We start from the raw sequence: 55,747 nt of genomic DNA, 5'->3' as shown, positions 1-55,747 counted from the left end.
TGACCCGGCTCAGGCAGTGGCTGCAGAGCGCACCAGGCCCAGCTCAGGGCCGCTCAACAGCGCCTCGATGTCCACCACGATCAGCATGCGTTCGCCCACCGTGGCGATGCCGCGCACGAAGGCTGCATCCACCTGGCTCTCGAACTGCGGCGCGGGTTTGATGGTGTCTTCCGCCAGCGCGACCACATCGGCCACCGCGTCGACGACGGCACCAATCACCGTGCCGCCCACGTTCAAGATGATGACGACGGTGAAGTCGGTGTATTCGGCGGTGGGGCACTTCAGCTTCAGCCGCAAGTCGACGATGGGCACGATCACGCCGCGCAGGTCGATCACGCCCTTGATGAAGTTCGGCGAATGGGCCATGCGGGTGGGTTGCTCGTACGAGCGGATCTCCTGCACGCGCAGGATGTCGATGCCGTATTCCTCCTGTCCGAGCCGGAAGGTCAGGAACTCGGCGGGTGCATTGACGCCACCGGCGGCGTTGCCGGCAGAGCGCGGGGAAAGGGAAGACGACGTCGACATGGGAAGCAGATCCTTCAAGGTGGCGGCCGGTGCATTGCGCACAGCGAAGCGGGCAGCATAGCAGCGCTTGGTTACAGGTGGTGACAAACTGGCTGCATGAAAGGGCTTTCAGCAGGCCCCATGAAAAAACCCGCTGGGTGTGCCAGCGGGTTTTTGTTGACGGCTTGCGAGCGTCTGAGTTGAATCAGCCCAGCGTCTTTTGGTAGGCGGCCGCGCCGTCGGTGATTTCCTTGTGGGCGGCTTCGATGCCGTCCCAGCCCAGCACCTTGACCCACTTGCCTTCTTCCAGGTCCTTGTAGTGCTCGAAGAAGTGGCTGATGGCCTTGAGCTTGAGCGGCTCGACGTCGTCCAGCGACTGGATGTGCTGGTACGCCTTGAGGATCTTGACGGTAGGCACGGCCAGCACCTTGCCGTCCACGCCGGCTTCATCTTCCATCTTCAGGATGCCGATCGCGCGGCAGGGCACGACCACGCCTGGCGGCAGGCGGTAGGGCGTCATCACCAGCACGTCCACCGGGTCGCCGTCGCCCGACAGCGTCTGCGGCACGTAGCCGTAGTTGGTGGGGTAATACATCGGCGTGGTCAGGAAGCGATCCACGAAGATGGCGCCGCTTTCCTTGTCCACTTCGTACTTGATCGGGTCCGATTCCATCGGAATTTCGATGACGACGTTGAAGGTTTCGGGCAGTTTCTTGCCGGGGGTGACGTTGTTCAGGGACATGCGATCTCGCGTAATGAGGGAGTGAGAACGGCCGCAGCCGGGTGGCCCGGATTCTAGGCGACGCCGCCAGGCCCGCTGCCTGCAGGGCGCCACACCGGGGCAAGGCGGCCCATAGCCGCCAACTGCCGCTCAGGGCCGCTCGCGCTCGGGCACGCGCGACGCCAAAGGCACGGTCGCGTACCCTGGCTCGAAGCTGCAGCCGGCGCCGAACTGCGCCTCGGCCTGCCGGCAGCGCGCGGCGACCTGCTCGGGTGTGGGCTTGGCGCCGCGCTCGACCCAGTCCAGCAGCGCGGCGACCAGCGCCGGGTAGGTCGGGTCGCTGATGTAGCTGTGGGTGCCCTGGCGGGTGAAGGTCTGCACCAGCCGGTCGCCGCTGCCGGCGCGCTCCATGGTGGTGCGGAACTGCGAGTCCAGCTCGACAAAGGCGGTAGGGTCGCCGATCCACTTCACGCTCAGCACCGGCACGGGAATGCGGCCGGTGGGGTCGGTGTCGGCGGCAAACCGCCGTGCGGCCTGGGCGTCGGCCTTCAGGCGCGGCACGCCGGCGTTCAGTGCGGCATCGTCGCCCGAGCCGCTGTAGGCCACGCCCACATTGCCGAACGGGCTGGCGCCGCCGGTGCGGTGGCTGCTGATGTCCTGGAAGTGAAACGTGGCCCAGGCCAGGTGCGACTGGATGGAGCTGGCCGGAATGCGCAGCACGCGCTCCAGCGTCTCGATGCGGCCTTGCTGCACCGGCGTGCGCTGTGCGGCGGGCCGGTCCAGCCCCAGGCATTCGTTGGCACGCGCCTGCAGATCGGCACGGCTCATGTGGGCGCCGGCGGGCAGGCCCAGGTTCAGCGCATAGGCCGGCTCCGTGGGCCGGGGGTGGTTGTTGCACAGGTATTGGTAGACCGCGCGCAGGTCGGTGCGCACGTCGTACGAACGCGAGCCGCCGCCCAGCACGCCGCTGGTCAGCAGCACCGCGTCGTACGGCTGCCGGCCCACCGTCTCCACGGTGAACAGGTCGGCCGCGCGCGCCGCCACGCCCGCACCCCACGACTGCCCGTGCAGCACCGTGTGGCGAGGCACGGCGATGTGGTCGTTGAAGATGCGGCGCAGGCGCTCGGTGTCTTCGGCAGCGGCGCTTACCGCCACGCCGCCCTGGCGGAAGGTGGAGCCGGCCCAGGCGTAGCCCGCGCGCACCATCACCGCCCAGCGGGTCAGGTCTTCAGCCGTGCGCTCGGCCTTCGGCGCGCCCAGCTCCGGGCCGCCGTGCGCGTGCAGCACCAGCGTGCCAGCCCAGTCCTTGGGCACGGCGATGAGGTAGAAGGCACCTGCCGAATCGCGCCCACCGTAGCAGGTGGCCGTTGGCGGCACTTGCGCCGGGCAGGCGGTGACGGTGGGCGCTGCTTCGGCAGAGGGCTGCGATGGTGTTCGCCCAGCAAGGCTGCTGCAGCCGGCCAGCGTGAGCGTGCAAGCCGCAGCAGTGATCCAGCGAGACGTGTGGGAGAAGTGGTGTGACGGCATGGTGACCGCCATTGTGCGAGCCAGCGCCGGTCAGACGCCCTGCGCCGGGGCAGCGTTTACCCCCAGGCGCACCGGGCCGGACCGTTCTTCCACCGCGTGCTGCACTTCGCGCCGCAAGCCCAGCGCAAAGCCCAGCTCTGCCGCCACGAAGAGCGGGCCGACCAGCAGCCCCACCAGGTCATCCACAAAGGCGGGCTTGCGTCCTTCGTAGTAGTGGCCCACGAACTGGATCACCCAGCCGACAGCGAAAAGCCCCAGCCCGGTGCCCAGCCACACCGCTGTCGCCTGGCCGGCCAGCCAGTGGCCCACAGCCAGCATGGCCGTCAGCACCAGCGCCATGAAGCTGCCGTAGCGCAGATCGAGCCGGCAGTAGAAAACACAGCTGGCCAGCGCCGCCAGCACAGCGGGCGACAGCGGCAGCACGCCGCCAGCCAGCCAGGTGGGACGCGACAGCAGCACCGTCACCCCCAGCATGATCATCGGCACGCCGACGAAATGGGTCTGGATGTTGCGCGGATCGCGGTGGTAGTCGGCGTACTGCGACAGGTGGTCGATCAAGGTTTTCATGCAGGTCTCCGTCGGATGAACGCGTTCTGTGACGCGACGGCGGTCATGGGGCATCGGGTTTTGCCCTCTGCTACGCGTGGCCGGCTGTTTCCATAATCGGCCGGTCGCCCCGGTGCGTCTGTCGGCTGTACGACACAAGTCCCGCCCTCCTTTCATGCCCCACCCTGCCGCCCACCTGCCCACGCTGGCCTGCGGCCGCTGGTTCGCCGCCCTGCCCCATGAGCTGGCTGGCGCCCTGATGCAAATGGCGCAACTGCGCACCCTGTCTGCCGGCGAAGCGCTGTTTCTGCGGGGCGCGCCGCCCTGCGGGCTGTATGCACTGGTGCGCGGCGCCATCGATATTTCGGGCGCAGGCGGGCCCAGCGACCGGGGCCGCGCCGCATTGCTCACGCGGCTGGAACCACCCTCCTGGTTTGGCGAGATCGCCGTCTTCGACCGCGCGCCGCGCACGCACGACGCCCACGCCGCGCAGGCCAGCACCCTGGTGCATGTGCCGCAAGAGCCGCTGCTGGCCTGGCTGGCCGCCCACCCCGCGCACTGGCACGCGCTGGCGCTGCTGCTGACCGACAAGCTGCGGGTCGCCTTCGTCGCCATGGAAGAGCTGGCCCTGCTGCCCGCGCCGCAACGCCTGGCCCGCCGGCTGGTGCTGATGGCAGAAGGCTATGGCCAGATCAAGGGCAGCGCCGGCACGCGCCGCACCATCGTGTTGTCGCAGGAAGAACTGGCCTTGATGCTCGCGATTTCGCGCCAGACCACCAACCAGATCCTGCAGGACCTGCAGGCACGCGGCCTGTTGCGGGTGCACCGCGGGACTTTGGAAATCGTGGATTTGCCCGGCCTGAAAGCGTGTGGCTGACCGGCGGCACAAAAAAGCCGGAGCCACCACCGCTTTGCTATATTTTCTATAGCTATACGCGCTTATACATCAAGCGCTAGAGGCCAATAAGACCTCAAACCATCAACCCAATGCCGTGTCCAACAGCATCATGATGACGAAGCCGATCATCAGCCCGCCGGTGGCCCAGGCCTCGTGGCCCTTGCGGTGCGACTCGGGAATGATCTCGTGGCTGATGACGAACAGCATGGCACCCGCAGCAAAGCCCAGGCCCCAGGGCAGCAACGCGGCCGATGCACTGACCACCGCAGCGCCCAGCACCGCGCCGATCGGCTCGACCAGGCCGGACGCCATGCCCAGCCCCACGGCCAGCGGGCGCTTGTAGCCGGCGGCCAGCAAGGCGACGGCGACGACCAGCCCCTCGGGCACATCCTGAATGGCGATTCCGGCGGTCAGCGTGCCGGCGCCCACACTGTCCGATCCGGCGTAGGCCACGCCGATCGCCAGCCCTTCGGGCAGGTTGTGCAGCGCGATGGCAAAAACGAAAAGCCAGGTGCGCCGCAAGGTGCGCGATGCCTGCGCCCCTTCCACGCCCTTGATGAAATGCTCGTGCGGCAGCAAACGCTCCATCACCAGCAGCACCAAGGCACCCAGCAAAATGGCCGCACCGATGGTGCCGCCGGCCTGCCACGGGCCTGCGCCCGCATCACGTGCCGCCGCCAGGCCGGGAATGATCAGCGAGAACGAACTGGCCGCCAGCATCACCCCCGCGCCAAAGCCGAACAGCGTGTCCTGCACCTTCTCGGACAGCCGCTGCGAAAACATCACCGGCACCGTGCCCAGCGCGGTGGCCAGCGCCGCCACCAAACCGCCGCGCCACGCCTGCGCCACGCGCTCGTTCGCTTCCAGATAGTCAGCAAACTGCAGCGCGAGCGCCACCAGCCCGAGCAGTGCAATGCTGCAGCCCAGCCACTTGCGCGGGCCCCAGGGGGCTCGGGGCGTGGTCGCGTCGTCAGGGTTCATGAATGCAGGCTTCCTAGGGAGCGGGGAGTGGGAGGACACGGGCGGCAATCCGGCAGACGGGCAATCAGCGCTTAGCCGCGTCGGTTTGCGAGTGCCTGGGCGTAGCGACGAGACACTTCTGGCCAATCCACTACGTTATAGAACGCGGCGATGTATTCAGGGCGGCGGTTTTGGTACTTCAGGTAGTAGGCGTGTTCCCACACGTCCAGCCCCAGGATGGGTGTGTTGCCCGAAGAAACACCCGGCATCAGCGGGCTGTCCTGATTGCCGGAGCTTTCCACGGCCAGCTTGCCCTGGGGTGTGACGCTGAGCCAGGCCCAGCCGCTGCCGAAACGCGTGAGCGCGGCCTTGGTGAAGGCGTCCTTGAAGGCATCGATGCCGCCCAGGTCGGCGTCGATGGCCTGCGCCAGTTCACCCGTGGGCAAGCCGCCGCCCTGGGGCGACATCACGGTCCAGAACAGGCTGTGGTTGGCGTGCCCGCCGCCGTTGTTGCGCACTGCGTTGCGCACCGCCTCGGGCAGCTGGTCCAGTTGGGCGACGAGTTGATCCACCGGCAGATCGGCATGCGGCGAACCTTCGAGGGCGGCATTCAGGTTGTTGATGTAGGTCTGGTGGTGCTTGGTGTGGTGGATTTCCATGGTCTGCGCATCGATGTGGGGTTCGAGCGCGTCGTAGGCATAGGGCAGTGCGGGCAGCGTGTAAGGCATGGAATCAACTTTCGGGGGCTGTGGTGGAAGAAAACAAAAAAAGGTTGGCTCGGGCGGCGCGGGGCACGGCCCCGTTCAGTCAATGCATGACGCCGCCGGCGGGTGTGCCGACGAGCATGCCGGCCTGCAGCGTGCTTGCAATCGCGGGGTGCTGCCCGTGGTCGGCCACATGGCGCAGCAGGGCCGAATGCGTTTCGCGCGTGTGTCGCCAGGCCGCCTGTTGCAGCGCTGCGCCGCGTTGGGCGCAAGCCAGCATGGCAAACAGTTGCTGGTGCGCTCCCGCCAGGCGCTCGGCAGCGCCATCGACATCACCTGCCCGCAGGTGCAGGTCGGCCAGGTGATGGAGGCTCACGACCAGCGCGGCCACGCAGCTGTCTTCGTGGCCCCTGGGTGGCAGGTTGACCAAGGCGGCCGCCATGCGGGCCGCCTGGGTGGCTGAGGCGAGCGCGTGGCTGGGCGTTCGGTAGCGGGAGGAATTCACGGCGCGCCGCATCGCATGCTCCCAGTCGGCCAGCGGTAAGGGCGCTACTGCCCGGGCCGTGCCGGGGGCGGCGCAGTCCCCTGTCGTCTTGTCCACGTCGATGACCATCGCAACAACTCCTTGCTGTGTTCGGCCTTTTGCGTGGGAACGTGGGCGCGTTCTTGCGTACTCAGGTAGTCAAATGATAATTATTTGCGATACCGTTGTCCAACCCGGGGGCTAACGCCGGGGCGGCTCAGCCCGCTTGCGGACAAACGCACCGCCTGCATGAACGTTGATTCGCATCAAGCTCGCGCCAGCTACCGATACCCCTACACGGCCCATGCGGCAAAATCCGGCACATGGCTGAACGTGTCATTCCCCTCGTGGACCAGCGCCTGCTGGTGCGCACGCCTACCCTGCCCTCTGGCGCGGTCGGCATGCCCACGGGCCGGCTGTTTGACGCACTGGGCCGCCCGCTGCGCGATTTGCGCATCAGCGTGACCGATCGCTGCAACTTCCGCTGCTCGTATTGCATGCCCAAGGAAGTGTTCGACAAGGACTACGACTACCTTCCGCAATCCGCGCTGCTGAGCTTCGAAGAGATCACCCGGCTGGCGCGCCAGTTCGTCGCGCACGGCGTGGGCAAGATCCGGCTGACGGGCGGCGAGCCGCTGCTGCGCAAGCACCTGGAGCGGCTGGTAGAGCAACTGGCCACGCTGCGCACGCCCCAGGGCCAAGCGCCCGACCTGACCCTGACCACCAACGGATCGCTGCTGGCGCGCAAGGCCGCAGCGCTGAAGGCCGCCGGGCTGAACCGCGTTACCGTCAGCCTCGACAGCCTGGACGACGCGGTGTTCCGCCGCATGAACGACGTGGACTTTCCGGTCGCCGACGTGCTGGCCGGCATCGACGCCGCGCAGGCCGCCGGCTTTGACCGCATCAAGGTCAACATGGTGGTCAAGCGCGGAACCAACGACCACGAAGTGCTGCCGATGGCGCGGCACTTTCGCGGCACCGGCGTCACGCTGCGCTTCATCGAATACATGGACGTGGGCGCCACCAACGGCTGGCGCATGGACGAAGTACTGCCCTCGGCCGATTTGATCGCCCGCCTGCGCGAGCAACTGCCGCTGGTGCCGCTGGACGCCGCAGCGCAGGGCGAAACCGCCGAGCGCTGGGGTTACGCCGACGCCCAGGGCCGGCACGACCCGGCCCTGGGCGAGGTGGGCGTCATCAGCAGCGTGACCCAGGCGTTCTGCCAGGACTGCAACCGCGTGCGGCTGTCCACCGAAGGCAAGCTGTACCTGTGCCTCTTCGCCAGCCAGGGTTGGGACCTGCGCGCGCTGTTGCGCAGCGGCGCCAGCGATGAGGCGCTCGCCGCCGCCATCGCGCCCATCTGGCAGCAGCGTACCGACCGCTATTCCGAACTGCGCAGCAGCCTGCCGCCCGACACGGAGGTGGGCGGCACGGCCCGCCGCCGCGTGGAGATGAGCTACATCGGCGGCTGACCGACCGGCCCGCGCCTCGCTGCCTCATGCCATCGCCCGCCCCCGCAGAAAAAAAGCCACGGAAACCGCTCATTCCATGATCGACCCCCAAGACATCACCGGACTGGTGCTCGCCGGTGGACGCGGCAGCCGGATGGGCGGCGTCGACAAGGGCCTGCAGAGCTTCATGGGCCAGCCCCTGGCGCTGAACGCATTGATGCGACTGCAGCCGCAGGTGGGCCGCACGCTGGTGAATGCCAACCGCAACCTGCCGGCCTATGCCGCCTTCGGCGCGCCGGTGTGCCCCGACGCACTGACGGACTACCCTGGCCCGCTGGCCGGCTTCATGACCGGGCTGCAGCGCTGCGAGACCGCCTGGCTGCTGACCGTGCCGTGCGACACGCCCCTCTTTCCGCACGACCTGGCAGCGCGCCTGGCGGCGGCGACCGATGCGGCAGGCGCCGATATCGCCATGGCAGCCGCCCGCCAAGCCGATGACCGAACCGGCGAAATGACGGTGCGCACCCAGCCCGTTTTCTGCCTGATGCGCGTGTCGCTGCTCGACAGCCTGGTGCAGTTCATCCAGGCCGGCGGCCGCAAGATCGGCCGCTGGACCGACCAGCACGCCTGCGCGGTGGTGCCCTTCGACCAGCCGGGCGATGACCCGCGCGCCTTCTTGAACGCCAACACCCCGGCCGAGCTGCAGGCGCTGCAGGAAGTCGCGGCGCCATGACAGCTACCCAGCCTGTGCGCATCGCCCTGCTGACGGCCGATCACGCGCCGGTCTACAAAACCCTGCGCGTCGAGGCGCTGCGTGCTGCGCCCGAGGCCTTTACGTCGGACCACGCCACCGCCGCCTTGCGCCCCGCCAGCGACTACGCTGCGCGCCTGGCCGGGCAGCCTGGCGACGGCACGTTCTTTCTGGGCGCCTTCGACGCGGCAGGCCAGTTGGTCGGCAGCATCGGCTGCGAACGCGCTGAGCGGCTGCAGGAACGGCACATCGCCACGGTGGTCGCCATGATGGTGGCCCCGGGCAGCCAACGCGGCGGCATCGGCCGGCAACTGGTGCAGGCCTGCGTCGACCAGGCCGCGCAGGTGGCGGGACTGGAGCAACTGGTGCTGACGGTGACCGCCGTCAACACGCACGCGGTGCGGCTGTACGAACGCGCCGGGTTCCGCGCGTACGGGCTGCTGCCGCGCGCCACGGTGGTGGCCGGCGTCGGCTACGACAAGCTGCACATGGTGCGGCCGCTCCCTTCTTCTCCGCTGTTTGCCAACGCATGAAAACCATCGCTCAGATCGCTGCCGAACTGGCAGGCTACGACCCGCAGGCGCTGAGCGCGGCGGGCGTGAACGACTTTCTCGAACGGCTGGTGCAGCCGGTGGCCGGCACCGAAGCCGTGGGCGTCTTCGCCGCGCTGGACCGCGTGCTGGCGGGCGACATCGTCTCGCCCCTGAACGTGCCGCCGCACGACAACTCGGCCATGGACGGCTATGCCTTCGACGGCTCTCAGTTGCGCGCGGGCGAGCCGCTGTCGCTGCGCTGCGTGGGCACCGCGCTGGCGGGCGCTGCATGGGCCGGCACCGTGGGGGCGGGCGACTGCGTGAAGATCATGACGGGCGCGGTGATGCCCGCCGGCACGGACACCGTGGTGCCGCAAGAGCTCACCACGCAAGACCCAGGCACCAAGCCCTGCATCCACATCGCCGCCGATGTGCTGCGCCCGGGCGACAACCGCCGCCTGATGGGCGAAGACCTGATGCACGGCCAGGTGGCGCTGGCGGGTGGCACGCGGCTGGGCCCGGCCGCGCTGGGCCTGCTGGCCAGCCTGGGGTTGCTGCAGGTGACCGTCGTGCGCCGCCTGCGCGTGGCGTATTTTTCAACCGGCGACGAAATACTGAGCCTGGGCGAGCCGCCGCGCGAAGGGGCCGTGTACGACAGCAATCGCTACACCGTCTTTGGCCTGCTGACGCGGCTGGGGGTGGAGGTGATCGACCTGGGCGTGGTCAAGGACGACCCGGCGCTGCTGGAAGCGGCCTTTCGCGAGGCAGCCACGCGTGCCGACGCCATCATCACCAGCGGTGGGGTCAGCGCGGGCGAGGCCGACCACACGCGCGCCATGATGAGCCAGCTGGGCGACGTGGCTTTCTGGCGCATCGCCATGCGGCCCGGGCGGCCCATGGCGGTGGGGCGCATCGGCTGCGCCGAATTACAAGCCAAATTGGCCTCTAGCGCTTATACATCAAGCGCAAGCAGCTATCAAAAACATAGCAATCAAGATGCATTGTCTGAAAGCGCCGTGCTGTTCGGCCTGCCCGGCAACCCGGTCGCCGTGATGGTGACCTTCCTGGCCTTCGTGCGCCCGGCCCTGCTGCGCATGATGGGCAGCACCGAGGCCGCGGCGCCGTTGCTGCGCGCGGTGTGCACCGAGCCCCTGCGCAAGAAGGCCGGCCGCACCGAATACCAGCGCGGCTGGGTCTGCACCGCGCCGGACGGCACGCTGCAGGTGCGCAGCACCGGCAACCAGGGCTCGGGCATGCTCAGCTCAATGGTGCAGGCCAACGGACTCATCGTGCTGCACCACGCCCAGGGCCCTGTAGCGGCAGGCGACGTGGTGGACGTGATGATGTTTGAAGGCGTGGTCTGACACTGCCGCGCGTCTCGGCAGCTTAGAAAAGTACCAAGCCACTACCATATTCACCACAGGAGAACCCCATGCCCTATGTCGATCGGCACCTTGTGCAGCCACCTACCCGCGAAGACGTGGACGGCACCGCCGGCGCGACCGTGCTCGAATTCGGCACGCCCTGGTGCGGCTTCTGCCAGCGCGCGCAGCCGTTCATTCAGCAGGCGCTGGAAGACCGCAGTGAGGTTGCGCACGTCAAGGTGGAAGACGGGCCGGGCCAGCGTCTGGGCCGCAGCTTTGGCGTGAAGCTCTGGCCCACGCTGGTGTTTCTGCGCGACGGAAAAGAACTGGCGCGGCTGGTGCGCCCGCAAGATGCGCAGAGCATTCACGAGGCGCTGCAGGACATCACCGCCACGGCCTGATCGGCACCGCGCCTTCTTCAGCCGCGGCCCAGTGCCTTGTCCACGCCCCTGTTGGCCAGCGCATCGGCGCGCTCGTTGCCGGGGTCGCCCGCATGGCCCTTCACCCAGCGCCAGTCGATCACGTGACCCGAGGTGGCGACGAGGTCGTCCAGCCGCTTCCACAGCTCCACGTTCTTGACGGGCTGGCCGGCCGCCGTGCGCCAGCCCTTCTTCTTCCAGCCGTGCACCCATTCGGTGATGCCTTTGCGCACGTACTGGCTGTCGAGAAACAACGTCACGGCACAAGGGCGCTTGAGTGCGGCCAGCGCCTCTATCACCGCCAGCAGCTCCATGCGGTTGTTGGTCGTGTCCAGCTCTCCGCCGAACAGTTCCTTCTCCAGCGCGCCGGAGCGCAGCACCACGCCCCAGCCTCCGGGGCCGGGGTTGCCCTTGCACGCCCCGTCCGTATAGATCACGACCTGATTCAAAAACTCGCTCCCTCAAACTCGAAAAACAAACAAACAAATAGACAGGTGCAGCGTAGAAAGCGCGCGGCCTCAGGGCCGGTGCCGCTGCGCCACCGGCACGGCCGCTGCCTTCTTGTGCGGCGCTGCCAACCACGGGGCCGGCAACAGCCGCATGCCATGCACGCGCTTGACCGCCACCACCGTGTAGGCGGCCCCGAGTATGGGCCACCAGCGCGCGCCCAGGCCGTCCATCCACTCAAAGCGCTCCAGCCAGCGCGCATGCCCGACGGCCGGGCGATAGCAGCCAAAGCTGAGTGTGTCGACCTCAAAGTTGAGCAGCCGCAGCCAGTCGCGCAGGCGCCCTGGCGCGATGAATTCACCCACATCGGGCAGATACAGCTGGCCGCCCGCGCCGCACCGCTGGTAGAGCCGCGCGCGGCGCTGGCGCAGGCCCCACAGGCTCCAGGGGTTCAGGCCGCTGATGACCACGCGGCCCTCGGGCACCAGCACGCGTTCGACCTCGCGCAGCGCGGCGTGCGGGTCGACGCTGAGCTCCAGCGCGTGGGGCAGCAGCACCAGGTCGATGCTGGCGGATTCGAACGGCAGCGCCACCGCATCGGCCAGCAGATCGGGCCGACACGCGGCAGCGCCCGGCTCCTGCACCAGCAGTGATTCGGCCACGCCCAGCGCCAGCCAGCGGTGCGGCATGCGGTTGGCGCGCAGGCCCTGCAAGCCCGGCATGCCCAACTGCACGGCGTGGTAGCCGAACACGTCGGCGACCAGCTCGTCGACCTGCTCCTGCTCCCAAGCCAGCAGGTATCGGCCGGGCGCCGAGTCGAACCAACGGTGCAAACCTATAATTTCGTCGCTCATGAACTTGCTGCCGCTGCCCGCCTTCGCCGACAACTACATCTGGATGCTGCACGACGCGCAGGACGCGGTCGTGGTGGATCCCGGCGACGCTGCGCCTGTCTTCGAGGCGCTGCGTCGCACCGGGCTGCGATTGCAGGCGATTCTAGTCACGCACCACCATGCCGATCATGTCGGCGGGGTGGCCGCACTGCGTGAGGCCACCGGGGCCGTGGTGTGGGGCCCTGCGCATGAAACCATTCCCGACCCGTTCACCCGGCTGTCGCAGGGCGACGTGGCCACCGCTCTGGGCCTGCGCTTCAAGGTGTTCGACGTGCCGGGCCACACCAGCGGCCACATCGCCTACCACTGCGCCGACTTGGGGGCCGACGTCGGGCCGGCGCTGTTCTGCGGCGACACGCTCTTTTCCGGCGGCTGCGGCCGGCTCTTCGAAGGCACTCCCGCGCAGATGCAGGCATCGCTGGACACCCTGGCCGCGCTGCCAGGCGACACTCGGGTGTGCTGTGGGCACGAGTACACACTTTCGAACCTGCGTTTCGCACGCGCGGTGGAACCCGGCAACCGGGCGCTGCTCCATTACCTGTCCGAGTGCGAGTCGCTTCGCGCCCAAGGCCTGCCCACGCTGCCTTCGCGCATGGCAACCGAACGCAACATCAACCCATTCCTTCGCACCCGCGAACCCGCCGTGGCCCAAGCGGCCCAGGCATTCGACGCCTACGTCAATCCCGCCGATGCTGTCCAGGTGCTGGCAGCGCTGCGTCAATGGAAGAACGAGTTCCGATGAAGATTCTGAAGATCCTGGCCGTCGCCAGCCTGGTGTGGCTGACCGGCTGCGCCACCACGGGCACGCCCACGGGGCCGTCGGCCTCCTCGGGCAATACGGAAAGCGGCCTGCCCGCCAGCACGCCGTTGATTCCTTCCGGGCCGCTACGGCCCATCACCGCCACGCAGGCGGCCAGCGGTGAGGTGGCGTCGCTCTACGCCCCTGCCGATCTGTGGGACCGCATCCGCCGCGGCTTTGCCATGCCCGACCTGCAGGGCGACCTGGTGACCGACCGCGAGCAGTGGTATGCCACCCGGCCCGACTACATGCAGCGCATGACCGAGCGATCAAGCAAGTACCTGTTCCATATCGTCGAGGAACTGGAGCGGCGCGGCATGCCAACCGAACTGGCGCTGCTGCCCTACATCGAGAGCGCCTTCAACCCACAGGCCGTCTCCAGCGTCAAGGCCGTGGGCATGTGGCAGTTCATGCCCGCCACCGGCAACGACTTCGATTTGAAGCAGAACGCATTCCGCGACGACCGCCGCGATGTGCTGGCGTCCACACGCGCCGCGCTGGACTACCTGCAAAAGCTCTACGGCATGTTCGGCGACTGGCACCTGGCGCTGGCGGCGTACAACTGGGGGCAAGGCAGCGTGGGCCGCGCCATCGCCCGCAATCAGAAACTGGGCCTGGGCACGAGCTACACCGAACTCACCATGCCGGCCGAAACCCGCATGTACGTGCCCAAGCTGCAGGCGGTCAAGAACATCGTCGCCAGGCCGGAAGCATTCAACACCGAGCTGCCGCTGATCGAAAACCACCCCTTCTTCCAGGTGGTGGACATTACCCGAGACATTGACGTGGCGCTGGTCGCCAGCCTGGCGGGCATTCGTGAGCCGGACTTCCGCGCGCTCAACCCGTCGCTGCACAAGCCGGTGATCCTGGCTGCCGGCATGCCGCAAATTCTGCTGCCCTGGGACAACGCCCAGGTCTTTCGCAAGAACCTCGAAGCCCACACCGAAGGCCAGTACGCCAGCTGGACCGTGTGGAGCGCGCCCACAACCATGAGCGTCAGCGCAGCCGCCCAGCGCGTGGGCATGGCCGAGGCCGATCTGCGCACCGTGAACAACATTCCGCCGCGCATGATGATCAAGGCCGGCTCGGCGCTGATGGTGCCGCGCGCCACCACCACCCGGCAGGATGTGTCCAGCCAGATAGCGGACAACGGCCAGGTCGCCTTCACGCCAGAAATCGTCACCCGCCGCACCACGGTGCGCGCCGGCAAGCGCGAGACGGTGGCCAGCATCGCCCGGCGCTACAAGGTCACCGCAGACAACGTGGCCGACTGGAACGACGTGAAGGCCAACGCGGCCTTCAAGGCCGGCCAGGCGGTGGTGATGTACCTGCCTGTGCGGCTGGCCGCCACGTCCACCGCCCGCGTGTCGACTGCCAACGTGCGCAAGACGTCTACGCAGCAAGCCACGCCGCGCAACGCCAAGCAGCCCGTGGCGCGCAAGGGCGGCACGCCTTCGAAGGTCAAGAAGCGCTAGAAGGCATCAGGAAATCGCCGCGCCGCGTCGGGGCCGCGCGCGGCGGGTGGTGGCTCAGAACCGCAGGTTGCCCATGCCGATCAAGCCCAGGACGCCGATCACGATCAGATAGAGCGCAACGATGATGTTGAGCAGCCGGGGCATCACCAAAATCAGAATGCCCGCGATCAAGGCGACGAGCGGGCCGATGCTGAGGTTGAGCGACATGGGGTTTCCTTAAAGGTAGATGAGGGGGTGCGGCCTGCAGACACGCCGCCGCGACTGGGCGACTCTAGCGCGCCTCTGCACTCCTGGCTGTCGGACAGCAGCGCAGCTGGCTCCCCTTGTCCCCTGCCCATGTTCCAGCCCCACCCTACAGATTGAATTTCAGCTTGGCTTTGCGCACGTAGGCATTGGTGAACGTGCGCGCCAGATCCACGCGCCCGGCGTCCAGCTCGGGCCGCAGCCGCGCCAGCGCCCGCAGCGCCGTGGCAGGGCCGTCGTCAGGCATCAGGCCGTCGGGCGACAGGGTTTCGCGGGTGCGCTGGAAGGCCGCCAGGTAGGCACTGCGGTCGCCCATCATGTGGTCGGCCGGTACCGCGCGGGCCAGGTCGGCGGGCGATGCGGTCTGCAACCATTTCAGCGCATGCACCAGCGCATTGGTCAGCGCCTGCGCCTGCGCCGGGCGCTGCTCTGCAAAGGTGCCGGGCACCAGAAGGCAGGCTGCGGGCATGGGCCCGGCAAAGAGATCGGCCGAGGCCTTGAGCGTACGGGTGTCCGCCAGCAGGCGCACGTCGCCGCGCTGCTCGAGCAGGGTCATCAGCGGGTCGGCATGGCAGAGCGCGTGCACGGTGCCCTGGCGCAGCGCGGACAAGGCCCCGATGCCGGAGCCGACGCCCACGAAGCTCACCTCATCCAGCGCCGCCCCGGCCTGTGCCAGCCACAGGCTGGCCAGAAACTGGGTGGAAGACCCCGGCGCAGACACCCCCACGCGCATGCCCTTGAACCGCGCCACGCTGCGCAAAGGCCAGGTCCGCGTCGACGCGCCCAGTGCCAATTGCGGCGCGCGGCCCAACACGGCCAGACTGCGCAGCGCCCCCTGCGCAGTGGTTATGCCCGGCGCCACGGCGGCGCGCAGCGTGTGTTCGTAGGCTGCACAGCACACATCGGCGTCTCCGGCCCGGAGCGCCTGCAGCGCCAAGGCGCCGCCGGCCTGGTCGTGCAGCGACACGTCAAGCCCTTCTGACGTGAAAAATCCCAGCAGGTCTGCGATGACCAGCGGCAGGTAATACAGCGTCTTGCACCCACCCACGGCAATGCGCACGCGCGCTGCGTTGCCCGCCAGCGACTGCGCTTGCACGAACGCAGGTGCGGCCATGCAGACGGCGGCAGTCGCCAGAGCGGCATGGGCGCCCCATTGGCGCCGGGTGACGGACGATGTGGACATGTCGAGAGAGAAAGGCCAAGAACACAAGAAATGCTGCAACGCAACATTCGTGCCCCGAGTGTGCCCCAAGCACGGCTGCCGCGCCGTCAGGGATGATTGCTTACCGGGGTTATTCCGGAGGTCGGATACCGAAGGCGTTGGCTCGTCGCCTGCGACCTGCTTTAGCGGTAGCCGATGAACAGAATGCCGATGTTGACGAGCAGCGCAGCCGCCCAGACGATGCTGCGCGCGGTCGACATGTCGCCGATGTACATCGCGATGAACGCCACCCGCAGCAACACGAAGGCCAGCGCCAGCATGTCGAGCGGTGTTTGCGGCGCGCCGAGTTGGTGCGCGATGACAACAGCGCCGATGAAGAACGGCAAAGCCTCGAAGCTGTTGGCCTGCGCCGCGTTGGCACGGCCACGCCAGCCGGTCTGCCGCGCCAGCCAAGACCGCGGATCGTCGTTGTCGGACAGGCGGAAACTGCCGCGTTTGGCCAGCACGGCGCACACCACCGGCAGCAGAGCGGCGATCAGCACGCACCAATAGGCGGCGGTGAAGCGCGCCACATGCATTGTTGTGTTCATGGGTTTTGCAGTGTTTTTGGCCTCTAGCGCTTGATGGATAAGCGCTAGCAGCTATTCTTTTAATAGCAAACGGATTTTGAAACAGCCCGCCCTTTCAGCGCCGGTCCACCAGCGCATGGGCGATGGTGCCCAAATCGACATATTCCAGTTCGCTGCCCACCGGAACGCCCCGCGCCAGCCGCGTGACGTGCACGCCCCGGCTCTTGAGCGTCTCGCTGATGGCATAGGCCGTGGCCTCGCCCTCGGCCGTGAAGCTGGTTGCCAGGATCACCTCCTGCACCACGCCATCGCTGGCGCGCTCCAGCAACTGCTTGAAGCCGATGTCGTTCGGCCCCACGCCATCGAGCGGCGAAAGCCGCCCCATCAGCACGAAGTACAGCCCCCGGAAAGCCCCGGTGCGCTCCAGCGCCGACTGATCGGCCGGCGTTTCCACCACCGCCAGGCGCGTGACATCCCGCTCCGGATCCAGGCAGACCTCGCACACCGCCGCCTCGGTGAAGGTGTGGCAGCGCTCGCAGTGCCGCACCGACTGCGTCGCATCGTGCAGCGCCCGCGACAGAACCGCAGCCCCCGCCCGGTCATGCTGCAGCAGATGAAACGCCATGCGCTGCGCCGACTTCACCCCCACCCCCGGCAGCCGCCGCAGCGCCTGGATCAGGCCCTCAAGAGAACTCGTATCGGACATGAAACTCCCGGATCAGACAACAACGGCGCATCGGGCGTAGCGCGCGGGATGAGCTGCTAGGCGGCCGGAGCACAGGAACCGGAACGTACTTGAAGTACGTGAGGATTCCGAGCACCGCCCAACGACGCAGATCGCCCGTGCGGTAGCCAACCCTTAGAAAGGGAATTTCATGCCGCCGGGGAGGCCTGGCATGCCTTGCGTCAGCTTGCCCATCTTCTCCTGCGAGGTGTCTTCCGCCTTGCGCACTGCCGCGTTGAAGGCCGCTGCCACCAGGTCTTCCAGCATGTCCTTGTCTTCGGCCAGCAGGCTGGGGTCGATGGTGACGCGCTTGACGTCGTGCTTGCAGGTCATCAGCACCTTGACCAGGCCGGCGCCGGATTCGCCTTCGACCTCGATGAAGGCGAGTTCGTCCTGGGCCTTCTTCAGGTTGTCCTGCATGGCCTGGGCCTGCTTCATGAGGCCGGCGAGTTGTCCCTTGTTGAACATGGAGGGGGTCCTTTGCTTTGTGTGTAGAAGAGAGGGAAACGAAAGAAAAAGAAAAGAGAAGAAAAGAGAAGATGAAGGCGTGCGGCACCTGAGCGCCGGACTCTTTGCCCGCTATGCCGGTTTGACGCTGCCCGGCACGATTTTCGCGCCGAAGTCGCGCACCAGCGATTGCACGTACGGGTCGTTTTCAACGATCTCCTGCGCCACGCGCTGCCGCTCGGCCGCCGCATGCGCATTGCGTCGCGCCGGGCTGTCGATCACCACGCCCAGTTCCACGCTGATTTGCGCAGCATGGCCGTGCGCCTCCAGCGCGGCCCGAAGACGCTCGCGCGCCACGGGCTGATTGAGCGATTCGCGCTCGACCCGCAGCAGCCAGTGGCCGGCATCGCGCGCCACCAATTGCGACTGCAACGCCAGTTCGCGCACCAGCGCAGTGACGGCTTCGGCCGCGATCAATTGCTGCACCGTGGCATGCCACACGTCGCCTTCTTCGGTGTGCGTATAACGCGCAGCGGCAGCGCGCCCGGCCACGGCCGGCGATGGCTGCAGGCGCACGCCAGGCTCGGGTGCATTGCGCACCGGGATTGCTACGAATTCAGGAGCATTCTGCGCTTGACTATCGGGCGCTGGAGCCCGATTTTGTTGAAAACTCTCTGGTTGGCGCACCGGCAATTGCACCGGCTCGCTTTGCCGCGTGGTCACCGTAGTCGGCGCTGATGGCTCTGCAACGCGGGGCTGATCGGGCTCCGGAACGAATGCCGCTGTCGACAAGGCGGACGGCGCCCGGTCAGGCAATACGGCCACATCGGCGGCGGGCGCAGCCATGGCCTCTTCGGCTCCAGGCGCAGTGGTCGTCGCGTTGATGGCAGCGTCAGCGGCTTGATCGCCTGCCTGGTGCTGGCCTGCGCCTGGCGCGGGCAGCGGTTGCGCCGCAGCCGAAACGGGCTCGGCCGGCTGGGCCATACGGGCCGGTTCAGCCGGCTTCAGAGTTTTTTTTTCCGGCGTGCCGGCCTCGGCGTTGGCATCAGCACTGGCCGGCTTGAAGGCCAGCAGGCGCAGCAACGACATCGTCAGTGCGGCGTATTCGTCGGGCGCCAGCCCCAGTTCAGCCCGGCCGTGCAGGCAGATGCTGTAGAGCAATTGCGTCTCGTCGGCCGGCATCGCTGCGGACAGGCGGGCGATCTCTGCGGCTTCAGGGTCGCTTTCATCCAGGTCGCCCGCGCGCTGGGGCACGGCCTGCAGCACGGCCATGCGCTGCAGCACGGCGCTCATCTCTTCGAGCGTGGAGGCAGCCGACAGGCCATTGAGCCGCAGCGTGTCGGAGGTTTCGACCACCGTGCGCCCGTCGCCCCGCGCCAGCGCGTCGATCAGGCGAAAGACATAGCTGCGGTCCACGCTGCCCAGCATCTGGCGCACTCCGGCTTCCTGCAACTGGCCGCTACCAAAAGCGATGGCTTGGTCCGTCAGGCTGAGCGCGTCGCGCATCGAGCCGCGCGCGGCGCGGGCCAGCAAGCGCAGCGCCGGGGTTTCTGCGGGCACGTTTTCCTGTGCCAGCACGCGGGTCAGGTGATCGAGCACGGTTTCAGGCGCCATGGGCCGCAGGTTGAACTGCAGGCAGCGGCTCAGCACGGTAACGGGCACCTTTTGCGGGTCGGTCGTGGCCAGCACGAACTTCAGGTATTCCGGCGGTTCTTCCAGCGTCTTCAACATGGCGTTGAAAGCGGTGTTGGTGAGCATGTGCACTTCGTCGATCATGAAGACCTTGAAGCGCCCCTGGACCGGCTTGTAGACCGCTTGCTCCAGCAGGCCCTGGACTTCGTCCACGCCCCGGTTGGAGGCGGCATCGAGCTCGGTGTAATCGACGAAACGGCCGCTGTCGATGTCGGTGCACGCCTGGCATACGCCACAGGGCGTGGCCGTGATGCCGCCCGTGCCATCCGGCCCTTGGCAGTTGAGCGACTTGGCCAGGATGCGCGACACCGTCGTCTTGCCCACGCCACGCGTTCCGGTGAACAAATAGGCATGGTGCAGTCGCTGCTGCGTCAGCGCGTTGGAGAGCGCCTGAACCACGTGCTCCTGCCCGACCATCTCAGAAAAGTTCTTGGGACGGTATTTGCGGGCGAGCACGAGATAAGACATCCACGGGATTCTACGGGGGCCGCCGAGCCCCCGAAGCGGTGGGATATCGCTAACATTTGCTCACACAGGATTGCGCCATATTCCGGCATTCGGAATGCCGGTTGATCGAGGAAATGATATGCAAACGAGCACACCACGCGCAACCATGGGAATCGCCAAGCGGCTTGGGCTGCTGATTGCCTGCGCCCTGCTGGGCATTGCCGCCATAACGGCCATCTTGCTGGCATCGGAGCGACAGCTCATCATGGAAGAAAGGCAAGCCAGCGTACGGCAGACCGTCGAGGTCGCCCACAGCCTGGTGGCCTATTACCAGTCGCTTTCCACCCAGGGCAAAGTGTCTGAAGCGCAGGCCCAGCAGATGGCCAAGGACGCCCTGCGCCCCATGCGCTACAGCGGCAGCGAATATCTCTGGATCAACGACATGGTGCCGGTGATGCTCATGCACCCCATCCGCCCCGAACTCGACGGCAAGAACCTGTCTGAAAACAAGGATCCGACAGGAAAACGCCTGTTCGTCGCGTTCGTGGACATGGTCAAGCAGAACGGCGCCGGTTTCGTGCCCTATCTCTGGCCCAAGCCCGGTGCCACCGACCCGGTGCAGAAGATTTCGTACGTGAAGGGTTTCGCACCCTGGGGCTGGGTGATCGGCTCCGGCGTTTATGTGGATACGGTCGCAGCCACGGTGAACGCGCGCAGCCTGCGGTTCGGTCTGGGCGCCCTGACGCTGGCCGGGGTGCTGCTGGCCATTGGCTTGGTCATCACACGCGGCATGCTGCGCGAACTAGGCGGTGAGCCCGGCTACGCCACCGGCGTGAGCGAGGTGATGGCGCAGGGCGATCTGTCCACCCCGGTCGCGCTGAAGCCGGGCGACCAGAGCAGCTTGCTGCACGGCATGGAACGCATGCGCCAGAGCATCGCCCACATCGTGAGCGAGGTGCGGGCCAGCACGCAGTCGATCACCACCGCGTCCGCCGAGATTGCGGCGGGCAACAACGACCTTTCCAGCCGCACCGAACAGCAGGCCAGCGCGCTGGAGCAGACCGCTGCGTCGATGGAAGAACTCACCAGCACCGTGCGGCAGAACGCCGACAACGCGCGCCATGCAGCGGAGCTGGCGGGCGCTACGTCCGAGGTCGCTCAGCGCGGTGGCGCTGTCGTGGGCCAGATGGTCAGCACCATGGGCGCGGTGAACGTCTCGTCGCGCAAGATCGTGGACATCATCGGGGTGATCGACGGAATCGCCTTCCAGACCAACATCCTGGCGCTGAATGCAGCCGTGGAAGCCGCCCGCGCCGGTGAGCAGGGCCGTGGTTTCGCGGTGGTGGCGTCTGAGGTGCGGGCGCTGGCGCAGCGTTCGGCGGCGGCGGCCAAGGAGATCAAGGTGTTGATCGATGCATCGGTGCAGCAGGTGGGCGAAAGCTCGCGCCTAGTGGACCAGGCCGGCACCACCATGGGCGAGGTGGTGGACAGCGTGCAGAAGGTGACCCGCCTGATCCAGGACATCGCCTCGGCCAACCAGGAACAGGCGGCCGGCATCGACCAGGTGAACCTGGCCGTCACGCACATGGACCAGGCGACGCAACAGAACGCCGCGCTGGTGGAAGAAGCAGCCTCGGCCGCCGAGTCGCTGCGCCACCAGGCCACGCGACTGGAAGAACTGGTGGGCGTGTTCAGGGTGACTACGGCTTGATCACGGCATAGGCGAGCCGCATCCGCCCGCCTGTTCTTCAGTTCACGTCAGTTCGTGTGGCCTTTTCGCGTCTAGGCCGCCGCACAATGGCTACAATCGTCGGTGACGGGCCTCCCCGCATGGTGAAGCAGCCAAATGGGTCAGGTGGGGAACCAAGCAGCCCTAACTGCAGAGTCAGTGCCGGGGGTAAGGCTCGTCAACTTGGATTTTTGGGAACGTGCTCACGTTCCTGAGCGCTGATCACCGCCGCCCGGCTCCGTTGCCGGGGGCGCCTGCTGAACCAGCCAGCTCTCCCACTCTTCTTCTGTTCAGACCTGCGCCGCCAGCCAACGGGCCGCGCCCTCGCCTGCCGCCTGGCCGCTCGCCCAGCAGGCCGTCAGCAGGTAGCCACCGGTGGGCGCTTCCCAGTCCAGCATTTCGCCGGCGCAGAAAACGCCCGGCAGCGGCTGCAGCATCAAGCCCGCATCCATCATCGCCTCGAACGGCACGCCGCCTGCGGTGCTGATGGCTTCGTCCAGCGGCCGGGTCGCCACCACGGTGATCGGCAGCGCCTTGATGGCCCGGGCTAATGCCACCGGGTCGTTCACGCCGTCCTTGCCCAGCTGTTCGTAGAGGATGGCGCTCTTGATGCCGTCCAGCCCCAGCCGGCTCTTGAGGTGGCTGCCCAGGCTGCGCGAGCCGCGCGGATGCCGTACTTCGACCAGCACGCGCTCGGGCGTATGGTCGGGCAGCAGATCGAGCGTGAAGGTCGCATGGCCTTGCGATGCGATCTCGTCCCGCAGCAGTTGCGACACCGCATAGATCAGGCTGCCTTCCACGCCTGTGGCCGTGGCCACGAACTCGCCGCGTCGCTCGAACTGCCGGCCCTGGCTGTCGGTGAAGGCAATGGCGACCGATTTAAACGGCTGGCCGGCAAAACGCTCCGTAAAAAATGGTGTCCAGCCGGCAGCGGTCTGCGGCTGGCGGCCCAGCAGCTCGCGGAAGAAGTCGCGCCGCGTCTCGCCGACCGGGCCTCCGCCGGGCTCGGTCAGGCGCGGCACGTCGAAGCCGCAGTTCGATGGCCGCAGCGGCGCGACAGGCACGCCGCGCTCGGCCAGCAATGGCACCCAGGCGCCGTCGGAGCCCAGCCGCGCCCAGCTCGCGCCGCCCAGTGCCAGCACCACGGCACGGGCTTGCACCTGTACGTCGCCTGAGGGCGCCGCAAACCGCAGCGCCAGGGCTGCGGTCCCTTGCGAAGACGCTCCGTTGGCATCATCCGCCCAGCCCATCCAGCGATGCCGCATATGGAACTGCACGCCCTGCCCGCGCAGCCGGTGCAGCCAGGCGCGCAGCAGCGGCGCGGCCTTCATGTCGGACGGAAACACCCGGCCCGACGTGCCGACGAAGGTTTCCACTCCCAACCCGGCCGCCCATTCGCACACTTGCTGCGGACCGAACTGGCGCAGCAGCGGCGTCAACGCAGCCTCGCGCTCGCCGTAGCGGGTGGCGAACGGCTCGAAGGGCTCGGAGTGGGTGAGGTTCAGACCACCCTTGCCCGCCAGCAGAAATTTACGGCCGACGGAGGGCATGGCATCGAACACATGCACCGCATGGCCTGCACGGGCCAGCGCCTCGGCAGCCATCAGCCCGGCCGGGCCACCGCCCACCACGGCGACATCGCAGTGGATGGGCAGGGCGGCGGATGTCGAAGGTGCGAAAGAAGAGTCGGAAGCGCTCATGCCAATGGTTTCTCAAGAATAAATACAGAAGGCGCCCGCCTTCTCGAAAGACGGGCGCACGGTCGTCATCAGAACAGCGACTGCTGCCCCGTATCGTGGGGCGGCGCGGGCAAGTGGGGTGTCGGTGCGGCTGCGGCTTTGGGTGTCGGCGGCGGCGCCGGAGGCACTGCGTCGCCATCCACCTCCACCAGCCGGCCGTCACCGGACAGAAACGCGGCAGACACCGGCTCGGCGCCCACCTGCGCCCGCACCGCCGTGCGATACAGGCGCAACTGCGCCAACAATTGCGGCTGCCGCTCGGGCTGCGCGGCGCTTTTGTAATCCAGCACCCACCAGTGGGCTGGTGATTGTGCCGTGCCGCGGCGTCGCACCAGCCGATCCAGGCGCAGGCTCTGGCCCTGGTACACCAGCGGCGCCTCGTTCAAGGCGCGGTCGATCTGCGCGGCGTCCCAGGCCCAGGCGCCCTCGCCCGCCAGAATGCGCTGCGCCATCGCTGCGGCGGCGCCTGCGGCTTCGGCCGTCAGATCGAAATCTCGCGTCAACTGGCTGATGCGGGCCGCGCCCCAGCCTGCGCTGCGCAATTCGTTCAGCGGCACGCCCGCAATGCCCGCTTGCTCCAGCAATTGGTGCATGGCTTCGCCCTGGCGGCTGGCCGGCGTGGAGGCTTCGGCCTGCGCGCGTTGCTGCGCCGCCAGTTCGGGGCGGGCGGACACGGCCAGGGTGATGGCCGGCAATTCAGCCAGCGTCACCATCTCGACGGGCGCGCCGGCATCGGGCACGGTCGCCGAATCGCTGGGCAGTTCATCGCTCGCGCTGCCCACTGCATTCACATCGCTCAGCAGCGGTGCCAGCCGGTTCCACCAGCTGCCCGGCAGCGGCGTGGCCGATTGGACACACGACAGCGCCAGGCAGTGTTTGGCGCGCGTCATCGCGACGTAGAGCGTGTTGAGTTCTTCGCGCTGGCGCTCGGCCAGCTCGGCGGCCAGCACGTCTTCGGCGCTGGGTGGCGGGCTCGATTCGCTGGCCATGAAGACGAAGCGCCGCGGCACCGCGTCCTCGCCCGGCCAGTCCACCAGCGCGCCCATGGTTTCGGCCTTTTGCGGGCGAGCGTCGGTGTCCAGCAGCAGCACGGTGTGCGCCTCCAGCCCCTTGGCGCCGTGGATGGTGAGCAGTCGCACGGCCTGCTGGTCGACCCGGCCCGGCGCCCGCATGCCCGGGCGCTTCATGGCGCGCACAAAGGCATAGGGCGTCAGATAACGGCCGCCTTCGAGTTGCAGCGACGCCGCCTGCAGCGCCCGCAAATTGGCCAGCACTGCGGCCCGCTGCGTTGCCGGCGCGGCGGCCGCAAAGCGCGCCAGCACGTCGCCATGCGCATAGATGGCATGCAGGGCGTCGTGCGGCGGCAAAGTGTCGACCCAGCTTCGATATTGAGTCAAAACAGGCCCTAGCGCTTGTATATCAAGCGCTAGTAGCTCACTTTTTTGTAGCAAATCAAACCAGCTACAGCCGGCATGCTCAGGCTGGCGGCGCAGCAGGGCCAGTTCCACCAGCGCTTCGTCGGGCAGGCCGAACAGCGGCGAGCGCAGCGCACGCGCCAGCGACAGGTCGTGCCCCGGCGAGACCAGCGCATCCAGCAGCGCGACCACGTCCTGCACTTCAGGCGCTTCGCCCAGGTCGACTTTTTCGGGTTGCACGCAGGGCACGTGCAAGTCGCGCAAGGCGTCTTGCAGCGCGGCCAGACGGTCGCGCTTGCGGGCCAGCACCATGATCTCCCGCGCCGGCACGCCCGCCGCAATGCGCCCGGCCACCCAGCGCGCCGCCTGAGCGCATTCGCGCATGCGCAGGGTTTCTTCGGCTTCGTGGCGCGGCTCTGTCAGGCTGTCGCGCCAGGCGAGCGGGTCGCCAGCGCCACTGCCGTCCGCCACCTCATCGTCCGGCGTGATGGGCGGCAGGCGCAGCAGCGTGCCGGGGTCGTGCGACTCGGTGGTGTGGTCGCGGAAGTTGGCGTATTCGCCCACCGCCTGCGCGGCCTGCATGGCCGTGTTGACGCCGGCGATCACCCCCTGGGCATTGCGGCGCGTGTGGTCGCAGCTGAGCAGGTCGCCGCCAAGGCCCTCGCGCACAAAGGCCTGCGCCGCCAGAAACACCTGCGGCTCGGCCCGGCGAAAGCGGTAGATGCTCTGCTTGGGGTCGCCCACGATGAACACGCTGGGCGCGCGCTGACCGCCGCCCGATCCGGCGTAGCCCGATAGCCAGGCGTGCAGCGATTGCCACTGCAGCGGGTTGGTGTCCTGGAATTCATCGACCAGCAGATGCCGCACGCGCGTGTCCAGCCGCTCCTGCACCCAGCCGCTGAGCACGTCGTCGGACAGCATCACCAGCGCCGTGCGTTCCACGTCGTTCATGTCCACCCAGCCGCGCTCGCGCTTGAGGGCGGCAAAGGCGGCCACCAGGCTGCGCGTGAGCCGCGCCATGCGCTGCTGGTGCAGCCAGGCATCGTGCTGGCGGCGCGCCTGCAGCAGCCGCTGCAGTTCGGGCTCGGCCTGCTGCGCAGCGGGAAATTTCTCCAGGTTCTTGCTGAGGCGGTCTTCCTTGGCGACGAAGAACGCGCGGCGCAGCCGTTCGAGCCGCTGGCCCGGGTCAGCACACGTCCAGGCGTCAATGACGGCGTCTGCGGCTTTCTGCGGCGTCTTGTTCGACTCGGTGCCCAGGGCGCGCGCCCAGCCCAGCCAGCGCGCCTGCGCCGCTTCGCACTCCAGGGCATGGGCGGGGGATGGCAAGCCCACCAGCTCTTCGCACTGCGATCCGAACGGCGGCACCGACGCGTCGACCACGCCGGCCTCGTCTGCCAGCGTGAATTCGACGCGCTTGGACAGCGCGCCGGTCAGCGCCTTGTGCGTCTGCGAACGGCCGTGGCAGGCGATGGCGGCGTCATAGTCCGCCCGCAATTCGGGGTCTTGCGCCACGGTCTGCAGAAACGGGCGCCACACCTCGCGCACGGCCTGGGCATCGTCTTCCAGCAGCTCGAAATGCGCCGGCAGGCCGCGAGCCTGCAGCACCGCCAGCGGCGCCGTGCCCAGCAGCGCAGCGAACCAGCTATGGAAGGTGCGGATCTGCACCGGCCGGCCGGCGTCCAGCATCTGGCGATATAGTTTTTGTAGCAGCTCGCGCTGATCCAGAGCGCGCTGCGGGCTGATTCCGCGTGCAATCAGCTCGTCCTGCAAGCGGGTCAGCGGCGCATCGGCGAATTCCTGCAGCCATTCCTGCAGGCGCTGGCGCATCTCGCCGGCCGCCTTCTTGGTGAAGGTAATGGCCAAGATCTCGTGCGGCGCGCAGCCATCGAGCAAGGCCCGCAGCATGCGTGACACCAGCATCCAGGTCTTGCCCGCACCGGCGCAGGCCTCCACGGCCACGCTGCGCTGCGGATCGCAGGCAATGGCGTAGAACGCCTCGCGCGTGACCGGGCGGCCGTTGTGTTCATACGCTGCTTGCAAGCGCGCCTCCTGCATGTGTTGTATGGATGACTGCGTCGCTGACACCAACCCGCTGCTTGCGCAACGGGCGCGGCCCAGGCCAGGGACGCCGCGCAAGGGCCGCCCCGCCGCGCTGGCGTCGTCCCCCTTCCCGGCGGCAGCCGAGAGAAGGGGGAACGCGCAAAGCGCCTCAGGGGGTTGTTCTCTCACGCCCAAAAGTCCTTACGGCAAAGCCCGCGCGCGGCACACCATTCGCAGACCGCGCCTTCGCCCAGCGCCGGCATGGGTGCGCCGTCGGCAATGCGGCTGAAGTCGTGCAGGATGCCTTCCACCAACTGGTCGCGCAGGGCCACCACCTCGGGCTGTTCGTGCGTGCGGGTCCCGCCACGCTCGCCCACGTTCACATAGGCCGCGCGCAGCGTGTCGTCGTTCAGCAGCGCGGCATAGAAGGCCAGTTGCGTGTCCTCGGCGCCAGCGTTCACGCGGCGCCGGGTGACGGCATCGTTCTCGGTCTTGTAGTCGATCACCAGCGTGACGGGCTCGCCGCCGCCTGCCGTGTGCACGGCGTCGATTCGGTCGAGCGTGCCCACCAGTTGCAGCGGCCCCAGCGGCTGAGTGGCCGGCACTTCGGCACGGCGAAAGCTGGCGCCGTCGACCTCGTGGCCGGCCAGCCATTGCAGATAACCGTCGCGCAGTGCGGGCCAGCCGGATGCGAAGGGCAGAAACTCGCCCGCTTCGTCCAGGCGCTGCGCCTGCGTGGTGTGCTCTGCGGCGGCGTCCATCAAGGCGCGCCGCGCATCGGGGCCGGCCGACGTGTCGTGCTGCAACGCCTCATGAAAGTGCTGCAGCACGGCATGCAGCCAGGTGCCGAAGTCGCGCTTGTCGACCTCCGCGCCCAGCTCGTCCGATTCCTGCAGCTGCAACTGGCGCAGCGCGAAGAAGCGGTAGGGGCAATGGCGAAGGTCGGAATAGGCCGTCGATGAAAGTTTCAGCACCGGCAGGCGTGCACCTGAAGGCAAAGGCCGTACGGTGGGCGTAACAGGCACAGCGCGCTCGACGCGGCAATCGCTCCCGGCTGCGGCGCGGCCGTCGAGTTCAAGCGCCAGCACCAGCGGACTGGCCAGCAGCGGCTCGCCGCCTTCATCGCCCGTGCGCCAGAGCACATCGACGAACGGTGTGCGCAGTGCGCCTTCCCAGGCGGCGCGCTGCGCAGCTTCCAGTGCCGAGCGCAGCGGCAGGCCCAGGCCGTCGCGTTGGGCCTGCGTCCACACCCCCGGCGGCTCGGGCGCAGCCTGCAGGCGCTTCTCATCACAACCCGGCAGCACTACCGCGCAAAAAGGCCGCGCCAGCAGTTGCGACAGTGGCATCACGACCACGGGCGCCTGCGTCAGGTAATCAGGGCGGTAGCGGCCCGCTTCCAGCACTTCGTTGACCCAGCGGGTGAAGTCCACCAGCGACATGCGACGGCCTGCTCCAGACAGCGCCTGCAGGTCGGCATCGAGCCCCTCGTCCAGCCGCAGCTCGGCGATCACGCGGGCGCCCGCAGCATCGGCCACCAAGCCATCCCACAGGCCGCAGTCCTGCAGCACAGCGCGCAACGCCGCCAGCCAGGCGGCCAACGGGCGGGCGGGCCGCAGAGGCTCACGCCAGGCCTGGGCCTGGGCGACCAGCGCGGCGGCGTCGGCCAGGGTGGCATCACGTGCGGTGTCGATGACGGTGGCAGCGCTCCAGTGGCGCGGGCCGGCGCGGCGCAGCCACTTTTCCAGCGTGCGCAGCGCGGGAGCGGGCGCCGCCGGCGTTTGCTTGAGCCAGTCGAGCACATCGTCCGCGCTGGCATCCCAGGCGCAGGCGCGCAAGGTGGACATGACATGCGCGGCGGCGCGGGTGGTGGACAGCGTCCAGCCGTTCTCGTCATGCACCGCCACCCCGGCGCCGTCCAGCAACGCGCTGATGCGCCGGGTGAGCGCGCGGTCGGTCGGCGCCAATGCGACGGGAATGCGGCCGCTGTCCAGATGGCGCAGCACGCAGGCTGCGGCACGCTGCGCCTCGTCTTCGGCATCGAGCGCCGGGTGCAGCGCTGCCTGGCGGGGTGGGGTCAGCGGCGACACCTGCAGCGCATCGGGCAGGCTGACCCGCAGCGCCGCATCGCCCCAGTGCGCCAGCAATGACTGCGCGAGCGCATCGGGCTGGTAGCCCTGCAGGGCGATCAGCGCTTCGGTGCTTTCACGTATGGCCGGATCGAACAAGACATCGCTGGCATGCTGCGAGGCCAGGATCCATTCCAGGGCCACACGCGCAACAGCGGCCTCAAGGCGCAGAGCGACGCTGCCGTCACCCCCTGCAGGCAGCAGCGCCCGGGCGGCTTGGGCCCAGTCGTCGCGCTGAGCCGGCGGCACGGCGGCCACCACGCCGAAAAGCTGTGCAGCCATCTCCAGCAGCGGGCCCGCCAGCACGTCGCGGTGTTCGGCAAGGCCGGCGCGTTCCAGCAGATCGCGGGCATTGACCGCGTCGCGCGCCACGTCATTCGTGAAGTCGCTGCCCTGCGGCTGCGGCACACCCAGCTGGCGCGCCCAATTGCGGGTGGTTTCGAAGCGCGGAGAGAAGCCGTCGGGAAAATGCCGCGCCCATTGACGGCGGCCTTCGGCCATTAACTGCGCATAGGGAACCAGCACCACCGTGGCGGCCACGTGGGCTCCATGGGCGACGGCGTAAGCGTGCACGCGTTCAAGCACCGTCGTCCAAGCGCGGTCCAAATCATCATTTTTCGCTATGACAGTCATAGCGGCTGAGCCGCCTGCCGTCACGGGATGCGGGGAATCGGTTTCTGTCACAATGAACGGACTTTATACGTAACCCGCCCACCAATCTGCACAGACAAGGAATGCGCCATGGCAAGCGAACTCATCAAACATATCTCCGACGCCAGCTTTGAATCCGACGTTCTCAAGTCGGGCAACGCGGTGCTGGTGGATTACTGGGCCGAATGGTGTGGCCCTTGCAAGATGATTGCGCCCATTTTGGACGAGCTGGCCGGCACCTATGAAGGCAAGCTGACGGTCGCCAAGATGAACGTTGACGAAAACCGCGAAGTCCCCGCCAAGTTCGGCATCCGCGGCATTCCCACGCTGATGCTGTTCAAGAACGGCGAGCTTGCGGCCACGAAGGTCGGCGCTCTCAGCAAGGCACAGCTCACAGCTTTCATCGACCAGAATCTGGCCTGATCTTTTCGTGGTGGTAACGCCGGCCCGCGACGCACGCGGCCGGCTCGAACCTGCAGTGCGGCAGCCCACCATTGTTGACTTCTCCAGATACTCCGCCTCCCCCAGCTTCCACCTTCGTTCTGCGCCCTGATGTCACAGGGCATCGAGCACCGCGCCCACGCTGGGAACCCCGATTTTTTTCCTGTCATAATTCGCAGCGATCACCGGCCCGCACGCATTGGCGGCCGATTCCAGATCCCAGGCTCGCCAGGCTCGCACGACGGCCCTCACGGCGCTCAAGCCCCTCCCTCTCGCTCTGACTCACACCCTACTCCGCCAAGGAGTCACCCCATGCACTTAAACGAACTCAAGGCACTGCACGTGTCTGAAGTCCTCAAGCAGGCCGAAGAGCTTGAGATCGAAAACACCGGCCGCATGCGCAAGCAGGAATTGATGTTCGCGATCATCAAGAAGCGGGCGAAGGCAGGAGAACAGGTGTTCGCCGACGGCGTGCTCGAAATCCTGCCCGACGGCTTCGGATTCCTGCGCAGCCCCGACACCAGCTTCACCGCCAGCACGGACGACATCTACATCTCGCCGAGCCAGGTGCGCCGCTTCAACCTGCACACCGGCGACATGATCGAAGGCGAAGTGCGCACGCCGAAGGATGGCGAGCGCTACTTCGCACTGACCAAGCTGGACAAGGTCAACGACGGCCCGCCGGAGCAGAACAAGCACAAGGTGATGTTCGAAAACCTGACGCCACTGTTCCCTAAGGAACAGATGAAGCTGGAGCGCGACTTCAAGGGCGAAGAGAACATCACCGGCCGCATCATCGACATCGTGGCGCCCATCGGCCGTGGGCAACGCGCTCTGCTGGTCGCACCGCCCAAGAGCGGCAAGACGGTGATGATGCAGCACATCGCCCACGCCATCACGGCCAACAACCCCGACGTGCACCTGATGGTGCTGCTGGTGGACGAGCGCCCTGAAGAAGTGACGGAAATGCAGCGCTCGGTGAAGGGCGAAATCATTGCCTCCACCTTCGACGAGCCTGCAGCACGCCATGTGCACGTGGCCGAGATGGTGATCGAGCGTGCCAAGCGCCTGGTCGAGCTGAAAAAAGACGTGGTGATCCTGCTCGATTCCATCACCCGCCTGGCTCGCGCCTACAACAACGTCGTGCCCTCCAGCGGCAAGGTGTTGTCTGGCGGCGTGGATGCAGCAGCACTGCAACGCCCCAAGCGCTTCTTCGGCGCCGCCCGCAAGGTCGAAGAAGGCGGCTCGCTGACCATCATCGCCACGGCGCTGGTCGATACCGGCAGCCGCATGGACGAAGTGATCTTCGAAGAGTTCAAGGGCACGGGCAACTGCGAAGTGCACCTGAGCCGGCGTCTTTATGAAAAGCGCGTGTTCCCGGCGATTGAACTCAACAAAAGTGGCACGCGCCGCGAAGAGTTGCTGCTGCCACCCGAGATCTTGCAGAAGACCCGCATCCTGCGCCAGTTCATGTACAACATGGACGAGATCGAGTCCATGGAGCTCATGATCAAGAATATGAAGGCCACCAAGACCAACGTGGACTTCTTCGACATGATGCGCCGCGGCGGCTGAAAATAACCCGTGCTAGCCCGCCATGCCATAATGGCAGGCTTTTTCTTGCGGAAAGTACGCCGGACTGGCTGGCGCGGCTCCCGCAGCTGAACTTAAAGGAAAGATCATGAAAGAAGGCATTCACCCCAATTACCGCGAAGTGTTGTTCTCGGACTTGTCCAACGGCTTCAAGTTCGTGACGCGCTCGTGCGTGAACACGAAGGAAACCGAAACGTTCGAAGGCAAGGACTACCCGCTGTTCAAGCTGGACACTTCCTCCGAATCGCACCCTTTCTACACCGGCACGCAAAAGTCGGTGGACAACATGGGTGGCCGCGTGGAGCGCTTCCGCAACCGTTTCGGCAAGACGACCGCCACGGCAGCAAAGTAAGCCCCGGTCGGCGCGATTTGCGCGCGCTGTGGCACCATGCCCGGCACTGCGCAAATCCCCACCGCTTGGAGAAGGCAGCCCGGTTCGCCGCGCTGCCTTTTTTCTTGGGTCTTTGCCGTTATCCTCTAGCGGCTTCAACGGCTCCGACACGTTCGGCCCGCTCTTCTTCGCTCTGTCCTGACTCCCGCGTGATTCATCCCACCCCCGCCATCGTGCCCCAGAGCGCCGTGCGCGCCTTGCCGCGCTGGGCGCTTTTGCTGCTGTGCTTTGCCTATGTGGTGCCGGGGTTCATCGGCCGTGACCCCTGGAAGAACGCCGACGTGACGGCGTTCGGTTACATGCGGGAACTGGCTCTGGGAAACACCCCATGGACGGCCCCGTTGATGGCGGGCTTGCCGCCAGACACCGAGGGCCTGCTGCCTTACTGGCTGGGAGCCTGGTCGATCCAGTGGACGTCTTCGTGGCTTTCGCCGGAGATGGGCGCGCGCCTTCCTTTCGTCGCGCTGCTGGCTATCACACTGGCCGCCACCTGGTACAGCGTCTATTACCTGGCGCGCAGCCCCGGCGCGCAGCCGGTCGCCTTCGCGTTCGGTGGCGAGGCCAGCCCGGCCGACTATGCGCGCGCGATGGCCGATGCCGGCCTGCTGGCGCTTATCGCCTGCCTGGGTCTAGCCCAGATCTCGCACGAAATCACCAGCTATGTCACGCAACTGACCTGCACCGCGCTGGTGTTCTACGCCGCCGCGGCGCTGCCGCTTCGCACCATCGCGCCGCTGATCGCCGCCGCCGCCGGGTTGTGCGGGCTGGTATTGAGCGGTGCGCCAGCCCTGGCTGCGATGTGGGGAGCGGGCGGCGCCGCGCTGGTGTGGGCCACAGCGTCAGACACGTCGCGCCGCCGCTGGCCCTGGGCTGCCGCTCTTCTCGTACTGACGCTGGCCTCCGCTGTGCTGGCCTGGAAGCTCGACCTGTGGCGCTGGCGTATCGTGAGTGCCGATGGCGCCAAGGAATGGGACAGCCTGGCGCGCCTGCTGCTGTGGTTTTCCTGGCCTGCCTGGCCTCTCGCGATCTGGACGCTCTGGCGCTGGCGCCACCAGATCGTGAGCCGTGAGCCGCACCGGCATCTGCTGCTGCCCATCTGGTTCCTGGTGCTGACCGTGGGCGCCACGCTGACCACGCGCCCTTCCGACCGCGCGCTGCTGCTGGGCCTGCCGGCATTGGCAGCCCTGGCCGCGTTCGCACTGCCGACACTGCGGCGCAGCATCTCGGCCTTGATCGACTGGTTCACCCTGCTGTTTTTCAGCGTGTCTGCCATCACCATCTGGGTGGTATGGCTGTCGGTGCAAACCGGTGTGCCCGCCAAGCCGGCTCGCAATATCGCCCGCTTGGCGCCTGAATTCGTGGCCTCGTTCTCATTCGTTGCATTCGGCACGGCACTGGCCGCGACCGTGGCCTGGTGCGCGCTGGTGTGGTGGCGTGCGTCGCGCAATCGCGCGGCGATCTGGAAAAGCCTGGTGTTGCCGGCCAGCGGAGCCACCCTGGGTTGGCTGCTGTTGATGACGCTGTGGCTGCCGCTGCTGGACCATGGGCGCAGCTATCGCCTGCAGATGCAGAGCGTGCGTGCCGTCATGGGCGACGCGCCCGGCTGCGTGGCCACCTACGGCCTGAGCCGCGCGCAGTTGGCGGGCCTGATCTACCACAGCGATGTCACTCTGGCCACCGGCCAGCAGAGCGTGGGCTGCGACTGGCTGGTGGCCGACGCCGGCGCCAGCCCACCTTTTGCAAACGTGCTGCCCGCGCGCGACTGGAAACCGATCACCACCATCGTGCGGCCCACCGACAAGAACGACCGGCTGGTCGTGCTGCGCCGCACGGCGCCACGCCGCTGATGTCCGAGCGCGGCGCGGTACTGCGCCATGCCGGCACGGTGCTGGCCGGGCAGTTGGCGGTGATGGCCTTCGGCGTGACGGACACCATCGTTGCCGGTCGCCATTCCGAGGGCGCGCTAGCCGCGCTGTCGATCGGTTCGGCCGTTTTCATCAGCGTGTATGTCTCGCTCATGGGCGTGCTGCAAGCGCTGCTGCCCGTGTGGGCCGAGCAGCGCGGCGCCCAAGCACAAGGAGCCATGGGTGCCAGCGTGCGGCAGTCGCTCTACCTCTGCCTCGCGCTGACCGCGCTGGGCATGGCCGTCTTGCTGACGCCCGGAGCGCTGCTGCGCTGGACGCAGGTGCCCGAGGCCTTGCGCGGCGAGGTGCAGCAGTACCTCCACATCCTTGCCTTCGCACTGCCGCCGGCGCTGCTGTTTCGCATCTACAGCACGCTGAACCAGTCGCTCGGGCATCCGCAACTCGTCACCTGGCTGCAGGTAGGTTCTTTGGGCCTGAAGATTCCGCTTTCGATCACGCTGGCGTTCGGTGCATTCGGTTTGCCGGCGCAAGGCGCCACCGGCTGTGCCTGGGCCACGCTGGTGGTCAACTACGCCCTACTCGCCGTGGCGGTGTGGATGCTGCGCAGCCGCTCGATGTATGCACCGATCGCCCTGTGGCGACGGCTGGAGCGGCCGGACTTTGCGCATTTGGCGCACTTCGCCTGGTTGGGCATTCCGGCCGGCCTGTCGATTCTCGTGGAGGTAACGTCGTTCTCGCTGGTGGCGCTGTTCGTGGCGCGCCAGGGCACGCTGGCGTCGGCCTCCCACCAGATCGCCTCCAACCTGGCCGCCGTGTTCTACATGGTGCCGCTGTCGCTGGCCATTGCCACCAGCGCCCGCGTGAGCTTCTGGCGCGGCGCCGGTGACGAAGACCGGGCCCGGGCCTTGGCCTGGATGGGTTTTAGGCTTGCAGCGCTTGCTGGCATTGCGCTAGCAGCTATATTATTAATAGCAAGACAACCGATTGCAGCGCTGTACTCCAGCAACATGCAGGTCGCTCTGGCTGCCGCCGCCATCCTGCCGTGGGTGGCCGGCTATCACATGGCCGATGCACTGCAAACGGTGTGCATTTTTGTACTGCGCAGCTACCGCGTGACGATCGCACCCCTGGTCGTTTACTGCGTACTGCTCTGGGGTGGCGGCCTGGCTGGCGGGTACTGGCTGGTCTACCACGGCATGGGCAGTTGGCAGCCCAAAGCCTCTCCTGCGCCCTTCTGGGCCACCAGCGCGGCGGCGTTGGCAGTGACGGCAGCAGTGTTTACGGCCATGCTGGCCAGGGTGTTGCGCCGGTCGGCGCCCGCAGCAACGGCAGCACCTTGATCAGACTGCAAGGCCCACTGGTGCCGCGGCCTGCACCGGACCCGCTTGCAGCCGGTTGACCGGAAACGTGACCGAAAACACCGAACCTTTGCCCAGTGTGCTGGTGATGTGCAGCGTCGCACCATGCCGTTGCACCACATGCTTGACGATGGCGAGCCCCAGCCCCGTGCCACCCGTTTCACGCGAGCGGCTGCGGTCGACCCGGTAGAAGCGTTCGGTGAGGCGCGGGATATGCACCGCCCCGATCCCCGGCCCGGTATCGCGCACTGAAAATCGCGCTCGGCCATCGTCCAGCCGCTCCCACGTCACGTGGATGCTGCCGCCCAGCGGCGTGTAGCGCACGGCATTGTTCACCAGGTTCGACAGCGCGCTCTGCAACTCCACGGCCGACCCAGCCACCTGGCCCGCGGCACGCAGTTGCAACGCATCAGGGAACTCGATCACATGCTCGCGCTGCTGCGCATTGCCCAGCACCGCAGACAGGGCACGCCCTTCATCTTCGCAGCGACGCAGCAAGGCCTCTACCGGCGTCCAGTCGTGCATGCCGGGCAGCGGGCTGCCCTCCAGCCGCGACAGGGTGAGCAAATCCTGCACCACGCTCTGCATGCGCGCCGCCTGCTGGGCCATCATGCCCAGATAGCGTTCACGCTCTTCTTCGGCCAGGCGCAGCGTCTGCAGCGTTTCGACAAAGCCGGTCAGCACCGTGAGTGGCGTGCGAATCTCGTGCGACACGTTGGCGACAAAGTCGCGCCGCATGGCCTCGGCCTGCTCCACGGCCGTCACGTCGCGCGACAGCAGCAGCTTGCGCCCGTCGCCATACGGATGCACGTGTACCGAAATGCGCACGGGCCGCGAGGCCGTACTTTCGCGCCCCTGCAATGCCACGCCCTGGGAAAAGTCGTGGCCGGTGAAGTAGGCTGTGAAGTCCGGGTCGCGCACCAGGTTGCCAATGGTCTGCATCAGGTCACGCTCGGCGTCGAAACCCAGGTGCGCGGCTGCCGTCTGATTGCACCATTCGATATGGCCTTGTGCGTCCAGCAGCACCACGCCGTTGGGCGATGCCTGCAGCGCCTCCAGAATCTCGGAGATGCGGCGCTCGGCGCCTTCGATCTGCTGGTCCCGCTGACGCAGCAAGCGGCGCGCCCGATCGGTCACTTCGCCCCAGCTGCCGCGCAGGCGGGGTACACGGCTCGTATCGCCCTGGCGCAGCCACCGCAGCACGCGGGCGCTGCGCCACCAGTCCCAAGCAAACCAGCCCCATGCGGCCACTCCGGCCCCCACTGCCGCTGCCCAAGGGCCGCCCTGCCACCAACCCAATGCGGCGCCGGCCAGCTGGCAAATCAGAAAGAAAAAGATTCTCGAAAGCATGGGTGTGCAGGCACAGACAACAAGACAAGGCAAAGACGGAAACGGCAGAAGCCCCTCAGCGGGGCAGTGCAAATACCGCGACGGATCAAGCGCTTCAGGCCTGCAACAGGCGTTGCGGCTGCGCGGTCAGCCGGTAACCCGCGCCACGTACGGTTTCCACCATGGTGCCTGCTGCGCCCAGCGCTTCGCGCAAGCGCTTCACATGCACGTCCACCGTGCGTTCCTCAATGAACACATGGTCACCCCACACCTTGTCGAGCAGCTGTGCGCGGCTGTGCACGCGCTCGGAGTGCGTCATCAGGTAGTGCAGCAGCTTGAACTCGGTCGGGCCGACCTTGATCTGCTGGCCCTGATAGCTCACGCGGTAGGTGGCGGCATCCAGCAGCAACTCGCCAATAGTCACGCTCTCGCCGGCCTGTTCGGGCGCGCGGCGGCGCAGCACGGCACGAATGCGCGCCAGCAGCTCCTGCGTGGAAAACGGCTTGGTGATGTAGTCGTCGGCACCGGCGTCCAGCCCGGCGACCTTGTCGGGCTCATCGCCCCGGGCCGTCAGCATCAGGATAGGGATCGGCTTGGTGCGGCTGTCGGCGCGCCACTTGCGCGCCAGCTGCAGGCCGCTTTGGCCGGGCAGCATCCAGTCGAGCAAGATGACGTCGGGCAGCACGGCATCGAGCTCGCGCTGCGCCGACTCGCCGTCTTCCGCCCAGATGGGGGCGAAGCCGTTGTGGCGCAGGTTCACGGCGATGAGCTCGGCAATTGCCGATTCATCCTCGACGATGAGCACGCGGGGAAGTTTCTTCATGCAATGCACCCGCCTTTCACAGCACGGCCGATTCGATCTCGTCGAGCGCGGTGTGGCGCACGTCCTTGCCCTTGACGAGATAGATGATCAGTTCGGCCACGTTCTTGGAATGGTCGCCGATCCGCTCGATGGCCTTCGCCAGAAACAGCAGATCCAGGCTGGCGGAAATGGTACGTGGGTCTTCCATCATGTAGGTGATGAGTTTGCGCACGAAGCCGTCGAACTCCTGGTCGATCAGGTCGTCTTCCTTCAGGATGGCCACGGCGGCCTTGGTGTCCAGCCGCGCGAACGCATCCAGCGCCTTGCGCAGCAGACCCGAAGCCAGGTCGGCGGCCACGCGCAGGTCGGACGAAGGCAGTGAGCGGGCCGCGCCGCTTTCGATGATGGACTTGACCATGCGCGCCATTTTGGTGGCCTCGTCGCCCATGCGCTCCAGGTTGGCCGTGGCCTTGGAGAAAGCGATCAGCAATCGCAGGTCGCGCGCCGTCGGCTGGCGGCGCGCGATGATCGACGACAGCTCATGGTCGATCTCCACTTCCATGGTGTTCACGCGCATTTCGATGGTCTCGACCTGCGTGGCCGCTTCCACACTAAATTGCGACAACGCATAGACCGCCTGGCGGATTTGCGACTCGACCAGTCCGCCGAGTTCCATCACGCGGGCGGAGATGTTGTTGAGTTCGCTGTCGAACTGGGACGAGAGATGTTTTTCTGTCATGGCATGGTCTCCTGCCCGCCTCTGGGGGCCGGCGTGTGGATGGGCGCGAAACGGCGAGCTTGCTATCGAGCTTTTTCTGCAGGCGGCGTTAACCGAAACGACCGGTGATGTAGTCCTCGGTTTCCTTGCGCTGCGGCTTGAAGAACATCTGCTCGGTCTCGCCGAATTCGACCAGGTCGCCCAGGTACATGTAGGCGGTGTAGTCGCTGCAGCGGGCGGCCTGCTGCATGTTGTGCGTCACGATAACCACCGTGTAGTCGTTCTTCAGCTCGGCGATCAGCTCTTCCACCTTGGCGGTGGAGATCGGGTCCAGCGCGGAACAGGGCTCGTCGAGCAGCAGCACTTCAGGCTTGATGGCAATGCCGCGCGCAATGCACAGCCGTTGCTGCTGTCCGCCGGACAGGCCAGAGCCCGTCTGGCCCAGCTTGTCTTTCACCTCGTTCCACAGCGCTGCCTTGCGCAGCGCCCACTCCACACGGTCGTCCATGTCGGTGGCATTCAGGCTCTCGAAGAGCTTCACGCCGAAGGCGATGTTGTCGTAGATGGACATCGGGAACGGCGTGGGCTTCTGGAACACCATGCCGACCTTGGCGCGAATCAGCGCCACGTCCTGCTTGCTGGTCAGCAGGTTCTCGCCGTCCAGCACGATCTGGCCTTCTGCACGCTGCTCTGGGTACAGCTCGAACATGCGGTTGAAGGTGCGCAGCAGCGTGGACTTGCCGCAGCCCGACGGGCCGATGAAGGCCGTGACCTTCTTCTCGGGAATGTCGAGGTTGATGCCCTTGAGGGCGTGGAATTTGCCGTAGTAGAAGTTCAGGTCGCGCACCGTGATCTTGGACGCAGCGGGCAAGGAATTCTTGGTAAGAGGCATGACTGTTTCCCTGAAATATGGGGCTGCTTTTGTGGGACTACTTCTGGCGCGTCAACACGCGCGCCAGGATGTTGAGGGCGAGCACCGCAACGGTGATGAGGAACACACCCGCCCAGGCCAGCTGTTGCCAGTTCTCATACGGGCTCATGGCGAACTTGAAGATCGTGACAGGCAGGCTGGCCATGGGCTTGGACAGGTCGGCATTCCAGAACTGGTTGTTCAGCGCCGTGAACAGCAGTGGCGCGGTCTCGCCAGCGATGCGCGCCACGGCCAGCAGCACCCCGGTGATGACGCCGGCACGTGCCGCACGCAGCGTCACCATGATGATCACCTTCCACTTGGGCGTGCCCAAGGCGTAGGCGGCCTCGCGCAGGCTGGAGGGCACCAGCACCAGCATGTTCTCTGTCGTGCGGATCACCACCGGAATCACGATCAGCGCCAGGGCCAGCACGCCGGCATAGGCCGAGAAGCTCTTGAACTTCGCCACCACCACGGCGTAGACGAAGAGGCCAATGACGATGCTGGGAGCGGACAGCAGGATGTCGTTGACGAAACGCGTAGTGGAAGCGAGCCAGCTGCGCGTGTCATATTCGGCCAGATATACGCCTGCCATGATGCCGATGGGTGTACCCACGAAGGTGGCCAGCAACACCATGACGAACGAGCCGAAGATGGCGTTTGAGATGCCACCCACCTCATTGGGCGGAGGCGTCATCTCCGTGAACAGCGCGATGCTCAGGCCGCCAATGCCCAGGCGCACCGTTTCCCACAAGATCCACACCAGCCAGAAAACACCGAAGGCCATCGCCATTAGCGACAGGGTCAGGGCGATCTGGTTGACGCGCTTGCGGCTGTTGTAGCGAATCTGGCGCACTTGCGCCAGCTCGGCCGCCGAGATGAGTTGTTGCGATGTACTGGTCGTGTTCATGCGCGGGCTCCTTCGCTCTTTTTCAGGCGCGACAGCAGCACCTTGGACAGTGCGAGCACCACGAAGGTGATGAAGAACAGCACCAGCCCCAGGTAGATCAGCGAAGCCTGATGCAGGCCCTCGCCTGCCTCGGCAAACTCGTTGGCCAGAGCCGACGTGATGCTATTGGCCGCTTCGAAGATGGACAGCGAATTGAGCTGGTTCATGTTGCCGATCACAAAGGTGACCGCCATGGTTTCACCTAAAGCGCGGCCCAGGCCCAGCATGACGCCGCCCAGCACGCCCGTCTTGGTATAGGGCAGCACCACCTTCCAGACCACTTCCCAGGTCGTGGAGCCCAGACCGTATGCAGATTCCTTGAGCAGTGCGGGCGTGACTTCGAACACGTCGCGCATCACGGCGGCGATGAACGGAATGATCATGATGGCCAGGATGATGCCGGCCGCCAGAATGCCGATGCCCACCGGCGGGCCCGACACGAAGGCACCCAGAACGGGCACGCCGGCAAAGAGCGATTGCAGCGGCTGCTGCACATAGGTAGCCAAGATGGGGCCGAACACCATCAGACCCCACATGCCGTACACGATGGAGGGCACCGCGGCCAGCAGTTCGATGGCCGTGCCCAGCGGCCGCTTGAGCCAGGCGGGCGACAATTCGGTCAGGAAGAGCGCGATACCGAAGCTCACTGGCACAGCGATCAGCAGGGCGATGATCGACGTGGCCAACGTGCCGTAGATCATCACCAGACCACCGTACTCGTCCTGCACCGGGTCCCAGACGCTGCTGGTCAGAAAACCGAGGCCGTATTTGGCGATGGAGGGCCACGCGCCCACCACCAGCGAGGCGAGGATACCCAGTAGCAGCGCCAGCGTCAGCAGCGCGGCGCCGCGGGCCAACAGGCCGAAGATACGATCGGCCAGCACGCCTGAAATGAAAGGCGAACGGGGGGGAGGAGTGGTCCGGGGAATGCCCGACGCACCCTCATGGGAGGTAGTGTGGCGAACCGGCAGCGTAGTGGACACGTCTTTGGCCTTGTGATGTGAAAGACGAAGAAAGGCCCGCCGAAGAACCATGAGCTGGTTCGCAGCGGGCCACCTGCAACATTACTTCAGAGAAATCGCCTTGCCGGAAGTGTCCTTGATGTCACCCCAGGACTTCATGATCACGCTCTTGACGCTATCAGGCATGGGTACGTAGTCCAGATCCGCAGCCGTCTTGTCGCCCGACTGGTAAGCCCACTCGAAGAACTTGAGCGACGTGGTGGCCTGGGCTGGTTTGTCCTGCAACTTCTGCATCAGGATGAACGTGGCGCCGGTGATGGGCCAGGAGGCCTTGCCGGGCTGGTTCGTCAGGATCTGATAGAAGCTCTTGGCCCAGTCGGCTCCGGCAGCAGCGGCCTTGAAGGCGTCGTCATCCGGGGACACGTAGGCGCCGTCGGCGTTCTGCAGCTGAACAAAGGTCATCTTGTTCTGCTTGACGTAGGCGTATTCCACATAGCCGATCGAGTTGGGCAGACGGCCCACGAAGGCGGCAACGCCTTCATTGCCCTTGCCACCCGCGCCGGTGGGCCAGTTCACGGCCGTGCCTTCACCGACTTTCGACTTCCACTCAGGATTCACCTTGCTGAGGTAGTTCGTGAAGATGAAGCTGGTACCCGAGCCGTCTGCACGGCGAACGGGTGCGATGGCTGCGTCAGGCAGGTTCACGCCAGCGTTCAGCGCCGTGATAGCGGGGTCATTCCACTTGGTGATCTTGCCCAGATAGATATCGCCCAGCACCTGCCCGCTCAGCTTGATCTGACCGGGAGCAATGCCCTTGATGTTGACTACCGGCACCACGCCGCCAATGACCGTCGGGAACTGCACCAGGCCCTTCTTGGCCAGGTCTTCGTCCTTCAGCGGCGCGTCAGAGGCGCCGAAGTCCACCGTTTTCGCTTCGATCTGGCGCAGACCGGCGCCGGAGCCCACGGACTGGTAGTTGATCTTCACGCCCGTGGCCTTGTTGTAGTCGGCAGCCCACTTGGAGTACAGGGGCGCTGGGAAGCTGGCGCCAGCGCCGGTGGCTTCCTGCTGGGCAAAGGCGCTGGAGAAAGCACCTGCAGCCACCACACCAGATACCAGGACACGAATCACGGACAGTTTCATGAAAAGACCTTTTTGGGTTGGAAAATCAGTGCCGCGACTTTAGGTGTGCTGTGTGACATCCACATGACAGCAGCAAACGCAGTCACAGGCGCAACGCCCAGGGCCATTGACATGAAACCGTCACGCAGCTGTCGCACGGCTTGCGTAGTCTGCGAGGGCCGACAACGGTCGGCATCACAACACCCTCAGGGAGAAACCATGTTCCGCCGCCACGCATTGCATTCCGCCATCGCTCTCGCCGCCCTGCTGACGCTGGGCGCCTGCGCAACAAAGCCCACGGCTCCCGCCAACCTGGCAGAAGTCGCTGCTTCCACCCCATCGCTGAGCACTTTCAACAAGTTGGCCATCGAAGCCGGTCTTGCCGACACACTGCGTGGCACCTCGCCCCACACCGTGTTCGCTCCGTCGGACGCCGCCTTCGCCGCCGTGCCGGCCAAGACGCTGCAGGCGCTGCAAGCCGACAAGGCACAGCTCAAGGAAGTGCTGAGCTTTCACATCGTGGCAGGCGCCGTGGCCAGCACCGACGTCAAGCCAGGCAACGTCAAGACCCTTCAGGGCGGCTCGGTGGCACTGGCCCGCGCTGGTGGCTTCGTGACGGTAGAAGACGCGCTGGTGGAACAAGCCGACCTGCGCGCACCCAATGGCGTGGTGCACATCATCGACCGCGTGTTGATGCCACCGCGCGCCAAGTGAGCGAGTTCCAGAGACAGCCTGGATGAGCGTGGCCCGCCCTGCCATCCCACCCGGCCGGACATCCGGCCGCACTGCGGCCCGGGCCACACGGACGACCGAAGCGCTGGTGCTATGCTGGCCCGACAGAAGAACCAGCGCCCAGCGCACGCCCATGCAAGACGGAACACTGCTCGCCGCTGTGGATTTGGGATCCAACAGCTTTCGCCTCGAAATCGGCCGGTTCGAACACGGCCACATCCAGCGAATTGAATACCTCAAAGAAACGGTGCGCCAAGGCAGCGGCCTTGACGAAGACCGCAACCTGACCCTGGCGGCGATGCAGCGCGGCTGGGACTGCCTCGCGCGTTTTGCCGAACGCCTGGCCGGTTTCGCGCCCAGCCACGTACGCGTGGTCGCCACGCAGACGCTGCGCGAGGCGCGCAACCGCGACGTCTTCATTCAGCGCGGCAACGAGATCCTCGGCCATGCCATCGACGTCGTGTCGGGCCCGGAAGAAGCGCGGCTGATCTACCAGGGCGTGGCACATCTGCTGCCCCAGTCGGACGAGCGGCGGCTGGTGGTGGACATCGGCGGCCGCTCCACCGAGATGATTCTGGGCCAGCAGTTCACGCCGACGGCCGTGGCATCGTTTCGCGTGGGCAGCGTGGCCTGGTCCACACGCTACTTTCCAGAAGGCGTGTTCACGCCACAGGCTTTCATGCTGGCAGAGATTGCCGCCAAGGCCGTGCTGGACGAAGCGTTGGACATCTACCGCCGCGATGCCTGGGATGTGGCATACGGTTCTTCGGGCACCGCCGGGGCGGTGGGTGAAATTCTCGCCGCCGCTACGGGCGGCACACCGGGCCTCATTACGCGCGAAGGGCTTGACTGGCTGCTGTCGCAATTGCTGCTGGCCCGCAGCGCCGACCGGGTGCGTCTGGAAGGGTTGAAGGAAGAACGCCGCGCGGTCATCGGGGGCGGCATCAGCGTGCTGCGCGCAGTGTTCGATCTGCTGGGCATCGACCAGATGCATGTCGCGCAAGGCGCGCTGCGCCAGGGTGCGCTCTACGACCTGCTGGACCGCGAACAGCCCGCCACCGACCTGCGATCGTCCACCGTGCGCGGCCTGATGCAGCGCTTTGCAGTCGATGTTGCGCATGCCGAACGGGTGGCGCGCGTTGCGTGCGCGTTGTTTACCGCTGCCGCGCCTTCGGGCTCCGAGCGCGCGGCCCGCAAGCTCGACTGGGCGGCACACCTGCATGAAGTGGGCAGCCGCATATCGCACAGCGACTATCACCGCCACGGCGCCTACATCCTTGAACACACGGATGCCGCCGGTTTCTCGTTGCCCGAGCTGCACCGCCTGGGCCTGCTGGTGCTGGGCCACCGCGGCAAGGTGCGCAAGCTGGAAGCCGACCTGAACGATCCCCTCTTCGCCCTGCAGCTGATGTGTTTTCGCGTGGCCGTGGCCCTGTGCCATGCGCGCCGCGACCCCGACGTGGGCGGCATTGCGCTGCAGTTGCAGGGCAATCGCTGCACGGTGCGTGCACGAGCGGGCTGGGCCGTGGCCTACCCCCAATCGGCCCATCTGCTGCGCGATGAAACCATCGCCTGGCAAAAGACGCCCTGGGACTTCGTCGCCGAGCTGCCCTGAGAGGCTGCTCCAAGGTCGCAAGCCCGGCCGCAGCCTCCAGCAGGCAGGCAAACGAACGGTATAAACGGTATAAACTGTTTATACCGTTTTCTTTTTGGAGCAATGAATGTCCACCACCCGCACTTCCGTCCCTGCCACGGCCCCCACCACAGCGCCTGCTGCCGAGCCCGCAGCCGACGCACCCGTGGTCACCGCCAAACCAACAACCGCTTCGCCCAAGCCTGCTGCCAAAGCCGCCCCGGCCACACCGGCGAAGAAGAGCGCGCCAGCCAAGAAAGCCGCTGTCAGCAAGAGCGCCAAGCCCAAGGCAGCTGCCGCGCCCGCTGCACCCAAGGGGTCTGCTGCGGCCGACAAGGCAGCCAAGGCGAAGAAGCCCAAGCTGGTACGCGACAGCTTCACCATTCCGAAGGAAGAGTACGCCGCCATCGAGGCACTGAAGCAGCGCTCGGGCCAACTGGCGCAGACTGCCAAGAAGAGCGAATTGCTGCGCGCTGGCCTCAAGCTGCTGGCCAGCCTGTCGGATGACGCCCTGCTGAAGGCACTGCAGGCCGTGCCATCCATCAAGACCGGCCGCCCGAAGGCTGAAGCATCCGCCACGAAAGCGCCTGCGGCCCCGGCCAAACGCGCCAAGGCTGCGCGCAAGTAAGCAAGCTAAAGAAACTCAGGCGACTGCACCGCCATCAGCACTGTCTCGTCGCCTTCCGGGCGCTGGCGGTGGCGCAACCACCACACAGCGCCCTTGCGGATGGCGCAGTCGCTGGCCTGCAGCGCCAGCAGGTGCGCGACGGTCTGCCCCAGCATCGGCTGATGGCCGACCACCAGCACCGCGCCGCGCTGGCGGGGCCATTGCACCAGTTCCAGCAATTCCGTGGGTGATCCGCCGGGCAGCAGCTCGGCCCGCAACTTGAATTTGCGCCCCAGTGCGTGCGCCGTCTGCTCGGTGCGCTTGGCGGGGCTGGCCAGCACGCGCAGGCCTTCGGGCAGCTGGCGGTCGAGCCATGCGGCCATTCGGGCCGCCTGCTTTTCACCGCGGTGCGTCAGCGCACGCTCCAGGTCGTCCACGCCCTCGGCGGCTTCGTCAGCCTCGGCATGGCGCCAGAGAATCAGATCCATCACACGCCTCCGTTGCGGCCCCGCGCGCCGTTGGGTTCTGCACTGCCATAGCGCCGCGTCAGCGCCAATTGCGCACCCAGGCCGTCCAGTGGCCGGGGCGCCCGCTTGTACTGGCCGTCGGGCTGCAGCGTCCATGCGTCGCGGTCGTCGTGCAGATAGGCCACCAGGCACTCGTCGATGATGCGCTGGCGCAACCGGGCATCGGTCACCGGCCAGGCCAGTTCTACCCGGCGCAGCATGTTGCGGTTCATCCAGTCGGCGCTGGAAAGGTACAGGTCTTCCTTCGCACCGCTGCGGAAGTAGAAGACGCGCGTGTGCTCCAGAAACCGACCGATGACCGAGCGCACGCGGATGTTGTCCGTCACGCCAGGCACCTGCGCCGGCAGCATACAGGCGCCGCGCACGATCAGGTCGATGCGTGCACCGCGTTGCCCCGCGCGCACCAGCGCATGGATCAGCGCTTCGTCGGTCAGCGCGTTCATCTTGGCGACGATGCGTGCGTCCTCGCCGCGCTCAGCCGCCGCGCCTACCGCCTCGATGCAGTCGAGCATGGCGCGTTGCAGATGGAAAGGCGCCATCACCAGGCGCTTCAAGCGCGGCAGCTGGTTCTGGCTGGCCAGATGGTCGAACACGGCATCCATGTCGGCAGTGATCTGCTCGTCGGCCGTCAGGTAGCTCAGGTCGGTATAGAGCCGCGCCGTGCGGCGGTTGTAGTTGCCAGTCGACAGGTGCCCGTAACGCCGCAGGTGGCGGCCCTCGCGCCGCGTCACCAGCAGCATCTTGGCGTGGGTCTTCAAGCCCACCACGCCGTACACCACCTGCGCGCCGATCGATTCCAGCGCCTCTGCCCAGTTGATGTTGGCCTCTTCGTCGAACCGCGCCTTCAGTTCCACCACCGCCATCACTTCCTTGCCACGGCGCACGGCCTCGCGCAGCAGGTCCATCATTTCCGAATCGGAGCCGGTGCGGTAGATGGTCTGCTTGATGACCAGCACCTGCGGGTCGTGCACGGCCTCGCGCAGGAACGCGAGTACGCCATCGAAGCTCTCGAACGGCTGATGGATCAGCACGTCGCGCTTTTTCATCTGCGCCAGGATGGGCGTGCCCGGCGGCAGCTGCGCCGGCCAGGCGGAGCGCCAGGGCGGGAACATCAGCGCCGGGTCGTTGACCAGATCGACCAGTTGCGACAGGCGCACCAGGTTCACCGGGCCACGCACCCGGTACAGCGCCGCGGCCGGCAAACCGAACTGCGACTGCAAAAAGTCCGACAGAAAACGTGAGCAGCCGGCCGACACTTCCAGCCGCACGGCCTGGCCGTAGTGGCGATGCTGCAGGCCCTGCCGCAGGGCGGTGCGCAGGTTGCGCACGTCGTCTTCGTCCACCGCCAGATCGGAATGGCGGGTGACGCGGAACTGCGAAAACTCCGACACCTCCCGGCCCGGGAACAGGTCAGCCAGGTGCGCCCGCACGATGCTCGAGAGGCTGACGAACTGCGTGCCGCCGGGGGCCACATGCGCCGGCAAGCGCAGCACGCGCGGCAAGATGCGCGGCACCTTGACGATGGCGATCTCGTTCTCGCGGCCGAAGGCGTCGTCGCCGCGCAGGCGCACGATGAAGTTCAGCGACTTGTTGGCCACCTGCGGGAACGGGTGCGAAGGGTCGAGCCCCACAGGAATGAGCAGCGGCCGCACGTCGCGCATGAAGTAGTCGCGCACCCAGCGCCGCTGTGCACTGCTGCGCGCGCCGTGCGACACCAGGCGGATGCCAGCCTGCGCAAAGGCAGGCACCAGCGATTCGTTGTAGAGCGCATATTGCCGCTCCACCAGCGCGTGCGCGTGCATGGCCAGGGCTTCAAACGACTCAACGCTGTAAGAGCCCTTGGTTTCGCCACTTTGCGCGGCCGTCAGGTGGGCTGCGGCGCGCACTTCGAAGAACTCGTCCAGGTTGGAAGAGACGATGCAGAGGTAGCGCAGCCGCTCCAGCAGCGGCACGTCGGTGCGCGTGGCCCAGTCGAAGACCCGCTGGTTGAAGGCCAGTATGGAATGGTCCCGATCCAGCAGAGCCAGTGAACGTGGTGCGGGCGTGGAAGGCGCCTCCATCAGCATCCCGCCCGCATCGTCCGTGCCAACAGAGTGCGGCGGCCGAGGCGGACTGGGGGGAGACAAAGGCGGCATGGACGGCAGTTCGAGAGACACGGACAACTTCAGTATGAGACGGTTAGGTGACAAATTCATGACACCGACACACGTCCGTCACGCAAGCGGCCGCAGCGGCCGGCATGGGCATGCGGGGCGTTGACCGGCGAGTGCTTGGTGCGCGCGCAGCGAAAAACCGGGTGGCCCACCGGCGCGTGCGGGTGTCGGCAAACCCCTGGGCAGCAGCCTCAGGCGCCCAGGAAGTGCTTGCGGTACTTGACCGGCAGATCGGCCAGCCGCATCAGCATGGGCAGATCGGCGGTGTTGAAGTCAGGGTCCCACGCTGGCGCGCCCAGCACCCGGGCACCGAGCCGCAGATAGCCCTTGATGAGCGCAGGCGGCTCTATGGGCAGCGAGCCGTCCAGCTTCTCCACCGGCAGCGCCAGGCGCGGCAGCACGTGGTAGTCGATGGGAGCCATGTGCGTGTGGCGCAGCTGCTCCCAGATACTGGCGGCCGCATCGCCGCTGACCACGCCGTTGTGCAGCATTGGAATGCTGGCGCAGCCGATCATGGTGTCGAGCTGGTTGCGCACCATGAAGTCGGCAAGCGCCCCCCACAGCGCCAGGATCACGCCCCCATGGCGATGGTCCGGGTGCACGCAACTGCGGCCCAGCTCCACCATGCGCGTGCGCAGGCTGCGCAGGCGGGTCAGATCGAATTCGGTGTCGCTGTAGGTGCTGCCCACACGCCGCGCCTGCGCCGGCGTCAGCACACGGTAGGTGCCAATCACCTGCCGGGTGTCTGCATCGCGGACCAGCAGATGCTCACAATAGTCATCGAACAGGTCCACGTCGTGGCCGGGCAGCGGCGTGTTCAGCCGCGCACCCATCTCGGACGCAAAAACAGAAAACCTCAGTCGCTGCGCTTCACGCACTTCGTCGACATGCCGCGCCCATGCCACCGCCACCCCGCCGCGCGCCGGCGCAGCCCCGCCCAGGCCCACTGCGCTGCCAGGACGGTGAAGTGACCCCCTGGGCAACGTGGCGGGGCTGAGGGCCATGGTCGGGGTGGGCAATTCATTCATTCGGCTCTCCTGAGGTAGGAATGCAGTCAATCAATCGATCAAGCGGGCAGACAGACGGCAGCGGGCTTTGGCTTTGTGCCTTGCTCTGACCAGCGTTGCGTTGCTCCGCCACTGCATGCAATGTGCCGCCGCGGTATGACATGCCCGTGTCTGCCGCATGAACACGGCATGACAGACAATCGGCGCCCGTCAGCCGATCGCCCTTCCCTTTTTTCCACACCCCCGCATGCCTGCCCTGCACATCCTCTGGCGCGACGAGCACCTCGCCGCCGTGTACAAGCCTGCGGGCTGGCTGGTGCACCGCACAGGGCTGGACGCGGGCGAAACACGATTCGTGATGCAGACCTTGCGAGACCAGTTGGGCCAGCACGTCTACCCCGTGCACCGGCTCGACAAGGGCACCTGCGGCGTGCTGGTGATGGCGCTGCACCCGGCGGCGGCGCGGGCCTTGTCACAGGCGTTCGAGCACCACGCCGTGCGCAAGGACTATCTGGCGCTGGTGCGTGGCTGGGCGCCTGGCGCCGTGCAGGTGGACCATGCCTTGCGGCCCGACGACGCCCCGCCCGACGCACCCGTGCAGGACGCGCACACCACCTTGCGCAGCCTGGCTCAGCTGGAATGGCCCGAAGCCGCCGACCCGCGCTTTGGCACCACCCGCGCATCGCTGGTACATGCCCTGCCCACCACCGGCCGCAGGCACCAGATCCGCCGCCACCTGAAGCACATCGCCCACCCCATCATCGGCGACGCCACGCACGGCAAGGGCCCGCTCAATCGCTGGTGGGCCGATCGCCTGGGCGGGCAACGGCTGTGGCTGCATGCCTGGCGGCTGCAGGTGCCGCACCCGGCGACCGGTGAAGCGCTGACCTTCACCAGCGGGCTGCAATGGCCACCCACCGGCTTGCCGCCCGATGAAGCGGGGTGTGAGGCTTTACCGGCAGAAGGCCTGGCAGACCTGCGCGACTGGCAGGCGCTCTGGCGGCTTGGGCAATGGCAAGTCATGGCCCACACAGCTCGCGCTTGTGAGACGGCGCCTACCGTGGACGTGGGCAAAGGCCGCTAGCGCTGGCGCGGTGGCAAGCTCAGAGTGGCGTGGCACCTGAACCGGCGCTGAATCGGCCTTCGCCTCTTCACTTTTTGACAACAACAACAAAGCCCATGACACACGACCCGCAATCCATGCCCCCTTCATCGAACAGCGCCATGCAGACCTGTGCGCCGACGCCTTCAGCACTGGGAGCGCAGGAAGAAAAAGGCCGCCTGTGAGCAGCACCTGGGACATCATTCGCGCCACCGTGTCGGCCGAGTTTTCCGATGTGTCGGACGCCGAGCAGTTCACCCGCATCGTGCTGCGGCTGTCGGTGGCCGCGCTGCTGGGCGGCCTGCTGGGCCTGGAGCGCGAGCACAAGGGCAAGGCTGCGGGCGTGCGCACGCACATGCTGGTGTCGATGGGTGCGGCGATGTTCGTGCTGGCCGCGCAGCAGGCCGGCATCGACGCGGCGGACAACAGCCGGGTGCTGCAGGGCATCATCGCGGGCGTGGGTTTTCTGGGTGCCGGCACCATCCTGAAGGGCGATGCCGAAAGCCAGGTGAAGGGCCTGACTACGGCGGCCGGCATCTGGCTGACGGCGGCCATTGGCGTGGCGGCGGGCCTGGGGCTGGAATTCACCGCGTTGCTGGCCACCGCGCTGGCTTTGCTGATCTTCTGGGCCATTCCGCTGCTGCAGACCGTGATGCAAAGACGCGGCAGCCGCACGGTGCCGCAGGACAAGGAATGACTTCCCCAACCGCTGAGTGCTATTGAATTTATAGCACACAGCGCTTATCCATCAAGCGCTAGGGCCGATTTTTACTTGGATTTCTCCGTGGTGCCGCTGCGCGCCACCTTTCGCGGTTGCGGCCAGATCCACTCCGGCCGCCCCGCCACCTCTGACGCCACCTGAACAGGCACCGGCCCCTGCGCAGCCTGCTCGAAGTGCGGGCCAGGCCCGGCCTCAGCCAGCACGTCCTGCGCATTGCGCAAAGGGCATTCCTTGAGCGACAGGCACCCGCAGCCGATGCAACCATCGAGCTGATCGCGCAGCTGCGTGAGGATGCGAATGCGCTCTTCCAGCCCCGCCTTCCACCGCGCCGACATACGGCGCCAGTCCGCCGCGTTGGGCGTACGGCCCGCGGGCAGCGCCTGCAAGGCGGTGGCGATGTCGGCTAACGGCACGCCCATGCGCTGCGCCACCTTGATGACCGCCACCCGCCGCAGCACCGAACGCGGATAGCGCCGCTGGTTGCCCGCACTGCGCAGGCTGCTGATCAGCCCCTTGGCTTCGTAGAAATGCAGCGCAGACACGGCCACGCCGCTGCGCTGGGCGACCTCGCCAACGGTCAGCTCAGGCGCGGTGGGGGTGTCGTCATCGGCAGTGCGGGCAGCGGGCATGGTGAGTTGAAATGGGTGGTCAACAATGTTCAGAACCTGGCTTGACCTCAAGCCCGGTTGAGGTTCAATACTAGCGGGCTTCCAATAGCCATTGACTGAAACGCCGCATGTCTCTTACCCCATCGCACCGCCCTTCCCCGCTGCTCAGCTTTCACAACCCCGCTGGCCTCTACGACCCGCAGCCCAACGGCTATTCGCACATCGCCGTGGTGCAACAACCCGCACGCACCATCCACATTGCCGGCCAGGGCGGTGAAGACGCACAAGGCCAATTGGCGGAAGGTTTCGAGGCGCAGATGCGCCAGGCGCTGGCCAACCTGGGCATCGCCTTGCGCGCCGCTGGAGCACAGCCCGCCGACGTCGCACGCCTGACGGTGCTGGTGGTGGACCACACCGAGGCGCGCCTGGCCCTGTTCACCCGCGCGCTGATAGCCATGTGGGGCGATTCGCCCACGCCGGCCTGCACGCTGATCCCCGTGCCGCGCCTGGCGCTGGACGGCATGCTGTTCGAGATCGACGCCACCGCCGTACTGCCCGCCGACGCTGACTGCGCATGAACCCGTCCCACCCAGCCCCAGCCGCCCTGACCACGCCCGTGCTGCTGCTGATGGCGCTGGCCTGCGGGCTGTGCGCGGGCGCGAATTACTACAACCAGCCGCTGCTGCATTCAATCGCCACGCAGTTGCGGGTGAGTGAATCCACCGCCGCGCTCACCGTCACGCTGGCGCAGGTGTCGTACGCCTGCGGCCTGCTCTTGCTGGTGCCGCTGGGCGACAAGCTGGAACGCCGGCGCCTCATCGTGCTGCTGATGGTGCTGGCGGCAGCGGGCCTGTTTCTCAGCGGCTTTGCGGGCAGCTTTGCGTGGCTGGCGGTAGGCACCGTGATGACGGGCCTTTTCTCTGTGGCTGCGCAAGTGCTGGTGCCGCTGGCCGCATCTCTGGCTGCGCCCGGCCGCGGCGGACGTGCCGTGGGCATGGTGATGAGCGGGCTGCTGATCGGCATTCTGGCGGCGCGCAGCATCGCAGGGCTGCTGTCGGGGTTGGGCGGCTGGAACCTGGTCTACCGCGCCGCCGGCCTGGCCATGCTGCTGGTGGCGCTGGCGCTGTGGTTCGCCCTGCCGCCGCTGCCCCGCCCGGCCCACCCGCCCGGCTATCTGCAGGTATTGCGGTCGCTGGGCACGCTGGCAAGGCGGCACCCGCGCCTGCGCAGCCGGGCCTTGCTGGGCGGGCTGTCGTTCGCGTCGGTGAGTGTGCTGTTTTCCACCATGGCGCTGATGCTGGGCGGCCCCGCCCATGCCTTAAGCGATGCGCAGATCGGGCTGGTGGGCCTGGCCGGGGTGGCGGGCGCACTGATGGCCAACGTGGCCGGCCTGCTTGCCGACCGTGGCCATGAGCAATGGACCACCCGCGCATCGGTGCTGCTGGTGCTCGTCAGCTGGCTACCGCTGTGGCTGGGTAGCGCCAGCCTCGTGTGGTTCCTGACCGGCATGCTGCTGATCGACCTGGCCCTGCAGGGCGTGCACATCAGCAACCAAAACGTGATCTACGCCCTGGCGCCTGATGCCCGCTCACGCCTGAATGCGGTGTACATGACCGCGTATTTCACGGGCGCCGCGGCTGGCTCTGCGGCGGGGTCGCTGGCTTGGGCTGTGGGCGGCTGGCGTGCCACCTGCGCCGTGGGCATCGCCATCGGGCTGGCCAATGCAGCCGCGGTCTGGCACGACGCTCAACTGGCCAGGACGGCAGGTACAACAGCCGAGCTGACTGCAGCATGATCGCTATCAACTTAATAGCTACAAGCGCTTATGAATAAAGCGCTTGAGGCCTATTTATCTGGAATGTTGCACTGCGAAAACGGGTGTTGTCCGACAGCCCGGCGCTGCGCCCTGCGGGTGTAATGACACCTCCTAAATGCGCCACTGGCGCCCATCTGAGAAAGAGGACGCAAATGACACAACAACACGGCACGCAACAAGCCACCATCCAGGGCGAAGTCACCTACCGCGAAGGCGACGGCATGCCGGTGGCGATTCCGGAAGGCCCGGTGGAGCTGACCCATGCACCCGACAGCGTCACCCTGAGCTGGAAGGCCGACAACGACGCCGCCGGCCTGGCTGCCATGCCCCGCGACCAGTTCGAACGCTATGCGCGCGAAGGCAAGATCCTGGTGGATGGCAAGCCTGCCGTGGCGCCGCAGACAGCGCCAGACGACGCCGAAATTGCAGAGAACGCGCAGCAGCAGCAACTGCAGGGCGAAGAAGGTGCATCGGCGCAGCCCACTCAGGCTCAGTCGCAGCAGTCACAAAGTCAGAGCCAGAGCCAGAGCCAGGGCACTGATCAGCCGGTTCCTGACGCCGAGATCTCGCAAGACGGCCATGCCGTTGAACACGATTACGCTGAAGCCGACGAGAGCCAAGCGGCAGACGGAACGAAGCGCCAGCCCAGCTGACGCGCAGCCCTTCATCCAACCAATCACCCACGACGGGGCCTGCACGGCCCCGTTGCTGCGTGTGGAGCATGCCCGTGGCACAGTCCGGGAACCATGAGTACCTCCCCGTCTTTCGTCGCTGATTCGCCGCAAGCCGATGCCCAGCCAACGGCCGATTCCGCGCTGACCGCCGCCAACCTGAAGCAGCTTGTGCACACCGCCTTGCCCGACAAGAGCCGCCGCAAGGCGCAGGGCTGGTTCGGCGACACCGACTTTCTGCTCACCCGCGCGCATGTGGACGAAGACGGCGACACCTACCACGACGGCCTCTTTCTCACCGTCTGGCAGCAATGGGACTTCTGGATCGCCGACGCGCAGCGCCCCACCTACACCAGCCTGCTGCAAGCCGCCGCAACACGCGCAGCCGCCTGGTTGCGGCGACAGTCGTCCTCCCCCATCGGCTTTACCCAGCTTTATCGGCCACACGGCAGTGGCGCGGCCGGTGCATGGTTGCCGTTCGATCTGGCTGCCAACGACGGCCCGCCCGAGGTGCTGCAGGCCTGCAGGCAGGCCTGGCAGGGGCTGCTCGACTATTGGCGCAAGGGCATCGCGCAGCGCCGCGCCCATTACCCGCTGCGCCAGCAACTGCTTTCGCTGTGGACACCCGAGCGCATTGAGGCGCTGGCCTTGCTGCCTGCTTTTGCTCAGCCAGTGCCGGGTGCCTCGCGCGCCAAGCGGCTCGGCGGCTGGCAAGGCACGCTGCGCGTCAGCAGCCGGCCGCCCTCATCGCACCATGGTGGCAAACACGCCCAGGCCAGTGGCGCGGCATTGCGTTTGGGTTGGCACAGGAATGCCGAAGCAGATTGCGAAGACCTGGACGATGAAGACGAGGTCGACACGGGCGCCTGGGCCTGCTACCAGATCGACGTGGAGCGCGAGGCATCCCGCACTGGCGAGCCCGCCCTGCACATCACCTACGCCCAGCGCCTGAGCGACACGCGCGAGCCGTTGCCAGCCGAGGCGGCAGATCACATCGACCGGCTGATGCGCCTGCTGGCTGCAGCCGAGCGGCATCTGGTGGCAACCTGCCCGGCATCGGAAGACGCATCGGACATGGACGGGCCGCGCTACCTTGCCGCGTGGCTGGACCTTGCTGCGGCTCATGCTCCGCACGCGGCCGATGAAGACGTCATTCCTGGTGTCTGGATGGCGCTATCGCACACCTGGCAGGCGGCCGGCCGGGCGCAGGCCGCCTGGCTGCGCCGCGCCGCAGAACACAGCGATGCGCCCCCTGCCCCCCGCCCTGTCGACCCACGCGGTCTTCACGCGGCCCGCGTGTTGCAACTGGCCTGCGAGATCAGCCGGCGCGGTGATGCCCACATGGCCGCGCGCTTTCACCGCCGCTTTGCTTTTGCGCCCGACTGCTATGCAGACCGTGCCGCCGCATCTGGCCAGCAAGTGGGGCCGGTGCGCTGGCTGCCGGATGGCGGGATTGCGGCGCGCGTGGGCGGGGCCGCTGGGCGGTGGCTGCGGGTGGAGGCAGACGGTTTGCGCTGTCTGCCGCTGGCGGATGAGGAAGTTGCTGAATCATCCGAGGCGGTCGTTTCGGCTCGCATCGAAGGGCTGGTGGTGGATGGCGATGCGGATGGGGTGTTGTGGGGTCGGGACGATGAAGGGCGAGTGTTGTGGCATCACCCGGTGGCGACTTCTGCGGTGACGGGGGTGGCGTTGTCAGGGGATGGGAGGGTGTTGGTGGCGGGGTCTGCGGGGGGGGATTTGGTGGTCTTGCGCAAGGCGGGGGGGGTGGATCCGTTTGCGGCGGGGACTTCGCGGTATGTGGAGGGGTGGAGGGTTTTGTTTTGGGAGGCAGAGCAGCGGGTCATTCGCTGGTGAGTGATTTTTGGTCTTTTTGGCTTCTGGCGCTTATGTGGCAAGCGCTTTCAGCTATCTTTTTGATAGTTTTTGTGAGGTTGCTTCCCGGGGCCGGGTGATGCGCCCGGCTGCGCACTCACTTTCTTTCGCTTCGCCGAAAGAAAGTAAGCAAAGAAAGGGCGACCCTGCTGTTTGCGTCCCCTTCGCTTCGCTGCGGGGCAACCTGCGGTGCTCGGTCACGGGGCGGGGCTGCGGAACTCACTGCGCGCTTGCAGCGCTGCGTTCAGACAGCCGCAGCCAGTCAGAGCTTGAAGCGTGTGCGTCCTGCGGCGCACCCGCCCGCCCCGCGCCCTGTGCTCCTCGGCGCATACAGAAGGGAGTGGAACAGCCAACAGCCC

Annotated in this window: 51 protein-coding genes, 1 other RNA gene and 1 pseudogene; 24 read left to right on the top strand and 29 right to left on the bottom strand. The window is 66.7% G+C overall.

Annotated elements, in window-relative coordinates; translation table 11 throughout:
• Positions 1-9: 9 nt before the first annotated feature.
• The 4 genes from RQI28_RS13545 to RQI28_RS13530 all read right to left on the bottom strand — a co-directional run bounded on the left by RQI28_RS13545 (position 10) and on the right by RQI28_RS13530 (position 3,319).
• The gene (locus tag RQI28_RS13545) at positions 10-525 is read right to left on the bottom strand and encodes a chemotaxis protein CheW (RefSeq protein WP_311223948.1); all 516 of its coding nucleotides are present in this window, start codon (positions 523-525) and stop codon (positions 10-12) included.
• Positions 526-709: 184 nt separating this feature from the next.
• On the bottom strand, positions 710-1,246 hold the full coding sequence (gene ppa / locus RQI28_RS13540) for an inorganic diphosphatase (RefSeq protein ID WP_311223949.1): 537 nt from the start codon (positions 1,244-1,246) through the stop codon (positions 710-712).
• 129 nt (positions 1,247-1,375) lie between these two features.
• Entirely contained in the window at positions 1,376-2,752 is a 1,377-nt protein-coding gene (locus RQI28_RS13535; RefSeq protein ID WP_311223950.1) for a hypothetical protein, read from the bottom strand.
• Positions 2,753-2,782: 30 nt separating this feature from the next.
• Positions 2,783-3,319, bottom strand: coding sequence for an Mpo1-like protein (locus RQI28_RS13530; protein WP_311223951.1), 537 nt, complete (start codon positions 3,317-3,319; stop codon positions 2,783-2,785).
• A 154-nt stretch (positions 3,320-3,473) separates the two neighbouring features.
• On the opposite strand from RQI28_RS13530, the gene RQI28_RS13525 reads away from it, so the two are divergent.
• Positions 3,474-4,175, top strand: a complete 702-nt coding sequence (locus RQI28_RS13525; RefSeq protein WP_311223952.1) for a Crp/Fnr family transcriptional regulator — start codon at positions 3,474-3,476, stop codon at positions 4,173-4,175.
• Between the two features lie 102 nt (positions 4,176-4,277).
• On the opposite strand, the gene RQI28_RS13520 is transcribed toward RQI28_RS13525, so the two are convergent.
• The 3 genes from RQI28_RS13520 to RQI28_RS13510 all read right to left on the bottom strand — a co-directional run bounded on the left by RQI28_RS13520 (position 4,278) and on the right by RQI28_RS13510 (position 6,473).
• Positions 4,278-5,177, bottom strand: a complete 900-nt coding sequence (locus RQI28_RS13520; protein ID WP_311223953.1) for a ZIP family metal transporter — start codon at positions 5,175-5,177, stop codon at positions 4,278-4,280.
• A 71-nt stretch (positions 5,178-5,248) separates the two neighbouring features.
• Complete coding sequence (locus tag RQI28_RS13515) at positions 5,249-5,884, bottom strand: superoxide dismutase (RefSeq protein WP_311223954.1); 636 nt, start codon at positions 5,882-5,884, stop codon at positions 5,249-5,251.
• A 79-nt stretch (positions 5,885-5,963) separates the two neighbouring features.
• Entirely contained in the window at positions 5,964-6,473 is a 510-nt protein-coding gene (locus RQI28_RS13510) for a hypothetical protein (RefSeq protein ID WP_311223955.1), read from the bottom strand.
• A gap of 233 nt (positions 6,474-6,706) precedes the next feature.
• On the opposite strand from RQI28_RS13510, the gene moaA reads away from it, so the two are divergent.
• The 5 genes from moaA to RQI28_RS13485 all read left to right on the top strand — a co-directional run bounded on the left by moaA (position 6,707) and on the right by RQI28_RS13485 (position 10,883).
• Positions 6,707-7,855: a GTP 3',8-cyclase MoaA gene (gene moaA, locus RQI28_RS13505; RefSeq protein ID WP_311223956.1), complete on the top strand. Its 1,149-nt coding sequence runs from the start codon at positions 6,707-6,709 to the stop codon at positions 7,853-7,855.
• Positions 7,856-7,931: 76 nt separating this feature from the next.
• A complete protein-coding gene (gene mobA / locus RQI28_RS13500; RefSeq protein WP_311223957.1) occupies positions 7,932-8,567 on the top strand; it encodes a molybdenum cofactor guanylyltransferase MobA in 636 nt (211 codons plus the stop codon).
• Positions 8,564-9,118 (top strand): GNAT family N-acetyltransferase, encoded by a 555-nt coding sequence (locus RQI28_RS13495; RefSeq protein ID WP_311223958.1) that lies wholly within the window; start codon positions 8,564-8,566, stop codon positions 9,116-9,118. The genes mobA and RQI28_RS13495 overlap by 4 nt, the downstream gene beginning before the upstream one ends.
• Positions 9,115-10,482 carry a molybdopterin molybdotransferase MoeA gene (locus RQI28_RS13490; RefSeq protein WP_311223959.1) on the top strand — a complete coding sequence of 456 codons (1,368 nt, stop codon included), beginning with the start codon at positions 9,115-9,117 and terminating at the stop codon, positions 10,480-10,482. Before RQI28_RS13495 ends, RQI28_RS13490 begins: the two co-directional genes overlap by 4 nt.
• Positions 10,483-10,550: 68 nt before the next feature.
• Entirely contained in the window at positions 10,551-10,883 is a 333-nt protein-coding gene (locus tag RQI28_RS13485) for a thioredoxin family protein (protein ID WP_311223960.1), read from the top strand.
• Between the two features lie 17 nt (positions 10,884-10,900).
• Here RQI28_RS13485 and rnhA read toward each other — a convergent pair whose 3' ends face one another.
• On the bottom strand, positions 10,901-11,350 hold the full coding sequence (gene rnhA / locus RQI28_RS13480) for a ribonuclease HI (RefSeq protein WP_311223961.1): 450 nt from the start codon (positions 11,348-11,350) through the stop codon (positions 10,901-10,903).
• A 69-nt stretch (positions 11,351-11,419) separates the two neighbouring features.
• Positions 11,420-12,202, bottom strand: coding sequence for a methyltransferase domain-containing protein (locus RQI28_RS13475; RefSeq protein ID WP_311223962.1), 783 nt, complete (start codon positions 12,200-12,202; stop codon positions 11,420-11,422).
• On the opposite strand from RQI28_RS13475, the gene gloB reads away from it, so the two are divergent.
• Both gloB and RQI28_RS13465 read left to right on the top strand, forming a co-directional pair.
• Complete coding sequence (gene gloB / locus RQI28_RS13470; protein ID WP_311223963.1) at positions 12,201-12,983, top strand: hydroxyacylglutathione hydrolase; 783 nt, start codon at positions 12,201-12,203, stop codon at positions 12,981-12,983. The genes RQI28_RS13475 and gloB overlap by 2 nt on opposite strands.
• On the top strand, positions 12,980-14,515 hold the full coding sequence (locus RQI28_RS13465; protein ID WP_311223964.1) for a transglycosylase SLT domain-containing protein: 1,536 nt from the start codon (positions 12,980-12,982) through the stop codon (positions 14,513-14,515). The genes gloB and RQI28_RS13465 overlap by 4 nt, the downstream gene beginning before the upstream one ends.
• Positions 14,516-14,569: 54 nt before the next feature.
• Here RQI28_RS13465 and RQI28_RS13460 read toward each other — a convergent pair whose 3' ends face one another.
• The 6 genes from RQI28_RS13460 to dnaX form a co-directional block, all read right to left on the bottom strand.
• Complete coding sequence (locus tag RQI28_RS13460) at positions 14,570-14,722, bottom strand: DUF3096 domain-containing protein (RefSeq protein WP_311223965.1); 153 nt, start codon at positions 14,720-14,722, stop codon at positions 14,570-14,572.
• 145 nt (positions 14,723-14,867) lie between these two features.
• Positions 14,868-15,941, bottom strand: a complete 1,074-nt coding sequence (locus tag RQI28_RS13455; RefSeq protein WP_311223966.1) for an ABC transporter substrate-binding protein — start codon at positions 15,939-15,941, stop codon at positions 14,868-14,870.
• Positions 15,942-16,102: 161 nt separating this feature from the next.
• On the bottom strand, positions 16,103-16,510 hold the full coding sequence (locus RQI28_RS13450; protein ID WP_311223967.1) for an MAPEG family protein: 408 nt from the start codon (positions 16,508-16,510) through the stop codon (positions 16,103-16,105).
• Positions 16,511-16,604: 94 nt separating this feature from the next.
• The gene (gene recR / locus RQI28_RS13445) at positions 16,605-17,195 is read right to left on the bottom strand and encodes a recombination mediator RecR (RefSeq protein ID WP_311223968.1); all 591 of its coding nucleotides are present in this window, start codon (positions 17,193-17,195) and stop codon (positions 16,605-16,607) included.
• A gap of 153 nt (positions 17,196-17,348) precedes the next feature.
• A complete protein-coding gene (locus tag RQI28_RS13440; RefSeq protein ID WP_311223969.1) occupies positions 17,349-17,681 on the bottom strand; it encodes a YbaB/EbfC family nucleoid-associated protein in 333 nt (110 codons plus the stop codon).
• A gap of 111 nt (positions 17,682-17,792) precedes the next feature.
• The gene (dnaX, locus tag RQI28_RS13435; protein ID WP_311223970.1) at positions 17,793-19,820 is read right to left on the bottom strand and encodes a DNA polymerase III subunit gamma/tau; all 2,028 of its coding nucleotides are present in this window, start codon (positions 19,818-19,820) and stop codon (positions 17,793-17,795) included.
• A gap of 145 nt (positions 19,821-19,965) precedes the next feature.
• Between dnaX and RQI28_RS13430 the strand changes: the two genes are divergently transcribed.
• On the top strand, positions 19,966-21,510 hold the full coding sequence (locus tag RQI28_RS13430) for a methyl-accepting chemotaxis protein (RefSeq protein WP_311230736.1): 1,545 nt from the start codon (positions 19,966-19,968) through the stop codon (positions 21,508-21,510).
• Between the two features lie 104 nt (positions 21,511-21,614).
• Positions 21,615-21,711, top strand: an RNA gene (ffs, locus tag RQI28_RS13425) — signal recognition particle sRNA small type.
• A gap of 107 nt (positions 21,712-21,818) precedes the next feature.
• Here ffs and RQI28_RS13420 read toward each other — a convergent pair.
• From RQI28_RS13420 to RQI28_RS13410, 3 genes are all read right to left on the bottom strand, one after another.
• Complete coding sequence (locus RQI28_RS13420; protein ID WP_311223972.1) at positions 21,819-23,228, bottom strand: TIGR03862 family flavoprotein; 1,410 nt, start codon at positions 23,226-23,228, stop codon at positions 21,819-21,821.
• Positions 23,229-23,296: 68 nt separating this feature from the next.
• Positions 23,297-26,737 carry a UvrD-helicase domain-containing protein gene (locus RQI28_RS13415; protein ID WP_311223973.1) on the bottom strand — a complete coding sequence of 1,147 codons (3,441 nt, stop codon included), beginning with the start codon at positions 26,735-26,737 and terminating at the stop codon, positions 23,297-23,299.
• Between the two features lie 170 nt (positions 26,738-26,907).
• A complete protein-coding gene (locus RQI28_RS13410) occupies positions 26,908-29,481 on the bottom strand; it encodes a PD-(D/E)XK nuclease family protein (protein WP_311223974.1) in 2,574 nt (857 codons plus the stop codon).
• Between the two features lie 108 nt (positions 29,482-29,589).
• On the opposite strand from RQI28_RS13410, the gene trxA reads away from it, so the two are divergent.
• The 5 genes from trxA to RQI28_RS13385 all read left to right on the top strand — a co-directional run bounded on the left by trxA (position 29,590) and on the right by RQI28_RS13385 (position 35,129).
• On the top strand, positions 29,590-29,922 hold the full coding sequence (gene trxA, locus RQI28_RS13405; protein WP_311223975.1) for a thioredoxin TrxA: 333 nt from the start codon (positions 29,590-29,592) through the stop codon (positions 29,920-29,922).
• Between the two features lie 330 nt (positions 29,923-30,252).
• Positions 30,253-31,515: a transcription termination factor Rho gene (rho, locus tag RQI28_RS13400; protein WP_311223976.1), complete on the top strand. Its 1,263-nt coding sequence runs from the start codon at positions 30,253-30,255 to the stop codon at positions 31,513-31,515.
• Positions 31,516-31,621: 106 nt separating this feature from the next.
• On the top strand, positions 31,622-31,885 hold the full coding sequence (locus RQI28_RS13395; protein WP_311223977.1) for a type B 50S ribosomal protein L31: 264 nt from the start codon (positions 31,622-31,624) through the stop codon (positions 31,883-31,885).
• A gap of 188 nt (positions 31,886-32,073) precedes the next feature.
• Positions 32,074-33,771, top strand: coding sequence for a hypothetical protein (locus RQI28_RS13390; RefSeq protein WP_311223978.1), 1,698 nt, complete (start codon positions 32,074-32,076; stop codon positions 33,769-33,771).
• The gene (locus tag RQI28_RS13385) at positions 33,771-35,129 is read left to right on the top strand and encodes an MATE family efflux transporter (protein WP_311223979.1); all 1,359 of its coding nucleotides are present in this window, start codon (positions 33,771-33,773) and stop codon (positions 35,127-35,129) included. Before RQI28_RS13390 ends, RQI28_RS13385 begins: the two co-directional genes overlap by 1 nt.
• On the opposite strand, the gene phoR is transcribed toward RQI28_RS13385, so the two are convergent.
• The 7 genes from phoR to pstS form a co-directional block, all read right to left on the bottom strand.
• Positions 35,130-36,497, bottom strand: a complete 1,368-nt coding sequence (gene phoR, locus RQI28_RS13380) for a phosphate regulon sensor histidine kinase PhoR (protein WP_311223980.1) — start codon at positions 36,495-36,497, stop codon at positions 35,130-35,132.
• 94 nt (positions 36,498-36,591) lie between these two features.
• Positions 36,592-37,299: a phosphate regulon transcriptional regulator PhoB gene (gene phoB, locus RQI28_RS13375; RefSeq protein WP_311223981.1), complete on the bottom strand. Its 708-nt coding sequence runs from the start codon at positions 37,297-37,299 to the stop codon at positions 36,592-36,594.
• A gap of 16 nt (positions 37,300-37,315) precedes the next feature.
• Positions 37,316-38,017, bottom strand: a complete 702-nt coding sequence (gene phoU, locus RQI28_RS13370; RefSeq protein WP_311223982.1) for a phosphate signaling complex protein PhoU — start codon at positions 38,015-38,017, stop codon at positions 37,316-37,318.
• Positions 38,018-38,105: 88 nt separating this feature from the next.
• Positions 38,106-38,888, bottom strand: a complete 783-nt coding sequence (pstB, locus tag RQI28_RS13365; RefSeq protein WP_311223983.1) for a phosphate ABC transporter ATP-binding protein PstB — start codon at positions 38,886-38,888, stop codon at positions 38,106-38,108.
• A gap of 37 nt (positions 38,889-38,925) precedes the next feature.
• Positions 38,926-39,816 (bottom strand): phosphate ABC transporter permease PstA, encoded by an 891-nt coding sequence (pstA, locus tag RQI28_RS13360; protein WP_311223984.1) that lies wholly within the window; start codon positions 39,814-39,816, stop codon positions 38,926-38,928.
• Positions 39,813-40,889 (bottom strand): phosphate ABC transporter permease PstC, encoded by a 1,077-nt coding sequence (gene pstC / locus RQI28_RS13355; RefSeq protein ID WP_404976940.1) that lies wholly within the window; start codon positions 40,887-40,889, stop codon positions 39,813-39,815. The genes pstA and pstC overlap by 4 nt, the downstream gene beginning before the upstream one ends.
• A 30-nt stretch (positions 40,890-40,919) precedes the next feature.
• Complete coding sequence (pstS, locus tag RQI28_RS13350) at positions 40,920-41,960, bottom strand: phosphate ABC transporter substrate-binding protein PstS (protein WP_311223986.1); 1,041 nt, start codon at positions 41,958-41,960, stop codon at positions 40,920-40,922.
• 198 nt (positions 41,961-42,158) lie between these two features.
• On the opposite strand from pstS, the gene RQI28_RS13345 reads away from it, so the two are divergent.
• From RQI28_RS13345 to RQI28_RS13335, 3 genes are all read left to right on the top strand, one after another.
• Positions 42,159-42,653, top strand: a complete 495-nt coding sequence (locus RQI28_RS13345; RefSeq protein ID WP_311223987.1) for a fasciclin domain-containing protein — start codon at positions 42,159-42,161, stop codon at positions 42,651-42,653.
• A 151-nt stretch (positions 42,654-42,804) separates the two neighbouring features.
• On the top strand, positions 42,805-44,286 hold the full coding sequence (locus RQI28_RS13340; protein ID WP_311223988.1) for a Ppx/GppA phosphatase family protein: 1,482 nt from the start codon (positions 42,805-42,807) through the stop codon (positions 44,284-44,286).
• A gap of 106 nt (positions 44,287-44,392) precedes the next feature.
• Positions 44,393-44,932, top strand: coding sequence for a hypothetical protein (locus tag RQI28_RS13335; RefSeq protein ID WP_311223989.1), 540 nt, complete (start codon positions 44,393-44,395; stop codon positions 44,930-44,932).
• A gap of 5 nt (positions 44,933-44,937) precedes the next feature.
• Here RQI28_RS13335 and RQI28_RS13330 read toward each other — a convergent pair whose 3' ends face one another.
• The 3 genes from RQI28_RS13330 to RQI28_RS13320 form a co-directional block, all read right to left on the bottom strand.
• Entirely contained in the window at positions 44,938-45,399 is a 462-nt protein-coding gene (locus tag RQI28_RS13330; protein ID WP_311223990.1) for a histidine phosphatase family protein, read from the bottom strand.
• Positions 45,399-47,504, bottom strand: coding sequence for a polyphosphate kinase 1 (ppk1, locus tag RQI28_RS13325; protein ID WP_311223998.1), 2,106 nt, complete (start codon positions 47,502-47,504; stop codon positions 45,399-45,401). Before ppk1 ends, RQI28_RS13330 begins: the two co-directional genes overlap by 1 nt.
• Positions 47,505-47,782: 278 nt before the next feature.
• Positions 47,783-48,619, bottom strand: a complete 837-nt coding sequence (locus RQI28_RS13320) for a GNAT family N-acyltransferase (RefSeq protein WP_311223991.1) — start codon at positions 48,617-48,619, stop codon at positions 47,783-47,785.
• Positions 48,620-48,845: 226 nt separating this feature from the next.
• Between RQI28_RS13320 and RQI28_RS13315 the strand changes: the two genes are divergently transcribed.
• Together RQI28_RS13315 and RQI28_RS13310 are read left to right on the top strand one after the other, a co-directional pair.
• Positions 48,846-49,682 carry a pseudouridine synthase gene (locus RQI28_RS13315; protein ID WP_311223992.1) on the top strand — a complete coding sequence of 279 codons (837 nt, stop codon included), beginning with the start codon at positions 48,846-48,848 and terminating at the stop codon, positions 49,680-49,682.
• A 199-nt stretch (positions 49,683-49,881) separates the two neighbouring features.
• Positions 49,882-50,397, top strand: coding sequence for an MgtC/SapB family protein (locus RQI28_RS13310; protein WP_311223993.1), 516 nt, complete (start codon positions 49,882-49,884; stop codon positions 50,395-50,397).
• Between the two features lie 194 nt (positions 50,398-50,591).
• Here RQI28_RS13310 and soxR read toward each other — a convergent pair.
• Positions 50,592-51,050 (bottom strand): annotated as a pseudogene (gene soxR / locus RQI28_RS13305) (redox-sensitive transcriptional activator SoxR); the annotation flags it as partial.
• 107 nt (positions 51,051-51,157) lie between these two features.
• Here soxR and RQI28_RS13300 point away from each other — a divergent pair.
• The 4 genes from RQI28_RS13300 (at position 51,158) to RQI28_RS13285 (ending at position 55,370) form a co-directional block, all read left to right on the top strand.
• A complete protein-coding gene (locus RQI28_RS13300) occupies positions 51,158-51,607 on the top strand; it encodes a RidA family protein (protein ID WP_311223994.1) in 450 nt (149 codons plus the stop codon).
• Positions 51,604-52,824 (top strand): MFS transporter, encoded by a 1,221-nt coding sequence (locus tag RQI28_RS13295; protein WP_311223995.1) that lies wholly within the window; start codon positions 51,604-51,606, stop codon positions 52,822-52,824. The genes RQI28_RS13300 and RQI28_RS13295 overlap by 4 nt, the downstream gene beginning before the upstream one ends.
• Before the next feature lie 173 nt (positions 52,825-52,997).
• A complete protein-coding gene (locus RQI28_RS19740) occupies positions 52,998-53,498 on the top strand; it encodes a hypothetical protein (protein WP_404976939.1) in 501 nt (166 codons plus the stop codon).
• Positions 53,499-53,591: 93 nt separating this feature from the next.
• On the top strand, positions 53,592-55,370 hold the full coding sequence (locus RQI28_RS13285; RefSeq protein WP_311223996.1) for a hypothetical protein: 1,779 nt from the start codon (positions 53,592-53,594) through the stop codon (positions 55,368-55,370).
• Positions 55,371-55,747: the final 377 nt, after the last annotated feature.

Origin of the sequence: Acidovorax sp. WCS2018Noco2-16 (assembly GCF_031843945.1) — a bacterium.
Classification (GTDB): Bacteria; Pseudomonadota; Gammaproteobacteria; order Burkholderiales; family Burkholderiaceae_C; genus Paracidovorax.
This window is presented reverse-complemented; position numbering and strand designations above follow the sequence as displayed.

Excerpts from the sequence above, each read along its gene's own strand:
- RQI28_RS13545 (WP_311223948.1), bottom strand. The coding sequence starts at position 525 with ATGTCGACGTCGTCTTCCCTTTCCCCGCGCTCTGCCGGCAACGCCGCC.
- ppa (WP_311223949.1), bottom strand. The coding sequence starts at position 1,246 with ATGTCCCTGAACAACGTCACCCCCGGCAAGAAACTGCCCGAAACCTTC.
- RQI28_RS13535 (WP_311223950.1), bottom strand. The coding sequence starts at position 2,752 with ATGCCGTCACACCACTTCTCCCACACGTCTCGCTGGATCACTGCTGCG.
- RQI28_RS13530 (WP_311223951.1), bottom strand. The coding sequence starts at position 3,319 with ATGAAAACCTTGATCGACCACCTGTCGCAGTACGCCGACTACCACCGC.
- RQI28_RS13525 (WP_311223952.1), top strand. The coding sequence starts at position 3,474 with ATGCCCCACCCTGCCGCCCACCTGCCCACGCTGGCCTGCGGCCGCTGG.
- RQI28_RS13520 (WP_311223953.1), bottom strand. The coding sequence starts at position 5,177 with ATGAACCCTGACGACGCGACCACGCCCCGAGCCCCCTGGGGCCCGCGC.
- RQI28_RS13515 (WP_311223954.1), bottom strand. The coding sequence starts at position 5,884 with ATGCCTTACACGCTGCCCGCACTGCCCTATGCCTACGACGCGCTCGAA.
- RQI28_RS13510 (WP_311223955.1), bottom strand. The coding sequence starts at position 6,473 with ATGGTCATCGACGTGGACAAGACGACAGGGGACTGCGCCGCCCCCGGC.
- moaA (WP_311223956.1), top strand. The coding sequence starts at position 6,707 with ATGGCTGAACGTGTCATTCCCCTCGTGGACCAGCGCCTGCTGGTGCGC.
- mobA (WP_311223957.1), top strand. The coding sequence starts at position 7,932 with ATGATCGACCCCCAAGACATCACCGGACTGGTGCTCGCCGGTGGACGC.
- RQI28_RS13495 (WP_311223958.1), top strand. The coding sequence starts at position 8,564 with ATGACAGCTACCCAGCCTGTGCGCATCGCCCTGCTGACGGCCGATCAC.
- RQI28_RS13490 (WP_311223959.1), top strand. The coding sequence starts at position 9,115 with ATGAAAACCATCGCTCAGATCGCTGCCGAACTGGCAGGCTACGACCCG.
- RQI28_RS13485 (WP_311223960.1), top strand. The coding sequence starts at position 10,551 with ATGCCCTATGTCGATCGGCACCTTGTGCAGCCACCTACCCGCGAAGAC.
- gloB (WP_311223963.1), top strand. The coding sequence starts at position 12,201 with ATGAACTTGCTGCCGCTGCCCGCCTTCGCCGACAACTACATCTGGATG.
- RQI28_RS13475 (WP_311223962.1), bottom strand. The coding sequence starts at position 12,202 with ATGAGCGACGAAATTATAGGTTTGCACCGTTGGTTCGACTCGGCGCCC.
- RQI28_RS13465 (WP_311223964.1), top strand. The coding sequence starts at position 12,980 with ATGAAGATTCTGAAGATCCTGGCCGTCGCCAGCCTGGTGTGGCTGACC.
- RQI28_RS13460 (WP_311223965.1), bottom strand. The coding sequence starts at position 14,722 with ATGTCGCTCAACCTCAGCATCGGCCCGCTCGTCGCCTTGATCGCGGGC.
- RQI28_RS13455 (WP_311223966.1), bottom strand. The coding sequence starts at position 15,941 with ATGTCCACATCGTCCGTCACCCGGCGCCAATGGGGCGCCCATGCCGCT.
- RQI28_RS13450 (WP_311223967.1), bottom strand. The coding sequence starts at position 16,510 with ATGAACACAACAATGCATGTGGCGCGCTTCACCGCCGCCTATTGGTGC.
- recR (WP_311223968.1), bottom strand. The coding sequence starts at position 17,195 with ATGTCCGATACGAGTTCTCTTGAGGGCCTGATCCAGGCGCTGCGGCGG.
- RQI28_RS13440 (WP_311223969.1), bottom strand. The coding sequence starts at position 17,681 with ATGTTCAACAAGGGACAACTCGCCGGCCTCATGAAGCAGGCCCAGGCC.
- dnaX (WP_311223970.1), bottom strand. The coding sequence starts at position 19,820 with ATGTCTTATCTCGTGCTCGCCCGCAAATACCGTCCCAAGAACTTTTCT.
- RQI28_RS13430 (WP_311230736.1), top strand. The coding sequence starts at position 19,966 with ATGGGAATCGCCAAGCGGCTTGGGCTGCTGATTGCCTGCGCCCTGCTG.
- RQI28_RS13420 (WP_311223972.1), bottom strand. The coding sequence starts at position 23,228 with ATGAGCGCTTCCGACTCTTCTTTCGCACCTTCGACATCCGCCGCCCTG.
- RQI28_RS13415 (WP_311223973.1), bottom strand. The coding sequence starts at position 26,737 with ATGCAGGAGGCGCGCTTGCAAGCAGCGTATGAACACAACGGCCGCCCG.
- RQI28_RS13410 (WP_311223974.1), bottom strand. The coding sequence starts at position 29,481 with ATGACTGTCATAGCGAAAAATGATGATTTGGACCGCGCTTGGACGACG.
- trxA (WP_311223975.1), top strand. The coding sequence starts at position 29,590 with ATGGCAAGCGAACTCATCAAACATATCTCCGACGCCAGCTTTGAATCC.
- rho (WP_311223976.1), top strand. The coding sequence starts at position 30,253 with ATGCACTTAAACGAACTCAAGGCACTGCACGTGTCTGAAGTCCTCAAG.
- RQI28_RS13395 (WP_311223977.1), top strand. The coding sequence starts at position 31,622 with ATGAAAGAAGGCATTCACCCCAATTACCGCGAAGTGTTGTTCTCGGAC.
- RQI28_RS13385 (WP_311223979.1), top strand. The coding sequence starts at position 33,771 with ATGTCCGAGCGCGGCGCGGTACTGCGCCATGCCGGCACGGTGCTGGCC.
- phoR (WP_311223980.1), bottom strand. The coding sequence starts at position 36,497 with ATGCTTTCGAGAATCTTTTTCTTTCTGATTTGCCAGCTGGCCGGCGCC.
- phoB (WP_311223981.1), bottom strand. The coding sequence starts at position 37,299 with ATGAAGAAACTTCCCCGCGTGCTCATCGTCGAGGATGAATCGGCAATT.
- phoU (WP_311223982.1), bottom strand. The coding sequence starts at position 38,017 with ATGACAGAAAAACATCTCTCGTCCCAGTTCGACAGCGAACTCAACAAC.
- pstB (WP_311223983.1), bottom strand. The coding sequence starts at position 38,888 with ATGCCTCTTACCAAGAATTCCTTGCCCGCTGCGTCCAAGATCACGGTG.
- pstA (WP_311223984.1), bottom strand. The coding sequence starts at position 39,816 with ATGAACACGACCAGTACATCGCAACAACTCATCTCGGCGGCCGAGCTG.
- pstC (WP_404976940.1), bottom strand. The coding sequence starts at position 40,889 with ATGGTTCTTCGGCGGGCCTTTCTTCGTCTTTCACATCACAAGGCCAAA.
- pstS (WP_311223986.1), bottom strand. The coding sequence starts at position 41,960 with ATGAAACTGTCCGTGATTCGTGTCCTGGTATCTGGTGTGGTGGCTGCA.
- RQI28_RS13345 (WP_311223987.1), top strand. The coding sequence starts at position 42,159 with ATGTTCCGCCGCCACGCATTGCATTCCGCCATCGCTCTCGCCGCCCTG.
- RQI28_RS13340 (WP_311223988.1), top strand. The coding sequence starts at position 42,805 with ATGCAAGACGGAACACTGCTCGCCGCTGTGGATTTGGGATCCAACAGC.
- RQI28_RS13335 (WP_311223989.1), top strand. The coding sequence starts at position 44,393 with ATGTCCACCACCCGCACTTCCGTCCCTGCCACGGCCCCCACCACAGCG.
- RQI28_RS13330 (WP_311223990.1), bottom strand. The coding sequence starts at position 45,399 with ATGGATCTGATTCTCTGGCGCCATGCCGAGGCTGACGAAGCCGCCGAG.
- ppk1 (WP_311223998.1), bottom strand. The coding sequence starts at position 47,504 with ATGCTGATGGAGGCGCCTTCCACGCCCGCACCACGTTCACTGGCTCTG.
- RQI28_RS13320 (WP_311223991.1), bottom strand. The coding sequence starts at position 48,619 with ATGAATGAATTGCCCACCCCGACCATGGCCCTCAGCCCCGCCACGTTG.
- RQI28_RS13315 (WP_311223992.1), top strand. The coding sequence starts at position 48,846 with ATGCCTGCCCTGCACATCCTCTGGCGCGACGAGCACCTCGCCGCCGTG.
- RQI28_RS13300 (WP_311223994.1), top strand. The coding sequence starts at position 51,158 with ATGTCTCTTACCCCATCGCACCGCCCTTCCCCGCTGCTCAGCTTTCAC.
- RQI28_RS13295 (WP_311223995.1), top strand. The coding sequence starts at position 51,604 with ATGAACCCGTCCCACCCAGCCCCAGCCGCCCTGACCACGCCCGTGCTG.
- RQI28_RS19740 (WP_404976939.1), top strand. The coding sequence starts at position 52,998 with ATGACACAACAACACGGCACGCAACAAGCCACCATCCAGGGCGAAGTC.
- RQI28_RS13285 (WP_311223996.1), top strand. The coding sequence starts at position 53,592 with ATGAGTACCTCCCCGTCTTTCGTCGCTGATTCGCCGCAAGCCGATGCC.